Genomic DNA, 56783 nt, shown 5'->3' with positions numbered 1-56783 from the left:
CGTGGCCCGGCTGGGCCTGGCGCCGCTGACCTCGATGTACTGGTTCAGCGAGACCGAGAAGCGCCGGCTCGAGGACTGGCGACCGGAGGTCCACGATTCCGACGGGCTCGCCATCTGGACCGGCGCCGGCGAGCGCCTCTGGCGGCCGCTGGTCAATCAGCCGTATGCCGTGACCTCCAGCTTTGTCGATCAGAGCCCCAAGGGATTCGGCCTGTTGCAGCGTGACCGCGTGTTCGAGGACTACCTGGACGGCGTCAACTACGAGCGCCGCCCGAGTCTCTGGGTCGAGCCGCTGGGCGACTGGGGGCAGGGTGCGGTACAGCTGGTGGAGCTGCCCACCGACGACGAAATCCATGACAACATCGTCGCCTACTGGCGATCGGCGGAACCGGCCAGGGCCGGTTCCAGCTTCCGGTTGCGCTACCGGCTACACTGGCTGGGTGACGAACCCTACCCGGCCAAGGTGGCCAAGTGCGTCGCCACCCGCATCGGCCGTGGCGGTCAGCCGGGCAAGCCGCGGCCCAAGGGGGTCTACAAATTCAGTGTGGAATTTGCCGGTGAGGCGCTGGACGTGCTGTGGGGCGATACCGTCAAGGCCGAACCGGTCATCACCACCTCCCAGGGCGAGATCAGCGGCGCCTTCCTGGAGCCCATTCCCGGCACCCGCCGCTGGCGGGTCATCTTTGACCTGACGCCGAAAACCGGGGACCCGGCGGAGCTGCGTCTCTACATCCGCGGCAACGGCGACGCCATGACGGAAACCTGGCTGTACCAGTTCCGCCCCGGCAACGGTCGCTGAACCCCTTCCGCAAACTGCCGGCCGGGCATGCCCTGGGGCGCTCGGCCGGCACTCCGTCCGCCCGTGACGTTCAGCGCCACAGTTCCGCGCCGTGGCTCTCGACGACGCGCCGATAGAAGTGGGCACTGTCCTTCAGCGTGCGCGCCTGGGTCGCGTAATCCACGTGGATGAGCCCGAAACGCTTGTCATAGCCGAAGGCCCACTCGAAGTTGTCCAGCAGCGACCAGGCGAAATAGCCTCTCAGGTCGACGCCCTCGGCGATGGCGGCATGGGCGGCCAGTAGATGCCGGCGCAGGTAATCCACCCGCAGGGGATCGGCCAATCGTCCGCCCGTGGGCGGTTCGTCGTCGAAGGCTGCGCCGTTCTCGGTGATGTAGAGCGGTAGGTCGCCATAGCGGCGCTTGACCCACAGCAGACAGCTTTTCAGCCCCTCGGCGAATACCTCCCAGCCCAGCGCCGTGTGCGGAGCCTGGGCCTGGAGCACCCGTTCCGCCCCGAAGGGCGCGAGACCGGGCGCATCTCGCACCACCGAGCGGCTGTAATAGTTGATGCCCAGGAAATCGATGGGCTCGCGGATCAGCCGGAAATCGGCTGCCGGAAACGCCTCGCCCGTCCAGCCATCGATCTCGCCCAGCTCGTCCGGATAGCGGCCCAGGAACACCGGGTCGAGATACAGGCGATTCATCCAGGCATGCAGGCGGCGCATCGCCGCCAGGTCCTCGGGGCGCTCCGAGGCGGCATACTTGGGCTCCAGGTTGACCACCAGCCCGATGCGGCCCTCGCCGCCGTCGGCCCGGAAGGCCTGCACGGCCAGCCCGTGTCCCCGCAGCAGGTTGTGGGCCGCCTGCCGCGCCAGGGACATCGACCGTCGCCCCGGGGGGTGCGTGCCCGCCACATAGCCCTCCTGCACGATGACCCAGGGTTCGTTGAGCGTCACCCAGTGCCGCACCCGCCCGTTGAACGCCCGGAACAGCTGGTGTGCGTAGTCACCGAACCAGCCCGCCATGTCCCGGTGTGCCCAGCCGCCGCGATCGTCCAGCGCGGCCGGCAGATCCCAGTGATGTAGGGTAACGAACGGCTCGATGCCGGCATCCGCCAGGCAGTCCAGCAGGCGGCGGTAGAAGTCCAGCCCTTTGGTATTCAGTCGGCCATGTCCGTCCGGGAAGATGCGGCTCCAGGCAATGCTGAAGCGGTAGGCGCCAAGGCCCATGTCCCGCAGCAGCGCCACATCGTCCGCATAGCGCCGGTAATGATCGCAGGCACGATCACCGGTCGCGTCCCGCTCGGTCCGGCCCGGTGTATGGCTGAAGCGATGCCAGTTGCTCGGGCCCGCGCCATCCGCCAGCGGCGAGCCCTCGATCTGATAGGCAGAGGTGGCGGCGCCCCAGACAAAGCCGGTCGGAAATTGGTGGGGCGAGGTCACGGTGCCGGGGCGGGGAGAAGGGCCCCAGGCTGTGCCGGGGCATCGCTGCCGGCAACCGGCCGTCGCCCTTGGTGGCCCGGGGAGGGCGAGGGCGCTCTCCCGCTCATGTCCGATTCGTCCGGGGAGCGCGGGCGCGTGCCATTATTTCCTGATGACAATATTGTTGAAGCGTGTCCTGAAGCGCGCGCCTTTTTCCTTTTCGCCGTCGGCGCCCAGCTCGAAGCAGGCGCGACCGACCTTGACGCCCGTGATCCGGGTCGCATCCGTGAACGCTGCGCCGTCGAGGCTTTCGCGGCCGTTCAGGGTTCTTCGGACGCCCCGTATCAGGAACCGGGCATCGTCCGTCCCTCCCGGGGCCCGGCTGATCACCAGGGAAAGCCCCCGGGTCCGGTAGACATCCTCGCTGCCCGCCAGCGACAATCCGGCCGGCGCGGGATCCCTGCCCAGCGCATTGTGCAGCTTGGTGAACGCAAAGTTGCCGTCGTCCTCGCGGCCAACCAGTAACTCATGCTTGATATATCGGCCACTTTCGAGCCACATTTCGATGGCAAGGTTGCAGCCCAGGCCGTTCTCGATGATTTCAGCCGACTGGATGGCAAAGCCGGTGGAGATTTCCAGCGGTTTTTTCCTGGTCAGTTCCAGCAGTGTCTTGCCGGACAGTTTGGGCAGTTCGTAGGCGATGCCGCTCAGGCTGTTCTCCATTTCGAAGGCCGTTGTGACCCTCTCCCGGTATTGGCTGGCCGCCATGGCGCTGGCTGTCGGCACAATCAGCATGAGCGCGGTCAGGGTTCGAAGGCTGTTGTTCATGATGGCGTCATTTCGGGTTGGCGGCGGTGATGCCTTTGGCGGGTGGATATAGCCACGGGCAGAAAAGCGGGCAGGTAGTTTAACGTGTCGCCAATTCGGTTTTCCAGCTGGCGGTTTTTGCCGGGAAACTAATAATTCATGTTATTTGTGCGGCTATTCTGGTGTGTATGTCGTATCGGGCCGATGGGAATCTCGGGTTTCCGCATGACCCGTACCATTGCCCGAAACCCTGTCGGGACGGTATCCCGGCCGTCCCGTGGCGCAAGGATGCCTCTCCCGGTCCTGGCCTCGGCAGCATGACCGCCCATCGGGCTGGATGGCGGGCCGAAATGTCATTGCCGTGCGTTGCCGGCCGGCGATTGCCCCAGCCGCCTGAAGGCATCGCTGGCGACCGTTGGGGTCTCGACGGCCTGTTTCAGCAGTTCGGTGACGCGGCTGGCCACGGCGGTGGTGTAATGGTAGCCGTCGATGTAGTGGTCGTCGTCCCGGGTGAGCGGCGAGGGAATGAGGAAGTCCACCACGGTTAGCCGCGGCAGCCGTTCGGTCATGGCCGCCGCGCGGGCTTTGCAGCCGTCCCACAGGGCCGCCTGCTCGGTGCCGGGCCGTGGCTGGTAGTCGGCATGGATCGGCGGAAACAGGATGATCTTGAGACTCCCGGCCGGCAGTGCCGAGAGGCTCGTCTCCAGCTGCTCCAGCGCCGGATAGCGGGTGGCGGCGAGCGGCGTCGCGTAATCGCGGTTGAGGGTTTCCCGATGGCTCTCGCGCAGGCGCTTGCGGATGGCGGCCGGGTCGTTCTGCCGGTGCAGGGTGCGGGTAATGTCCTCGTAGCCGTCCAGCCAGCGCGCGTATGGGCGGTGCAGCCCCAGCATGGCGCGTGCCTGATCGTAGGCCGCCTTCAGGCTGGTCTTGTTGAACGGCGGCAGGTCGTTCCAGGGATTGGTGTCGTAGAGCCAGTCCGGATAGCTGCGCGCCAGGATGTCGTTGCCGTGCTCCGGCATCGGCTTGCCATGGCACCAGAGAAAGTCCAGATCGACGATGACCGTCGCCAGCGCCGGGTGGTAATGGTGAAAGAGCGCCAGGATGCGCAGCTGTTCGTGCGCCGTCGACAGCGGCATGGCCAGGTTGACGAAATGCCCGCCGAAGGCCGCGTTCAGCTCCGGAGGCTTGAGCAGCATCGCCGTCGAGGTGCCGATGACCAGGCTGTCGAACTCCGGCCGCCTGAGCAGCCGCGCATTCCAGTGCCGATGGTCGCCGCGCGCCGGGTAGCGGTCCCAGGCGGGCGAAAAGTGCACCGAGTCGTAGGGGTCGACGATCAGGATCAGCAGGTAGAGGAGGCCCGCCGCCGCCGCCGCGCTGGCGAGCATCAGGCCCACATAGCGGCGCCAGTCCGGTTCAGAACTGGAAGTAGATGAATTCCTGCTCAACGTCGCTCCCGATCAGGAAGAGGCACACGAAAAGGACGATGCCCGCCAGCACGGCCAGGGCGCGGCGCGGCGCCAGCCGCTCCAGGGCAACCGACTGGCTGGGTGGCCCCAGGGTCGAGGCCAGGCCCGCCGCCGCCAGCAGCAGCAGATTGGCGGCGTTGACGGACTCGACCGGCAGGCCGCCGCCATGCATCGCCCGGTAGAACGCCAGCGCGGCGGTGAAGGATTCGCTGCGGAACAGCGGGGCGCCCTCGAACCAGAACCACAGCGTCAGCATCCAGCCCAGGAACCAGGGCAGCCGGGCGGGATAGCGCTTGTCGACCAGGGTATACCCGGCCAGAGCGATGCCCTGCAGCAGGCCCCAGGCAGCGAAGTTCCAGGAAGCCCCATGCCAGAGGCCGGCCAGCAGCATAGTGATGATCATGCCGGTGACGCGCGGGTAGGGCAGCCAGCGGCTGGTGGCCATGGGCACGAACAGGTAGTCGCGCAGGAAGCGCGACAGGGTCATGTGCCAGCGTTGCCAGAGCTCGCGGACGGAGCGGCTGCGGTAGGGATTGTCGAAGTTGACCGGCAGCCGGAATCCGAACAGCCAGGACACGCCCAGCGCCATGTCGGTGTAGGCCGAGAAATCGAAGAAGATCTGCCAGGCAAACCCGATGGCGCCGGTCCAGGCATCCAGGGCATTCAGCGGTCCGTGGCCGGCGGCGGTGAAGATCGGGCCGATCATGCGCGCCAGACTGTCGGCCAACACCACCTTCTTGACCAGACCGATGCAGAACAGCGTCAGGCCGCGGCCGAAACGTTCCCACAGGCCCTCGCGCCAGGGATTCTGAGACAGCTGCGGGATCAGTTCGTGATGGCGGATGATGGGGCCGGCAATCTCGTGCGGGAAAAAGGTCACATAGGCGGCGTAGCGCTCGAAGCCGTAGCGGTGTCCCTTCTTCTTCCACGTATCGACCAGGAAGGAGATCTGCTGGAAGGTGAAGAAGGAGATCGCCAGCGGCAGCGTGATCCTGGCCAGCCGGAAGCCGGTGCCGGCCAGGCTGTCGAGCGTATCGGCGAACAGGTTGGCGTACTTGAAATAACCCAGCAGGCCCAGGTTGAAGACGATGCCGAGGATCAGCACCGCCCGCTGCGGCCGTGCCTCGCGGAAGCCCCGGTTCATCCAGGCGGCCAGTCCGAAATTGGTCAGGATCGATCCGCCCAGCAGCGGCAGGTAGTTCGGGTTCCACCAGCCGTAGAAGAACAGCGAGGCCAGGGTCAGCCAGTTGATGGCCGCCCGCGACCAGCCTTGGTGCCAGAGCCACAGGAACAGCCCGAGCACGACCGGCAGGAAGAACAGGACAAATTCGAGGGAGTTGAAGAGCATGCGTGCGGCGGGCAGCGAGGGACCGGGGCGGCAGCGCCTGATCGGCCGGTCCCCGCGGGGGAAGCATTATCGTCGAATGGGCGGCATCAGGGAAATGGCGGTGTCGCCGGCACGCCCGCAGGGTGCTCCCGCGCCGGCGATCGCAGCCAGCGCGCGGCACCCTGTCCGGCGGCGAGACCGGTCGCCAGGCAGGCGGTCAGCAGATAGCCTCCGGTCGGTGCCTCCCAGTCCAGCATTTCGCCCGCGCAGAAGACGCCCGGCAGGTGCCGGATCATCAGTTGCTCGTCCAGCGCCGCGAACGCCACGCCGCCGGCGCTGCTGATGGCTTCCTCCAGTGGCCGCGTCGCGTCGAGGCGCAGCGGCAGCGCCCGGATGGCTGCGCCGAGCCGGTCCGGGTCCAGGAATGCCGCCTTGTCCAGCCGCTCGCGCAACAGGCCCAGCTTCACCGGCGACAGTCCGGCCACGCGCTGGAGATGCTGGCTGAGGGAGCGCGCCCCCCGCGGCCGGTTCAGCGCCGCGCGGAGCCTGTCGGGGTCCAGGTCGGGCGCCAGATCCAGGTACAGGCTGGCCTTTCCCTCCTGCTCGACGAGATCCCGCAGCGGTGCCGCCAGGGCATAGATCAGGCTGCCCTCGACGCCACGGCGGGTGATGACGAACTCGCCGCGGCGGGACAGGGATTCGCCGCCGGGTGTCGTCAGCGTGGCGGCAACCGGCTTGACCGGGGTGCCGGCGAAACGGGCGGCGAAGTCCGGCCGCCAGCCGATGTCGAAACCGCAGTTGGCGGGCCGCAGTGGTCGCACCGCGACATCCCGCGCCCGCAGCCAGGCCTGCCAGGCGCCGTCCGAGCCCAGCCGTGACCAGCTGCCGCCGCCCAGCGCCAGCACGCAGGCGGCGCTGCGCACCCGCAGGATGCCGTCCGGTGTCGCGAACCGCAGGTGGCCATCGGCTTCCCAGCCTTGCCAGCGATGCCGCACATGGATGCGCACACCCAGCTCGCGCAGGCGTCGCAGCCAGGCTCGCAGCAGCGGCGCGGCCTTCTTCTGCCGCGGGAAGACCCGGCCCGAGCTGCCGACGAAGGTCTCGACACCCAGTGTCGCAGCGAAGTCGCGCACCGCCTGGTTGTCGAAATGGTGCAGGAATGGTGCGAGCGCGGCCTGGCGTTCCCCGTAGCGGGTCAGGAAGGCCTCCCGGGCTTCGGCATGAGTCAGGTTGAGGCCGCTTTTCCCGGCCAGCAGGAACTTCCGCCCCACCGAGGGCATGGTGTCGTAAAGCTCGACGGCGCAGCCCTGGGTGGCCGCGGCCTCCGCCGCCATCAGGCCGGCGGGACCGCCGCCGATGATGCTGATGCCGTTGTCCACCGTGACCGGGACTGCCGGCGGCAAATCCGTCGTCAGCATCAAACCGCCACGCCCAGGCTTGCCAGATATCGGCGTGCGCTGCGCTCGCAGGTATATTCGGCCACCGCCGCGCGCAGCGCCTCCGGTGGCAGGGGATTCGCGAGGGTCCGCGCCATCGCCACGGCCAGCCCCGCCACGTCGCCGACCGCCACCAGGGGGCCGAAGCGGCCATCCGCGAGGATCTGCCGGGGACCGCTGGGGCAGTCGGTCGCCACCGACGGGATGCCCAGGGCCAGGGCTTCGGTCAGGGCGTTCGGTGAGCCCTCCCACAGCGAGGACAGCACGAACAGGCTGGCCCGCGAGAGCAGTGCGTAGGGGTTGTGCCGGAAGCCGACCAGGTCAACCTCGGTCCCGACACCCAGCGTGGCGGCCAGCGCCTCCAGCCGGGCGCGGTCGCCGCCCTCGCCGATCAGGATCAGCCGGCATGGGCGTTCCGCACGCAGCCGGGCGAAGGCGCGGATGAGATCGGGGAAGCCCTTCTGGCGGGTCAGTCGGCCCATGCCCATGATCACCGGCACGCTCGCATCCGTCAGCCAGGGGTGCGCGGCGGGTTCGGCTGCCCGGACGGCCAGCTCGGGCGTGATCACGGGATTGTCGATCACCGTCACCCGGCTGGCCGGCAGCCCGGTGATGGCGACGATATCGTCGCGAACCCCCTCCGAGACCGCGACGATGGCGTCCAGCCGCGGATGGAACAGGCGCATGCCGGCGAACCAGGCGGCGCGGCGCAGTCGGCTCTTGCCGGCCAGGGCGGCGGAAACGGTCGTGCCCAGCCGCCCCGCCAGGCGCACCCGCACGCCGCTCAGCCAGCGGGCCAGAATGGCGATGCGGATGGCGCGCTCCTTGGCAGCCAGCAGGGCATCCGGGCGCGCCGCGCGCAGGTAGCGGATCAGGCCCGGCAGGGCCTGCCAGGTGTGCCGCACATTCAGGCGCACCACGTTGACGTGCTCGGGAATGCTGCCCAGGTGTTCGCCCTCGGCGCGGGCAAGGACCAGGTCCACGCGGACGCCGGCAGCCAGCATGCCGCGGGCGAGGTTGCCGAGCATGTGTTCCACGCCGCCCTGGCCGGAGAAGGAGGCGAAGATGGCGACACGGGGGGTGGGGGTGACGGCGGTCATGGGTATCCGGATGGGGTCAGCGGCTCTCTTCGAGCAGATCGAGCGGGTGGGTGCGGGCATCCGGCCGGCGGGCAAAGCCCTCCTCCAGGAAATGCCGCCAGAGGGCGAACTGGACGATGGCCCAGAGCAGGGTCGGACCCTGGCGGGTGTCGTGGCAGTGGCCGATCAACGTTCGCACGCCCTCGGGCCTGAACCACGGATCGAGCAGGCGGTGCTCCGGCAGCAGCGCCTGCAGCCGCGCGAGGAAGCCCGCGTCCAGCCATTCGCCCATGGGGACATGGAAGCCGCGTTTGCGCCCGCGCAGATGGTCCTCGGGCAGGTCGCGGGCGGCCCAGCGCCTCAGGAAGTGCTTGCCGTCCCGGCCGCTGATCTTCAGCCGGTCCGGCAGGCTCAGACCGAACTCGACCAGGCGATGGTCGAGGAACGGCACGCGTCCCTCCACGCCCCAGGCCATCAGCATGCGGTCGGCCTTGACCAGCAGGTTGTCCGGCAGGGCCTGGGCGAGGTCGATGGCCTGCATGCGCTGCAGGTCGCTCCAGTCGGGGGGCGTCCCGCGCCAGGCGTCGACGACCGGCTGGCGCGCGGCGGCCAGCTGTTCCAGCAGCGGCGGCCGGAACAGCCGCCCCGGCCAGGGGTCGCGGAAGCTGCCGCGCGTGCGGAAGCCGCCGGATCCCGGTGCCAGCCAGCCCTTCAGCAGGCGCTCCCAGCGCGAGCCCCGGTAGCGCCCGTAGCCGGCGAAGACCTCGTCGCCGCCCTCGCCGGAGAACACCACCTTCAGTTCCTCGCCGGCCGCCTGCGCCAGCAGCGAGGTCGGCAGGTTGGCGTTGTCGCGCATCAGCTCGTCGGCGGCCCAGACCGTCAGCGGCAGGGTCTCGAAGATCGCCCGCGAGTCCGGGCGGATTTCCCGGTGGCGACTGCCGAAGCGGCGCGACATGGCCAGCGCGGCCGGCAGCTCGTCCGCCAGCGCGGTGCCCGGGAAGCCCACCGAGTAGGTGCGGATCGGCTCGGCCCGGTAGCGGCTCAGCTGGGCCAGCAGGACGGCGGAATCGACGCCGCCGGAGAGGAACAGGCCGAACGGCACGTCCGCCCGCATGTGCTGGACGATGACCGTCTCCATCAGCCGGTCGAAGTCGCGCGCGGCGTCCTCGTAGCCGATCTCGCGCGGGCGGACGGCAAGCGGGCTCCAGTAGCGCTGCCGCCTGGCGATGCGGCCGGCCTCCACCCAGACCGCCTCGCCCGGGCGCACCCGTTCGATGCCTTGCAGCAGGGTGCCGGTGCCGGTGGCGAACTGGTTCTGCAGATACTCGGCCAGTCCTCGCGCCGCGATCGCCGGTGGGGCCTCCAGCAATGGCAGCAGGCCCTTGATCTCCGAGGCGAAGCTGATGCCATCCGGCCGCTCGGCCAGGAACAGCGGCTTGATGCCGAGCCGGTCGCGGGCCAGGATCAGCCGGTCGTGGCCGGCATCGTGCAGGGCGAAGGCAAACATGCCCTGCAGCCGGTCGAGGAAGCCGTCGCCGAACTGGCGGTAGGCATGCAAGATGACCTCGGAGTCCGAGTGTGTCCGGAACCGGTGGCCCAGGCCTTCCAGTTCCGCCCGCAGCTCGAGGAAGTTGTAGATCTCGCCGTTGGCGATCAGCGTCAGCGCGCCGTCCGCGGCCTGCAGGGGCTGGTGGCCGCCGCCGAGATCGATGATCGACAGGCGCGTATGGCCGAGCCCCACGCTGCCGGCGAGGTGAAGGCCCTGATCGTCCGGGCCGCGGTGCGCCAGCCGGCTGACGGCCGTTGCCAGCCGCTCGCGGTCGACCGGTCCGGTCTGGCGAAATTGTCCGACGATGCCGCACATGGGATTACAAGGGTGGGGTCAGGCCAGCTGGGGGAGGGATTGCCGGCATATCCGTCGTCGACATTGTATGCCGCCGCCGGGCCGGGCGCGCCGGCATGGCGGCGTTTCCCGCGCGGCCTCCGGCGGGCGGGCGAGGTCGGTCAGCACGGGCCCGGCGCCGCGTTCTGTGCGATCACGTAGAGGTAGCGCACCAGCGTTTCCCGCTCCGCGTGATCCCGGAACCAGCCATTCTCGGCCAGGCGGGCCTCGCACAGGAAGCCGTTGCTCTCGGCCTCGAAGTCGGCTTGCAGCCTCAGGGAATGGTCATGATTCCTGATCCAGTGCCGGCGGACGTTGGCCGTGAAGTCATGCCGGACACAGTCGAAACCGAGCGTGCGCAGCACCTGGCTCAGGCGGGTATGGGCCGGTTCGAGGACATGCTCCGGATCGCCGTCCTCGCGGACCTGGAACGCCGCAATGATCAGGCGACCGCCGGGTTTCAGTCTGGCGTTGAGCTTGCACAGCGTGGCGCCGTAGTCGCCCATGAAATACAGGGAGTCGATGGCGAGAATGGTGTCGTAGTCTGTCCCGGGCAGCTCGTCACGGGTCAGGTCCACGCAGCGGAAATCCAGCACCGCGCGGCGGTCGGCGGTGCGGCGCAGCGCCTGCTCGACCGCCACATCGGCATAGTCGACGCCCAGCAGGCGGCAGCCCGACTGCTGCTGGAGGTATTCGCTGATGTGCCCGTTCGAGCAGCCGACCTCCAGCACCCGCTCGCCGGGCTTGAGCAGCCCGGCCACGAAGGCCATTTCGTCGACGTCCATCATGCCGTGCTGGCACAGGTCGCGGCCGTAGACCGCCTCGCAGAACCGGGCATGGGCGGGGCTGTCCGCCGCTCGCCGGAAGTACTCGTTGTACCAGGCCCTGGAGAACATCTCCGCCTGACCCTGGCCGGCGGTGTGGTTCATCAGTTCGTTCATTGTCGGTTCCATCGGTCCTGCTCCTCAGCTGGCGGGAAAAATCGGCGCGGTCTGCGGCCCGGCCAGGCTGGCGCCGGAACCCCTCAGCACGGCGCGCCGGCCCGGTGGCGCATAGTGCAGCTCGATGTCCAGATCCGGTGGCGGCAGGATGCCGGCGCCGCGCTCGGGCCATTCGACGAAAACGATGGCGTCCGGCCGCAGGTAGTCGCGGATGCCCAGCCACTCCAGCTCTTCCGGGTCGCCGAGACGGTAGAGGTCGAAGTGATAGAGTGTCAGGGTCGGCAGCACGTATTCCTCGACCAGGGTGAAGGTGGGACTCTTGACCGTGCCCGCGTAACCAGCCGCCCGCAGGAAGCCGCGCACGAAGGTGGTCTTGCCGGCGCCGAGGTCGCCGTGCAGGAAGACCAGCGCACCGGGCGGCAGTCGGGCGTGGACCTCGGCCGCCAGTTGCAGGGTCGCGGGCTCGTCGGGCAGTTCGCGGGTCAGGCCGGGCATCGCATCACCGGACCGGGCGGCTAGCCATTGGCGAGTGTCCGCAGGGGCGCCATGAGATCGCCCGCCAGCAGGCCGCGTTCGCCATCGACGGCGGCCAGGTCACCCGCCCGGGCATGCAGGTCGACGCCGCAGCGGGCGGCCGCAGGCAGTGCCAGTCCCTGCGCGGCCAGGCCGGCGATCACGCCGGTGAGCACATCGCCCATGCCGCCGCTGGCCATGCCGGGATTGCCGGCGGTGCAGATCGCCGGGCATCCGTCCTCGGCCAGGATCAGCGAGCCCGCGCCCTTGAGCACAATGCTGCCACCGTAGCGCGCGTGCAGCTCGGCGACCGCCGCGAAGCGATCCTGCTGGATGGCGCGGCTGTCGCGGCCGAGCAGGCGGCCGGCCTCGCCAGGGTGCGGGGTGAGCACCCAGCTGTCGCGGCGCACGGGATGTTCGGCCAGGAGATTGAGCGCATCGGCGTCGACGATCAGCGGTCGCTCGGTGGCCAGCACGCGGTCCAGCAGCGAGCGGGCCCAGGGGCCGCGTCCCAGCCCCGGTCCGATGGCGATGACCGTGGCCTGCTCCAGCAGCGGCTCCAGGTCGGTGGCGCTCTCCACGGCGTGGGCCATCAGTTCGGGGCGGGTGAGGTGGATCAGGCCGGCATGGGCCGCGCGGGTGGCCACGCTCACCAGTCCGGCGCCCACCCGCGCCGCGGCCTCCGCGGCCAGGCGCGCGGCACCGCTGTAGCCGTGTTCGCCACCCACCACCAGCACATGGCCGTACCGGCCCTTGTGGGCGGTCCGGGTACGGCGGGGCAGGCGGCAGGCGGCAGGATCGAGCCGCCGGGCCGAGGGTGTGGCCGCCTGGCGGGCCCGGGGGTCGATGCCGAGATCGTCGAACAGCACCCTGCCCGAGTGTTCCGGCCCCTCGCCGGTGAACAGGCCGCGCTTGAGGGCGACGAAGCTGACCGTAAGGTCGGCCTTGACGGCGACGCCAAGGCAGGCGCCGGTATCGGCATGCAGGCCGGAGGCAATGTCCAGCGCGACCACGGCGCGCCGGTCCAGGCCGCGCTCGCGGTAGCGGTTGACGGCGCGGACGATGTCGGCGGACGGGCCGCGGATCTCGCGATCCAGGCCGGTGCCGAACAGGGCGTCGGCCAGGATCTCGGTCGCCTCGAAATCCTCCGGGATGAAGTCGAGGGTGGCGCCGCCCGCGGCGAGAAAGCGCGCCTGCGCCTGCCGCGCGTCGCCCTCGAGCGCGGCGGGCGGACTCGCCGGATAGACCCGGACATCCCAGCCGGCCTGATGCGCCAGCCGGGCGAGGATGTAGCCATCGCCACCGTTGTTGCCGCCGCCGCAGACCGCCGACAGGGTGCGGGCGGTGGGCCAGTGCTGGCGGATGGCGGCGAAGGCAGCGCTGCCGGCGCGCTCCATCAGCTCGATGCCGGGCGTGCCATAGGCCTGGATTGCCGCCCGGTCGATGGCCCGCACGGCGGCGGCGGCATAGAGATCCGTGGGCAGTCTGTCGGTGGGCATGCGGGTCGGGGGCATCGGTGCGACGAGGGGATGACGGGGCAGCGGCGATACCCGGTATGATGCCGCGCATTGTCGCCGGATGGCGCATTTTCCCGGAAACCCCGCGTGATCTCCAGTGCGATGGACCCCTCGGTCATTTCCCCCGACGAGCTGAAGACCCGGATCCGCGCCTGGGGGCAGGCGCTGGGCTTCCAGCAGGTGGGTATCGCCGACATCGATCTCGCCGCGGCCGAGCAGCGGCTCCAGGACTGGCTGGCGCGTGGCTTTCACGGCGAGATGGACTACATGGCCAGGCACGGCACGCGGCGCAGCCGGCCGCAGGAACTGGTTCCCGGCACGCTGCGTGTCATCAGCGTGCGCATGGATTACCTGCCGGAGCCGCGCGCGAACCTGGCTGCCCGGCTGGAAGAGCCCGGCATGGCCTTCATCTCGCGCTATGCCCTCGGGCGGGATTATCACAAGCTGCTGCGCCAGCGCCTGCAGGCGCTGGCCAGCCGGATCGAGGCGCTGATCGGTCCCTATGGCTATCGCGTCTTCACCGACAGTGCTCCGGTCATGGAGAAGCCGCTGGCGGAGAAGGCCGGGCTCGGCTGGATCGGCAAGCACACCAACCTGATCAACCGGCAGGCCGGCTCGTTCTTCTTCCTCGGCGAACTCTATGTCGACCTGCCGCTGCCGGTCGACGCGCCGGTGACCCCGCACTGCGGCAGTTGCCGCGCCTGTATCGACATCTGTCCGACCCGGGCCATCGTCGCGCCGTACCAGCTGGACGCCCGGCGCTGCATTGCCTACCTCACCATCGAACTGCCGGGCGCCATTCCCGAGGTGTTCCGCAAACCGATGGGCAACCGGATCTACGGCTGCGACGACTGTCAGCTGGTCTGTCCCTGGAACCGCTACGCCCAGCTGACCCGGGAGGCGGATTTCCTGCCCCGTCACCGGCTCGACAACGCCACGCTGCTGGAGTTGTTCGCCTGGGACGAGGACACGTTCCTGCGCCGGGCCGAAGGTTCCGCCATCCGCCGCATCGGCTGGCTGCGCTGGCTGCGCAATCTTGCGGTGGCGCTGGGCAACGCACCGCCGGACGCCGCCATCGTCGAGGCGCTCCGCCAGCGGCTGGAGCATCCCGCCGAACTGGTGCGGGAGCATGTGCGCTGGGCGCTGGCGCAGCACCGGCCGTCTGGTTCCGGGATCGCTTGAGCATGGGCTGCCGGATATCCGGCGGGAGAATAATCAGCTTTCGCTAATTTGTTTTGGGGCTATAGTTAACCGCGGACTGATCCGAATCCGCCCGCTCCGGTGGAGCCCGAATAACAGCAAGATGTCACGGAGGTAGAGCATGAGCACACACTTTCAGAATTCCCGGCGTCGCTTCATGCGCCGCGCGGGATGGGGCCTGCTGGCCGCTGCCGCCACGCCCGCCTGGGTCCGGGCCATGGAGGGCGGTTCCGCGGCCAACAAGGCCAACCCGAATTTCAGGCCCGATGTGGAAATCGACCTGCTGGCGCGGGTGGAAACGCTGTCCATCCTGCCCGGCCAGACGACCCGCGTCTTCCGCTATACCGCCAAGCTGGTGAGCGGCCCCCGCGATACCCTGACCGAGCTGCCGAACAGCTATCTGGGCCCTCTCATCCGCCTGCAGAAGGGCCAGAAGGTCCGCATCAACTTCCACAACCAGCTGCCCGAGCCCAGCATCACCCACTGGCATGGCCTGCATGTGCCGTCCGACATGGACGGGCATCCCATGCATGCCATCGGCCAGGGCCAGACGCGGGTCTACGAGTTCGAGGTGCTGAACCGGGCCAGCCTGAACATCTATCACCCGCATCCCCACGAGGCGACGGCCACCCAGGTGTATTACGGCCTGGCCGGTGGCCTGATCGTCAACGATGCCGAGGAGGCCCGGCTCGGCCTGCCCGCGGGCGAGTACGAGATTCCGGTCGTGATCCAGGATCGCCGCTTCGATGCCAGCAACCAGCTGGTCTACGGCGCGACCATGCATGACCGCATGGTCGGCTATTACGGCGACCGGATTCTGGTCAACGGCCGGCCCGACCTCGGACTGGAGGTGGCCAGCCGAGCCTACCGCCTGCGGGTCATGAACGGTTCCACGGCCCGCATCTACAAGCTCGGCTGGAGCGACGGCACGCCCATCACGGTGATCGGTGTCGATGGCGGCCTGCTGGAAGTCCCCGAGCATCGGCCCTATGTGATGCTGGCTCCGGGCGAGCGTCTGGATATCTGGGCCGACTTCAGCGGGCGTCCCAAGGGCGCGGAATTCACCCTGCGCAGCCTGGCGTTCCGGGGCGTGCTGCCGAAGATGGCCGAGCGCATGATGCAGGGCGGCCAGGGGGGTGGCATGGGCCATGGCATGATGGGCGGTGGCGGCATGGGGCACGGGATGATGGCCGGCGGCCTGCCGGTCGGCAGCGATTTTCCCATCCTCAAGGTGCGCGTCACGCGCGAGATGTCGGACAGCCCCAATCTGCCGACGCATCTCTCCACGATCCGTGCCTTCCGCGTCGCCGACACGGCCAACCCCGGCAAGCCCATTCCCATCGGCATTTCCGAGGGACCGATGTCGATGCTGCTGAACGGCAGGCCCTATGCCAGCAATGATTTCCAGCCGTTCGAGCGCGTTCCGGTCAACACCCTCCAGCTGCTGGAAATTTTCCACGCGCATGGCGGTGGACACGGCGGTGGCGCTGCTGCTGGCGGCGCGGCCGGGCACGGCGCCGACGCGACTGCCGGCGTCGCTGCGCCGGAGGTCGGTCAGCCCATGGCGGGTGGTGGCATGGGCCATGGCCGGATGGGCGGCGGTGGCATGGGCATGGGCCACGGGATGATGGGGGGCGGCCCGATGGGTGGTATGGGTCACGGCATGATGGGCGGCGGCATGGGCGGCATGGCCCCTGGCGGCCAGGAAGGCGGCGGTGCCGGGATGGGTATGGGCGGCGGGATGATGGGAGGCATGGGGATGATGTTTTCCATGGCGCATCCCATCCATCTGCATGGCCAGCAATTCCAGGTGCTCAGCCGCACCATCGGCGCCGAGGAAGCCGAGGATTACGCCACCGTCAAGGATGGTCTCATGAGTTCCGGCTGGAAGGATACCGTGCTCGTCATGCCGGGCGAGAAGGTGCGCATCATCAAGCCCTTCCAGGACTTCAAGGGGCCCTTCATGTACCACTGCCACAATCTGGAGCATGAGGACATGGGCATGATGCGGGAATTCCTCATCGAGTAGGCCATTGGCGATCGCCGGACCTGGCCCGGATCGGAAAGGCGCGGGGATACCCGCGCCTTTTTCCGTTTCAGGCCCGGCTCGCTACGCGCGGCAACCGGTGGCGTGTGCCCTTGGGGTGCGTCACCCGTCCGCCAGCGTCGCGATGCCGGTGATGTCGTCCAGCAACAGTGCGTCCGGCGGCAGGCGGTCCAGATCGCGGGGCTGGAATTTGCCGGTCCGCACCAGGCCACCGCGCATGCCGATGGCCATGGCGCCGGCCACATCGGCTTCCACGTCGTCGCCGATCATCAGGCAGTCGCCGGGCGGCAGGTTGCAGACATCACACAGTTCGCGGAAGAAGTCGGCTGAAGGCTTGCCCATGATGATGGCCTGGCTATCGGCGGCCCACTCGATGGCGCGGATGAAGGCGCCGGCATCCAGCATCCACTCGCCCTGCTCGACGAAGCAGCGGTTCATGCCGATGCCGATGAGCGGCAAGCCCTGCCGGACCAGCTGGAACACCCGGTTCAGGGCGGCATAGCCGAGCGCATCGCGGGCATCGCCCAGCACCACGCAGTCTGGCGGATTGCCGGCGAGGTCGGCGAACAATGGCTGGATGGCAGGATGCACCAGGCAGTATGGCCGCAGGCCCTGGCGCAGCAGGTAGTGGCGGGTGGCCAGCGGTGCCGTGAACAGCTCCTCGTCCGCGATCGTGAAGCCCATCCGGCGTAGCCAGGCCAGCATGTCGAGATGGCTGCGGGTGGCGGTGTTGGTGACGAAGCGCAGCACATGACCGCGCCGGCGGGCGGCCTGCACCGCCGCTACCGCTCCGGGTATCGGTCCCCGGTCGTCGAACAGAACGCCGTTCAGATCCAGGAACAGTCCGCGCATGACACCTCCACTGCGATCCGTCTGCTGCCGGGGAGCTTATCCCAGGCATTGGCCACGAAAAAGGCTGCGCGAGGCAGCCTCTTTGCAGGTTCCGGGTCAGGCCCCGCCCTCTGGCAGGTTCAATTGACTGACTGGCAGATGACCTCGCTAATAAGTAGTCCGCCCTGAAAATCCCCCAAGCTGTTGATCTGATTCGCAGATCTTCGACTTGATGGGCGCAGGATTGGCGAGGTATGGTTTTGCGAATACCTGTTTTCTTGCAAATTCCTCCGACACATCCGATGCGCCCAAAGCCTTCACTGCCCCAGACCGGCGCGCTCAAAAACCAAGTGCAACACCTCGACCGTGTAGGGTATTGCGATGGGAAAACAGTACGAACCATTGAAGCCTGAAGAACGGGCGACAGTGATGCTGATGGATCGAGAGGGCTCCCGTCTCCGAGCGATGTCCAGAGCGTTGAAGAGGTCCCCGAGTACGATCAGCCGTGAAAGGATCAGGCGGTGGGTACCCTGGTGGAGCGGACCCGTCGCCTGGTCCTGCTGGTGTGGGTCGAGAATGCGTCCGCCCTGGCGGCCCTTGAAGGCTTCACCCGCGTGCTCAACGGCATCCCTGAACCGATGCGCAAGACCTTGACCTATGACCAAGGCAAGGAGATGAGTGAGCATAAGCGCTTGACGGACATGACCGGTGTTTCTGCTTTCTTTGCCGACCCGCACAGCCCCTGGCAGCGCGGCAGCAACGAGAACATCAACGGACTCTTGCGGGAGTACCTGCCCAAAGGCACGGACTTGTCCGGGTACAGTCAGGACGACCTCAACGCCATCGCCTGGAAGCTCAACAACCGACCGCGTAAGATCCATGGCTTCCGGACGCCTTTGCAGGTCTACAACGAGATGCTGCAGATGGCCCAAATGTCAGACAGCGTGTTTCATTAACCCGTGTTGCATTTGGTCCTTGAAACCGCCCCTATTAAACCCAAAAGCCTCCGGCAAACCCGGGGCGGCTCACTTGTCGATTCTGTCGTTTGACCCCGTTCTGCAAGAGCGTGGGCAGGGACAGATACCCCAAGGCAGGGTGGCGGCGACTCCGCTTCAGCACAGCCACGTGACGCTCCGCCACCCGGTGCTGGCGCTCGGCCTCGGCATGCGCTTCGGCCAGTTGGACATCGGAGACAAAGGGGATATGGGTGATGACCATGCTGGCGGCGGGCGCGGGCCGGCCGACGGGCAAAGCCCATCCAGAACCTCTCCCCAGCAGCTGGACGCCCCCGCGCTGCACAGCCCAATCGTGTGCCGACGCTCCCGGACGATGTAGCGCTTGACGTCCGCCAGCGTCACCAGCATGCCAAAGCCGCGCAGGTCGTCATTCCACGCCAGGCTGTCGCCGCGCTGGTAATTGGTGGTCCCCGGCTCTGGCGGCTGCTGAACCTTCACGCTTGCCCTGGTCGGCTTCATTCGCATATCTGCTTTCCTTGTCAGCGCTATGTCGGCATCAAAACAGCCGTTCAGGGACGTCGGGCAAATCGCGGACAAGAAAAAGCCCGGGGAATCCGGGCTGTGCAACGTGTGGGAAAGTGGCGGAAACCGCCATTCGCCTACTGGCAACAGGTCAGCCACTCCGCATGGTCGTTGCGGCGGCCGTAGACATAGTCGAAATAGAGGCTTTGCAGCTTCTCGGTGACGGGCCCGCGGGTGCCGCTGCCGATGGCGCGGCCGTCGAGTTCGCGGATTGGCGTGACCTCGGCGGCGGAGCCGGTGAAGAAGGCTTCGTCCGCCACGTACACCTCGTCGCGGGTGATGCGCTTTTCCTGGACCTCCAGGCCCTGCTCGGTGGCGATCGTGATGATCGTCTCGCGGGTGATCCCTTCCAGCGCGCTGGTCAGATCCGGGGTGTAGAGCTTGCCCTTGCGGACGATGAAGATGTTCTCGCCGCTGCCCTCGGCGACATAGCCTTCGTGGTCCAGCAGCAGGGCCTCGTCGCAGCCGCACTCCACCGCCTCGCGTACGGCGAGGATGGAGTTGACGTAGTTGCCGTTGGCCTTGGCCTTGCACATCTGGCTGTTGACGTGGTTGCGGGTATAGGAGGAGGTCCGCACCTTGATGCCGCGCGCCATGTTCTCCTCACCGAGGTAGCTGCCCCAGGACCAGGCGGCGACCATCACGTGGACCTTGATGCCCTTGGCATGCAGGCCCATGGCCTCGGCACCGAAGAAGGCCATCGGCCGGATATAGGCGCTGGCCAGTTGATTGCGGCGGATGGCCTCGCGGTGCGCCTGGTCCAGGGTGTCCTTGTCGAAGGGCATGGGCATGCCCATGATGTGCGCCGAGCGGAACAGTCGGTCGGTGTGGTCGCGCAGGCGGAAGATGGCCGGGCCTCTGGCCGTCTCGTAGGCGCGCAGGCCCTCGAACACGCCGCAGCCGTAGTGCAGGGTGTGGGTCAGGACGTGGACCTTGGCCTCACGCCAGGGCAGCCATTCGCCGTCCAGCCAGATGACGCCGTCTCTGTCATCCATCGACATGGTTGGTTCTCCGAATCGGTTGGGAAAAGGATGTTGTCGCGGCGGTCCGGATTCCCGGCGGCGTCGCTTTCAGCCGATCATGATGGCGTTCCAGATGTGCCGCACCCGTGACCGTTCCGCTTCGAACTCGGATGCCGGGGCGCGGGCCGGGGTTTCCTGCAGGGCGGCGCGATGCACGCGATCGCGGTACTGGCAGTAGGCCTGTTTCAGGAAGGCGGCGTCGTCCGGCGTCACGAACCCGGCCGTCGCCAGGCTCTCCAGCAGTCTCACCACATCGGTCCATTCCGTCAGTCCGGCGCACGCATGGGCCCGCGAAAGAACGCCGAATTGTACTAGAAACTCGATATCCACGATACCGCCGGCATCCTGTTTGAGGTCGAACACATCCGCCTCGCCGGCGCCCAGGGTGTCGCGCATTTTCTCCCGCATCTCGCGTATGTCCCGGCGCAGCGATTCGAGCTCGCGGACGCGGCACAGCGAGCGTTGCCGGATGCTGCCGAAGCGTTCGCCGACCCGGGTGTCGCCCGCCACGAAACGGGCCTTGACCAGCGCCTGCTGTTCCCAGGTCCAGGCTTCCTGCATCTGGTAGGTGGCGAAGGCGTCGATTCTGCTGACCAGCAGTCCCGAGCTGCCGGAGGGACGCAGCCGCAGATCGGTCTCGTAGAGCACGCCGGCCGGGGTGTTGGTCGTCAGCAGGTGGATCAGCCGTTTGCCGAGCCGGGCGAAAAACTCGGCCACCGTGACCGGCTTTGCGCCATCGGTCTGGGCCAGTCCGTCGCCGTCGTAGAGAAAGACGAGATCCAGGTCGGAGCCATAGCCGAGCTCCAGTCCGCCCAGCTTGCCGTAGGCGATGACGCCGAAGCCGTCGGGCTCGTCGGGCTCGTCGGGGCGTGCGCCGGGGGGCACGCCGTGGCGCTGCGCGGTCATGCGCCAGGCATGGCGCATGACGCTGTCGACCACGGTTTCGGCGAGATAGCTCAGGTAATCGCTGACCACCATCAGCGGGATGGCGCCGGAGATGTCCGCCGCCGCCACGCGCAGGACATTGGCCTGCTTGAACTGGCGCAGGGCGATCATCAGGGCCTCGGGATCGTCCACCTCGATGGAGGCCAGCCGGTGGGCGAGTTCCCGGCGCAGTTCCTCGCGGGTCAGCGGCCGGTAGAGGCTGCGGGGGTCCAGCAGCTCGTCCAGCAGCAGCGGATGGTGGGCGATGGCATTGCCGATCCAGGGGCTGGCGGCCGCCAGCTTGACCAGCTGCTCGCGGGCCGGCGGATTCTCCGCCAGCAGGGTCAGGTACACGTTGCGGCTGGCGATGGCCTCGATCAGGCCCAGCAGGCGCTCCAGGGTCTGCAGCGGCGCCGCCGTGCGGGCAGCAGCCCGGATCAGCTCCGGCAGAACCCGCCGCAGTTCCGCCTCACCGCGCGCGGTCAGCTTGCGGATGGCATGCGTATCATGGAAGGCGCCCAGCAGCGGCAGCGCCCCGGCCGTATCGGCAAAGCCCAGCGTGGCCAGGCTGGCGGCGATCTGCCCGGGTTCGCCGGTCAGGGCCGGCACGGCGGCTTCCTCGTTCTGGCCGCCGGCGACGACCTCCCGGAAAATCGCATGTACCTGCTCACGGACGCCGTCCAGCGCCGCCTTGAACCCGTCCCAGTCGGCGTGACCGAGCGCATGGGCGATGGCCAGACGCTCCTCCGGCGCCGTCGGCAGGTCATGGGTCTGGCGGTCGGCGTATTGCTGCAGGCGGTTTTCCACCGTGCGCAGGTAGCGGTAGGCATGTGCCAGCGTGGCCACCGAGGCCGCCGGCATCAGGCCGAGTTCGCCGAGCCGCGCCAGCACGGCCTGGATGCGGCGCTCCCGCAGGCCCTTCTCGTGGCCGCCACGGATCAGCTGGAAGGCCTGGCCGATAAACTCGATCTCGCGGATGCCGCCGGGCCCCAGCTTGACGTTTTCCTGGCGGTCCTTGCGCACCAGCTCGGCGGTGATCTTGCGCTTCAGCTCGCGCAGTTCGCCCAGTGCCCGGTAATCGAGGTAGCGGCGGTAGACGAAGGGCTGCAGGAACGCCTCCAGCTCCCGCCCGGCCTCGAGGTCGCCCGCTAGCGCGCGCGCCTTGACCATGGCGTAGCGCTCCCATTCGCGGGCCTGGCTCTGATAGTAGGTTTCCAGCGCATCGAAGCTCATGACCAGCGGCCCGGAATCGCCGAATGGCCGCAGCCGTGTATCGACGCGGAAGACGAAGCCGTCCTCGGTGATGGCATCGATGACCTTGACTAGGTTGCGTGCCAGTCGGGTGTAGAACTCGACATAGCTGGTCTGGCGGCGGTCCTGGAGTTCGCCATCGTCGCGGAAGGCGAAGATGAGGTCGATGTCCGAGGAGAAGTTGAGCTCCCAGGCGCCGAGCTTGCCCATGCCCAGCACCACCAGGTTCTGCGGTTGTCCGCGCTGGTTGCATGGCGTCCCGCGCGCCGCGCAGGCCTGCCGGAACAGGCATTCCAGCGCCGCCTGCACGCAGTGCTCGGCCAGCAGCGAGACATCCGCCAGCGTCTCGTCCAGCGGCGCCCAGCCGGCGATGTCGCGCCAGGCGATGCGGACCATTTCCCGGTTGCGGAAGCGCCGCAGCGTCGCCATCAGGCCAGGCTCGTCGTCGACCCCGGCCAGGGCCTCGGCCAGCAGTCCGGCGTATTCGTGCTCGCCCCGGGCGCGCCGCAGCCGCCCGCTGTCGACCAGCTGCCGCAGCAGCGCCGGGCGGCGGATGCACTGACCGGCGACGAACGGGCTGGCCGCCCACACCGCGGGCAGGCTGGCCAGGATGGTCGTCGGCAGCGCGGGGGCGTCGTCGCCGGCGTTCTCGCACCAGGACGACCAGGCCAGCCGGACGCCCGGTTGCAGCGACTCGGGCAGGTTCTCGATGGGGGGCAGGTTTTCGCTCATGCGGCAGGGGCTGGGTGAGGGTGGCGGGGTGGGGCGGTCGCCGGCATCGGTCGGGAACCGGGGTCCGCATCAAGGGCGGGTGGCGTCACCGACCGTCGAAGGCGGGCGTGAACAGGCCGAAGAAGTCCGAGTGCCCGGACCGCCCGGCGCGCAGCTCGGCCAGCGCCCGGTCGGCTTCCTCCTTCAGCTTGAGATCGGAAATCCTGAGGCTCTCGCGGATCGGCGCATGGCTGGCTTTCCCCAGATAGTGTCGGGCCCTGTCCATGTCGCCGGCATCGAGATGGTATTCGCCATAGAAGTAGTTGGTGTCGATCGCATCGGGGTAGAGCCGGAGCCCGGCCTCCAGATATTGCCGGGCCAGCTGCTTGTCGCCGTAGAGTATCGGCCAGCCCGGCAGGCGCCGGTAGAGGTTGCCCAGCGTCACATAGGCGGCGCCGTCCAGCGCGGGAGGGTCGAGGTCGATGGCCTGTTGCAGCAGGACGCGGGCCTGTTCGAGCATGTCCAGGGTGTCCAGTCCCAGGGCCGAGGCGCTGTAGGTGCAGAGGATGATGGCCTCGACGATCAGCGGTTCGGCCCGGCCGGGATGCCGGGCCCTGAGCTGGCGGACACGGTCGAGCAGCCCCTTGTAGCGCCCGGAGCGCTGCTCCCGCGGCGCCTCGTAGAAGACACTCGCCCACTCCCCCTGCAGGGCACGGGATTCGGTCTCGACCGCATCCGGGGACCTGGCCAGGCCGGGATGGGCCGCCAGCAGCAGGCAGACCGCCGCCAGCCATCCGCTTGCCCGGCGCCGGATGGCGAGGCCTGCCGTCCGGCTGGCGCGCGTCAGCGAGGGCGGAAGGTCGGGGCCGGCCATCGATCGCTCAGGCCGCCACGGCCAGGTTGACGATCGCGCCCAGCCCGGCGCGCAGTTCCGCCAGGCTGATGCGGCCATCGTGATCGGCGTCCATGGCGTCGAACACGGCATCGGTGCCCAGCCATTCCTCGCGGCTGACGTGACCGTCGCCGTTGACGTCGTAGATCGCGAACAGGTCGCCGGCCGGCCGGGCCACGGCGGTGTCGCCCTCCAGCTGGCGCAGGCGCTGGGCCAGCAGGGCCTCGGTCTGTTCGAGCGCCCTGGCGAAGCCCTGGATACCCTCGGCCAGCTTGTCGGAGGCCATGCGATCGGCGGCGTGCAGGCGGTCGAAGGTGTCCTTGTCGACGTGGATGCGCTCCAGTTCGGCGTCGGCTTCCGCGGCGGGATCAAGCTTGCGCGCCAGCGTGCCGGTTGCCGATTCCAGTTCCTTGAGCAGGGCCGGCGAGATGGTCAGCAGGTCGCAGCCGGCCAGTTCGAGGATTTCGCCGGCGTTGCGGAAGCTGGCGCCCATGACTTCGGTCGGGTAGCCGAATTTCTTGTAGTACCGGTAGATCTGGGTCACCGAGCGCACGCCCGGGTCCTCGGCCGGGGCGAAGTCCTTGCCGGTCTCCTTCCGGTACCAGTCGAGGATACGGCCGACGAAGGGCGAGATCAGGGTCACCCCGGCCTCGGCGGCGGCGATGGCCTGATGCAGACCGAACAGCAGCGTCAGGTTGCAGTGGATGCCCTCCGCTTCCAGCTGTTCGGCGGCGCGGATGCCCTCCCAGGTCGAGGCGATCTTGATCAGTACTCGCGCGCGGTCGATGCCCGCCGCCTCGTACTGGGCGATGATGTGGCGCGCCTTGGCGACGGTGCCCTCGGTGTCCCAGGACAGCCGGGCGTCCACCTCGGTCGAGACGCGGCCGGGGATGATGTCCAGGATGCGCTGGCCGAAACGGATGGCCAGTCGGTCGAAGGCGGCCGCGACCACGGCCTGGGAGGTGGCATCGGCGCCCAGGGTATGGCGCGCCTCGCGCAGGGTCTCGTCGACCAGCTCCCGGTATTCCGGCATCTGCGCCGCGGCGGCGATCAGGGACGGGTTGGTGGTGGCATCGCGTGGCCGGTACTGGCGGATCGACTGGAAGTCGCCGGTGTCGGCGACCACCACGGTCATGGCACGCAGTTGTTCGAGCAGGGATGGGGTCATGGTCGGCTCCGGGGGTCAGCGGTCACGTTCGAACCAGAATTTCATGCCGATGATAGCCGTAGACAGGATCAGGGTGATGCCGTTCGCCAGCACGATGGGCGCGGCGCGGATGGCGATGCCGTAGATCAGCCACAGCAGCACGCTCAGGCTGAACAGCAGGAACATGCCGGTCGATATGTCGCCGGCCGAGCGGGAGCGCCAGGTCTTCAGCACCTGCGGGACGAAGGAAAGGGTGGTCAGGGTGCCGGCGATGGTGCCGATCAGGTCAGTGTTTTCCATGCGGCGTGGGCTGTTGTCGCGGACCGGCAAGGGTGTGGCGGGGGCGTGTCATCAAGGCGGTGCGACTAGCTGGACGATCGTCGCGGCCGCCGATCCCGGTCTGGCCGGGGATGCCCCAGCCGGGTTGCCATCATAGAGGGCATGGGCGGCCTGGGTCGAGGGCGTCGGCGCGGTCGAGGCGGCGATGCCCGGCAACTCGGCCGCCATCAGGATCGGCGATGCCGCGCCCCGGCCCCGGGACGGATGCCCGCGCTGCCGTGGGCGCGATGGCCGTTTCAGCCGTTGATGACGCGGAGCGCCGCCCGGTTGCACTGGCTCATGACCCCGGGCAGGTCCAGGCTGGTGATCCGGCCCTCCTTGACGATGGTGCGACCGTTGATGACGGTGTACGCCGCCCGGACCGGGGCGCAGAACACCAGGGACGCGACCGGGTCGCTCATGCTGCCGCCGGCGAAGCTGATCTGGTTGAGGCCGACGGCGAAGCAATCGGCGCACTTGCCGGGCTCCAGCGAGCCGACGTCGTCCCGGCCCAGCACCGCCGCGCCGCCCAGCGTGGCAATCTCCAGCGCCTCGCGGGCGCTCAGCCACTGCTTGCTGTCGGTGGGCGGACCGCCCGCCGTGCGGGACAGGTTCAGTCGCGCCAGCAGCAGGGCCTGCCGCGCCTCGCCGAGCATGTGCGAACCGTCGTTGCTGGAGGCGCCGTCCACGCCCAGGCCCACGTTGACCCCGGCCTGCCGGTATTTCCAGACCGGGGCGATGCCCGAGGCCAGGCGCATGTTGGAGCAGGGGCAGTGGGCCACGCCGCAGCCGGTCCTGGCGAACATGGCGATTTCAGCGTCGTTGATGTGCACCGCGTGGGCGAACCAGACATCCCGGCCGACCCAGCCGAGCCTTTCCATGAGTGTCGCCGGCCTCAGGCCATATTTCTCCAGCGTGAAGCGTTCCTCGTCGGGAGATTCGGCCAGGTGGGTGTGCAGCCTGACCTTGTAGTGCCGCGCCATCCTGGCGGACTCGATCATCAGGTCGGCCGTCACCGAGAACGGTGAACAGGGCGCCAGCACGATGCGGGTCATCGCGCCGGGTCTGGCGTCGTGATGGGTTTCGATGACGCGCTGGCAGTCCCTGAGGATCGCCGGCTCTGCCTCGACGCAGCTGTCCGGCGGCAGGCCGCCCCTGGAGGCACCCAGCGACATGCTGCCGCGCGAGGCATGGAAGCGTACGCCTACTTCGGCGGCGGTCTGGATGGCGTCGTCGAGCGTGCAGCCATTGGGGAAGAGATACTGCTGGTCGAAGACCGTGGTGCAGCCCGACAAGGCCAGCTCGGCGAGGCCGACCCGGATGGCCAGCTTGACGTCCTCCGGCTGCATCCGGGCCCACATCGGATAGAGCACCTTCAGCCAGTTCCAGACGTTGCCGTCCTGGGCGGCGGGCACCACGCGGGTCAGGTGCTGGTAGAGGTGATGATGGGTATTGACCAGGCCCGGCAAGAGCAGGTGGTCCTTGAGGTCCAGCACCTCGTCGGCGGTCTTCGGCAGCTGGCTGCTGGGGCCGACCTGCCGGATGATGCCGTTCTCGATGTAGAGGCCGCCGTCGGGGATTTCCCGCCGCTGCGCGTCCATGGTGACCATGACGCTGGCGTTCCTGACCAGCATCGTGCGTGGACGCTGGCCCGCATGCGTGCCGGCCTCGGCGCGCGTGCCCGCCAGCACAAGGCCGGTGGCCGCCACCGGCCCGGCTGCCAGAAAGCCCCGGCGCGACATGCCGGTGGCTTCGTCGGGCAGGGCGCTGGCGGCATTTTGCTGGGTGTCGTCGCGGCTCATCATCGTGGTTCCTGGATTGGGTGATGGGGGACGCCTGCCGGCGCATCGGCGATGGTGCGTCAGGTGAGGCGCTCCGCTGAAATTCTGCCGATATCGATCCACACCGGCTTTCCCCGGGGCCGCCCGAAGCGCCGGCGTTCCCGATCGCCGCATGCGCCCACGGGTCTGGCCGGCAGCCTGGCACGGCGGTGGCCGGCCGGGAATCGGCCATGGCATCGTCTCCCGCCTGGAAATGCGTGACAAATATCGATTAACCCGTAGTCTGTGGCGTAACCTGCGCCTGCCACCCGGATTCCGGCGAGCAAAGGGCCGCAGCCGGGCCGGCGTCCCTTCCGGCTCCACCGCCTTATCCAGAAAACAGCGATTGCGAGGAAATCTTATGCGTCAATGCGACATCGGTCTGATCGGTCTCGCGGTCATGGGCGAGAATCTGGTTCTCAACATGGCATCCAAGGGCTTCAGCGTCGCGGTCTACAACCGCACCACGGCGGTAACCGACAGGTTCGCCGAGGGCCGCGCCAAGGGCAAGGCCATCGTGCCCTGCCGAACGCTGGAGGCATTCGTCGGCGCCCTGGTCAGGCCGCGCAAGGTGCAGATCATGGTCAAGGCCGGCGCGCCGGTGGACGCGGTGATCGAGCAGCTCATCCCGTTGCTGGAGCCCGGCGACATCGTCATCGACGGCGGCAATTCGCTGTGGACGGATACCCAGCGCCGGGAAAAATACCTGAAGGAGAAGGGGCTGCATTTCTTCGGCGTCGGCGTGTCCGGCGGCGAGGAGGGCGCCCTGAAGGGGCCCAGCATCATGCCGGGCGGCTCGGCCGAGGGCTGGCAGGCCATCGCGCCGATCTATACCCGCATCGCCGCGGTAGCCGAGGGCGAGCCCTGCTGCCGGCACATGGGCACCGACGGCGCGGGCCATTACGTCAAGATGGTGCACAACGGCATCGAGTACGGCGACATGCAGCTGATCTGCGAGGCCTACGCCATCCTGCAGGCGACGCTGAACCCCAGCGCCGATGAACTGGCGGGTATTTTCGCCGAATGGAACCGGGGCGAGCTGGATTCCTTCCTGATCGACATCACCGCGAAGATCTTCACCCGCAAGGATCCGGAAACCGGCCGGCCGCTGGTGGACCTGATCGTCGACAAGGCCGGCCAGAAGGGCACCGGCAAGTGGACGGTGGGCCATGCCACCGAGATGGCGGTGCCGCTGTCGGTGATCGCCAGCGCGGTCGAGGCGCGCATCCTCAGTTCGCTGAAGGCCGAACGGGTGGCGGCTTCCCAGGTGTTGCCCGGCCCGGCCGTGACGCCCTATGCCGGCGACCGGCAGGCGCTGATCGACGCGGTGCGCGATGCGCTCTACGCCAGCAAGATCATCAGCTACGCCCAGGGTTTCGTGCAACTGGGCGCGGCCTCGGCGCTGTACGGCTGGCATCTCAATTTCGGCGACATCGCCTCGATCTGGCGCGGCGGCTGCATCATCCGGGCGCGCTTCCTCAACCGCATCACCGAGGCCTACCGCCGCGATCCGGCCCTCAAGAACCTGATCCTCGACCCCTATTTCCGCGACATCATCGTCCAGTCCCAGGCCAACTGGCGTCAGGTCGTCCAGCTGGCCATCGGCCACGGGGTTGCCGCGCCGGCCTTCTCCGCGGCCCTGGCCTATTTCGACAGCTACCGGGCGGAGCGACTGCCGGCCAACCTGCTGCAGGCCCAGCGCGACTATTTCGGCGCGCACACCTACGAGCGCCTCGACAAGCCGGAAGGGGAGCACTTCCATACCGAGTGGTTCTGATCCCCGTCGGGATCGCCGGGCCGGGTACCTGTCCCAATCCTGGGCGGGTCCGCCCGCAAAGCGTGCAGCGGCCGGTCGGACCGCTGGCGCGAGCGGCCCGGGTCGTTGCTGCCGGACCACCGGCGCCAGCGGTCTGCCGGTACCGGGGAGCTGCCGCCGGGGGCTGATCCGAAGCAGGCCCGAATCCTGCTTGGGTCCTCGTGACCGCCGCTCGCAAGGCTGGCCTGCCCGCGTCGCGTCACCCCCCACAGCTTGCCGGAGCCCCGCCCCGTGGACATCAAGTCGACCCTTGGCCTCAAGACGCCGAATCCTGCCGCCGCCGAGGACAGCCGCGACCGCCACCTGCTGAACATCAACCTGAAGCTGGCGGCGGTCGGCCAGCCGATCTGCGAGCAGGTCGACAGCGGCGAATTTCTCAGCGTGACCCGCGACCTGGTCGACAGCTACCTGGCCCAGGCCCGGCTGATCCCGGAGTACCTCTGCCCGGCCGACCAGCGCATCCAGGACTTCCTCGACCGCTATATCCGCGGCCTGGGACTGGAGTCGGTGCCGCGCCTGCCGTCCACCACTCTGGTGCTGCACCGCTACGGCATCGCCCGCGAGCTGTCGCTGCCGCCCCACGGCGATACCTTTGCCTCCGACATCGTCAAGAGCTACCGGGTCCGCCAGGGCATCCTGCACAACACCCTGCGCGACCGCCGCACCACCGAGGGGTCCTTTCACATCGCCGACGGCGGGTTGCCGATTCCCGGCGACAAGCAGGCGGTGCCCGGCATCGCCTTCGCCCGCATGCTGGATGCCGCCCTGAATCCGCCGGTGGAACTGATGCGGCTGCCCTTCACCGCCAACGAGGAGGTATCGGCGGAGATCTTCGTGTCGCTGCTGATCCGGCCGCCGGTCTGCCCGGAGGTGCCGGGCCGTTGGCCGCAGAAGAGCATGGAGATCCGCTTCTTCGCCCCGGGCGGCATGGTGTCCAACCTGGATTTCGTCGAAAGCATCTTCGGCAATGCCGGCAATCCCTACCTGCCCGACAACGACGCCGGCCTGGATGTCGACCACTGGACCGGGCATACCGGCTGCGTGCTGCTGGCGCCGCACATCCTCGGCATGACCAAGAAGGCGCTGGGGCTGCCGCATGCCGACCGCGCCACGCCGCGCCAGATCGCCGACGGCATGTTCTGGCGCGAGCCGGACGAGCCCTACAACGACGGCAGGCCCTTCAAGATCACCGCGCGCGACGCCTCGGGCGTGATCGTGACCCTGCTGACCGACAACTACTTCGGCTACTGCAAGAAGGAGGTCAAGACCCAGATCGGCTTCGCCGCCAACCTGTTCGGGCTGGCCGAGGAGGAGCATGCCGGCGGCGCTCTCACCTTCCCGCGCCACAACCATGGCGAGGAGTTCGGCGCCGACAACCGCAACCGCAAGACGCATCACAGCTTTGCCGAGGTGACGGCGCTGTTCGGCGATCTGATGGAGGTCAAGCCCGAGGGCTACGGTATCGACAAGCGCTTCCCGGCGCTCGTCTACGTGCCGGAGAACACCCAGTTCGACCTCAACCGGCAGCTGCTGAGCTGGCAGCGCGACGGGCTTACGCATACCCTCAAGCTACAGCCGCGGTTCACCTACATGCTGCCCAGCGGCTACAAGCTCAACATGGAAAAGCATCCCTCGGCGCCGTCCTGGCGGCTGGTCGGCACCGATGCCGAGGGTGTGTTCTGCCACAAGCCCTGCACCGTTTCGGGTGGCGGCAAGTCGGAAATCTCCAAGTCGATCGGCAACGCGGTGCTGTTCGGCCCCATGTTCGTCAACGACCTGCATGCCGATCTCGACCAGGTGCGGGCGATCTTCGAGCGCGACTACCGCGACCGCTTCCTGCCGGGGCTCGCGCTCAACGAGGAGGAGCAGCTGGACCTGCCCCTGCTCAGCCTCGACCGCAGCCTGGGGTCGGTCATTCGCGTTCTCACCGCCTCCGCCAACCGCTACACGCCCGACTACAACGCCTGGCTGGACAGCATCCCCAACCGTATCAAGTCGATGGTGTTCATGATCAAGCGCTTCTACAAGCCGGAGTGGGGGACGGACTGGCGCCGGCACTTCAGCGTCGACTTCATCAACGGCAGCCCGGGCAACGAGCTCAAGCTGGACGACCGTCCGCTGGTGGCGTCCTATCTCAGGGTGGGATTCGAGCCTGACGGTGCCTGGCGTGTCTTCAAGCTGCGGCAGGACTACATCCCGGCCGCGAAGGTGCAGATGGAGGACGACATCACCGTTGCGGTGGTGACCCCCATCCGCCATCTCAGGTATCCGCCGGCCCTGCCCAATCCCTGCGTCAAGCTGACCCTGAACTGCGAGTACCGCCTGTTCCAGCGGCCCGACGACGCCGTACACCGGGGGCTGGATGCGCAGGCCGAGCGCGACCTGGCCGAGCCCGGCAACTTCCTGTCCAACTTCGAGCCGCTGGGCATCGCCCAGGTCCGCGGCCTGGTCGAGGACGTGATCGGCTTCGACCGCTACAGCGGGCCGATGCGGGACTTTCTCCGGCTGGCGACCGCCGCGGGGCAGGGCTATGCCGTGTCGTCCGCCCATCCGCGCCTGGTCGGCGGCAGGCCCAGCCAGAATCCGCGCTACCTGCAGCTGCGGCCCGATCTGGCCGACGAGTTTCCCAGCCATGTCGCCGTCATGGGCGCGCGCCTGCAGCGCCGGGTGCCGGCGCACGAGCCGGTGGTATCCCCGGTCACCGCCGTCCTGGCGGGCCGGCGCAACAATCCGCCCGATCCCAAATCCGGCCTGCGCCCCCTGTGCGTCTACAACCCCATCCACTACCAGGAACTGCCCGAGCTGTTCATGGACTTCATCTGCAGCGTCACCGGCAAGTCGCCCTCGACCACCGGCGCGGGCAGCGAGGGGGCGCTGACCAAGGGACCGTTCAACGCGCTCAGGGCCACGGCCGATCTCAACAACGCTCTGGTGTCGATGATCCTGACCGGCTACGGCGGTTTCAGCAGCGCCGCCGGGCATGTCGGCCCCGGCATGCGCATCGATCACGACATCAGCCTGCTGGTGCCGGAAATCTGGTCGCGGCTGCCGCCCGCCCTGCACGATCCGGCGGCGCTGATGGCCGAGGGCTTCCTGGACCGGGTCGAGGATCTCGACTACCAGGGCCGGACCGTGCTGGCCAGCCGGCTTGGCTACCGCATCAATTCGCACTTCGTCCACCGCTTCTGCGGCGCCATCTTCGATGCCTCGACCACGGTGCTGGCCGAGGCCATGCTCAAGCCCGAGACCCAGGATCTCGCCTGCTTCGTCGATGGCGTCGACAACATCGTCGAGGCGCAGCGACGGGTGGCCCTGGCCTATCTGCACGACCGCAGCATCGAGGATGCCTGTCCGCCGCTGGAGGCGCTGCTGTGGATCATGGCGACCGGCGACTACCGGGGCATGGACATCCACCACCCCGGCATCCGCCGGCTGTTCACCCGCGAGCACCTGCTGGCTTCCGACTGGTACCGCCAGCGCCTGACGGTCAAGCAGGTGCGGGACATGGACCTGTGCCAGCGGCATATCCGCTATCTGCGCCATTTCATGGAGCAGCCGGGGCATCGGCACTATGTGCGCAAGCTGCGCCTGCAGGAGCGGCTCGACCGGGCCCTGCGCCAGCTGGCCGAGGTCAGCGATCCCCAATACCTGGAGACGCTGACCGGTACCATCGGCGCCGATCCCATGTCGCGCGTGCCGTGCGGGCCGGCCGGCAGCCCGTTGCAGCGGGTGGCGGCGTCCGGCCGCGTCCGTTCCTGGATGAACCTCCCGGCGCCCGGACTCAGGACCTGAGCGGCGGGCGGGGACGCCGCCGCCTGGCCTCCGGGACTGCGCGGCATTCGTCAGCGAGAGACCTTTCTCCCGAGCACACCGGCACGATGTTCAAGAAACCCCCGCCTCCTGCCGGCCGCGAGCCGGCCACACCGAAGCCGGAGCCATCCCCGCGGATCGCACCCGAGAGCGTCGACACGGAGGCCATCAAGCGCGCCTTTCTCGACAAGCTGTTCTACGTTCAGGGCAAGTTTCCGGCGCTGGCGACCCAGCACGATTACTACATGGCGCTGGCTTACCTGGTCCGCGACGCGCTCCTGAACCACTGGGTCAGCACCGCCGCGGTCTACACCGCGCAGAAGTCGCGGACGGTTGCCTACCTGTCGGCCGAGTTCCTGCTCGGCCCGCACCTGGGCAACAATCTCAACCATCTCGGCATGACCGGCATCGTCCGTCAGGCGCTCACCGAGCTCGGCCTGAATCTCGATGTCCTGCTGGCGGAGGAGGATGAGCCCGGCCTCGGCAACGGTGGCCTGGGGCGCCTCGCCGCCTGCTATCTCGACTCCATGGCCACCCTCAGCATCCCGACCCTGGGCTACGGTATCCGTTACGAGTTCGGCATCTTCGAGCAGGCCATCGTCAACGGCTGGCAGGTGGAGCGCACCGACAAGTGGCTGCGGTTCGGCAATCCCTGGGACATTGCCCGGCCGGAATGGGCCGTGGAGGTCAAGCTGGGCGGCCATGTCGAACGCTTCGAGGACCCGCGGGGCCGGATGCTGATCCGCTGGGTGCCGGCGCAGATTGTCAAGGGCGTCCCCTACGACACGCCGATCGCCGGCTACCGGACGCACACCGCCAACACGCTGCGGCTCTGGCAGGCGGGCGCGCCGGAGTCCTTCGACGTCGCCACCTTCAATCGCGGCGACTACTACGGCGCGGTGGAGCAGAAGGTCATCTCGGAAAACCTGACCAAGATTCTCTATCCGAACGATGAGCAGATCCGCGGCAAGGAACTGCGGTTGCAGCAGCAATACTTCTTCGTTTCCTGTTCCCTGCAGGACATGTTGCGCATCCTGCGCGTCCAGCACATTCCGGTCGAGCGGTTCCACGAGAAGTTCACCATTCAGCTCAACGACACGCATCCGGCCATCGCCGTCGCCGAGCTGATGCGCCTGCTGCTGGACGAACAGGGTCTTGGCTGGGATCAGGCCTTCGGCATCACCCGCAGGACCTTCGCCTACACCAATCACACGCTGCTGCCGGAGGCCCTGGAGCGCTGGCCCCTGGCGCTGTTCGGCCGCCTGCTGCCGCGTCACCTGGAGATCGTCTGCGAGATCAACGCGGTCTTCCTGGAGGAGGTGCGCATGCGCTTCATCGGCGACGAGGCGCGGGTGGCGCGCCTGTCGCTGATCGACGAGACCGGTGAGCGCTATGTGCGCATGGCGCATCTGGCCTGTGTCGGCAGTTACGCCATCAACGGGGTGGCGGAACTGCACACGGCGCTGCTGAAGTCGGACGTGCTGCGGGATTTCCACGAACTGTGGCCGCACAAGTTCCAGAACAAGACCAACGGGGTCACGCCAAGGCGCTGGATCCAGCTCTGCAATCCCCGTCTGGGCCGGCTGCTCGACGAGGCCGTCGGGCCCGGCTGGATCACCCGGCTGGAGCAGCTCCGGGCGCTGGAACCCCTGGCCGGCGATCCCGCCTTCCGGGCGCGCTGGCGTTCCATCAAGCGCGCCAACAAGCACGACTTCGCCGCCTATGCGCGCCGCGAGCTGGGCGTCGGCATCGATCCCGAGTCGCTGTTCGACGTGCAGGTCAAGCGCATCCACGAGTACAAGCGCCAGCACCTGAATGTGCTGCACATCATCCATCTGTATCTGCGGCTCAAGAGCGACCCCCATCTCGAGATTCCGCCGCGCACCTTCATCTTCGGCGGCAAGGCGGCGCCGGGCTATCACATGGCCAAGCTGATCATCAAGCTGATCAACGCGGTCGGCGCGGTGGTCAACCGCGACAGGACGCTGCGCGACCAGATCAAGGTGCTCTTCGTGCCCAACTACAACGTCACCATCGGCCAGCGCATCTATCCGGTGGCGGAGCTGTCCGAGCAGATCTCGACCGCCGGCAAGGAAGCTTCGGGTACCGGCAACATGAAGTTCCAGATGCACGGCGCCCTGACCATCGGCACCCTCGACGGCGCCAATATCGAAATCCGCGAGGAGGTCGGCCCGGAGAACTTTTTTCTGTTCGGTCTCAACGCCGCCGAGGTGGCGGAGAGCTACCGGCACGGCTATGACCCGCAGGGGCTGTATCACGCCGATCCGGCCCTGCGCGAGGTGCTGGACGTGATCCGCGCGGGCCTGTTCTCGCGCGGCGATGCGGCGCTGTTCCAGCCGCTGCTCGACAACCTGCTGCATCACGACCCGTTTCTGGTGCTGGCCGACTTCCGGTCCTACCTGGAGTGCCAGGAGCAGGTCGGTTCCGCCTACCGGGACGCCGAGCACTGGGCGCGCAGGTCCATTCTCAACACGGCGCGATCCGGCAAGTTTTCCTCCGACCGCGCCATTCGCGAGTACTGCGAGGACATCTGGAAGGTGGCGCCGGTGGCGGTGAGCCTGATCCGGCAGCACCGGCCGGGCGCGGGGTCCGTGCAGTGAGGCGGCAGCTGCCGCCGCCATTTTTCCCATCCAAGCGTGAGAAGGTGGAACCATGACAAGCAAACGCCAGAAGCTGTCCCTGGTGGCGGAAGCGCAAACCCTGTGCGAACTGCCGCTGTATCCGGGCACGCTGGGCCCGGACGTCATCGATGTGCAGGCCCTCTACCAGGCGACCGGCCTGTTCACCTACGATCCGGGATTCAGTTCCACCGCCAGCTGCCGGTCCGCCATCACCTACATCGACGGCGATGCGGGGGTGCTGCTCTATCGCGGCTATCCGATCGAGCAGCTGGCCGAGCACTGCCGCTTTCTCGAGGTGTGCTACCTGATCCTCCACGGCGAGCTGCCCGATCCGGACCCGTTGCGGGCGTTCGAGCGCAACATCACCCTGCACACCATGGTGCATGACCAGCTGAGCAACTTCTTCAAGGGTTTCCGTCGCGATGCCCACCCCATGGCCATCCTGGTCGGCGTGGTCGGCGCGTTGTCGGCCTTCTATCACGAGGCCCTGGACATCCGTTCCGGCAGGGACCGCGAGATGAGCGCCATCCGCCTGATCGCCAAGGTGCCGACCATCGTCGCCATGTGCCACAAGTACAGCACCGGCATGCCCTTCATGTATCCGCAGAACCGTCTCGGCTATGTCGAGAACTTCCTCTACATGATGCACGCCACGCCCTGCGACGAGTACCGCCCCAACCCGGTGCTGGTGAATGCGCTCGACCGCATCCTCATCCTGCATGCCGATCACGAGCAGAACGCTTCCACCTCCACCGTGCGCCTGTCGGGCTCCAGCGGCGCCAACCCCTATGCCTGCGTCTCGGCCGGCATCGCCTGCCTGTGGGGTGCGGCACACGGCGGCGCCAACGAGTCGGTGCTGAACATGCTGGAGGAGATCGGCGACGTGTCCCGGATTCCCGCCTACATCGCCCGGGCCAAGGACCGCAACGATCCCTTCCGGCTGATGGGTTTCGGCCACCGCGTCTACAAGAACTACGATCCCCGCGCCCGGCTCATGCGCAGTACCTGCCACGAGGTCCTGAACGAGCTGGACCTGCATGACGACCGGCTGTTCGCCCTGGCACTGGAGCTGGAGCGGATCGCCCTGGAGGATGACTACTTCATCGGGCGCAAGCTCTATCCCAACGTCGACTTCTATTCCGGCATCGTGCTGCACGCACTTGGCATTCCCACCAAGCTGTTCACCGCCCTGTTCGCCATGGGGCGGACGGTCGGCTGGATCGCCCACTGGGCCGAGATGATCAGCGATCCCGAGCACCGCATCGGGCGCCCGCGCCAGCTCTATACCGGCCCGGCCCGGCGGGACGTTCCCGCCGGGCACAGACGGACCCGCTGACACCGTCGCGGGGCGGGACGGGCAGGCGGCCGCCCCGGTGTCCGCGGCTGTCATCGGTCGGGGGATTCGGGGATAATACCGCCCTCGTTCAGCCCGCCTCCCCGATTTTCCCGCATGAAGAAACGCCTGGAATCCCTGCTCGCCGCCGCCGTCGATACCCTCCGGCAGGCGGGCAGCCTGCCCGCCGACGTCGCGGCCACCTGCCTGGTCGAGCGCGCCCGCGATGCCCAGCATGGCGATTTCGCCACCAACCTGGCCATGACCCTGGCCAAGTCCGCCCGCAGCAATCCCCGGGCGCTCGCGGAAAGCATCATCGCCGCGCTGCCGGCCGATCCCGTCGTCCTCAAGGTCGAGATCGCCGGTCCCGGCTTCATCAACTTCTTCCTCGACCCGCAGGCGCAGTTCGGCGTCATCCGCGGCATCCACGAGGCCGGCCACGACTATGGCAAAAGCCGCCGCGGCGCCGGCCAGCGCGTACAGGTGGAATTCGTCTCCGCCAACCCGACCGGCCCGCTGCATGTCGGCCACGGGCGCGGCGCGGCCTATGGCGCGGTGGTTGCCAATCTGCTGGCGGCCATCGGCTGCGAGGTGCATCGCGAGTATTACGTCAACGACGCCGGCCGGCAGATGGATATCCTCGCTGCCAGCGTCTGGTTGCGATATCTGGAGGAATGCGGCGAGAGTCTGGTGTTTCCCAGCAACGGCTATCGCGGCGAGTACGTCAGGGCCATCGCCTTCGATCTGCACAAGGCCCAGAGCGAACGCCTGCGTCGGCCGGCGGCCGAGGTGTTCGCCGACATTCCCGCCGACGAGCCGCAGGGCGGTGACAAGGAACTGCATATCGACGCGCTGGTGGCCCGAGCCAAGGCGTTGCTTGGCCCGGCCGACTACCGGCTGGTGTTCGACGCCGGCCTCAACGATATCCTCGCCGACATCCGCCAGGATCTGGAGGAATTCGGCGTCCGTTACGAGGAATGGTTTTCCGAGCGTGGCCTGACCGAATCCGGCGCCGTCCAGCGCTCGCTCGATACGCTGCAGGCGGCCGGCTATCTGTATCAGCAGGACGGCGCCACCTGGTTCGCCTCGACCCGCCTCGGTGACGAAAAGGACCGGGTGGTGGTGCGCGAGAACGGCCAGATGACCTATTTCGCCTCCGACATCGCCTATCACATGCAGAAGCTGGAGCGCGGCTTCGATCGCATCATCAACATCTGGGGCGCCGACCATCACGGCTACATCCCGCGGGTGAAGGCCGCCATCGAGGCGCTGGGCGGCGAGCGCGACAGGCTGGACGTGCTGCTGGTGCAGTTCGCAGTGCTCTACCGCGGCGAGGAGAAGGTGCAGATGTCGACCCGTTCGGGCGAGTTCGTGACGCTGCGGCAGTTGCGCAACGAGGTCGGCAAGGACGCGGCGCGCTTCTTCTACGTCATGCGCAAGTCCGACCAGCACATGGACTTCGACCTCAAGCTGGCGACCTCGCGCACCAACGAGAATCCGGTCTACTACGTGCAGTATGCCCATGCCCGCGTGTGCAGCGTGTTCCACCAGCTCGACGAGAAGGGCCTGCCACGCAATCTGCCGAACGGCATGGCGCACCTGAGCCGGCTGACCGAGCCGCACGAGAACGCCCTGGTGACCACCCTGGCGCGCTATCCGGAGGTGGTCGAGCAGTCCGCCCTGCAGCATGCACCGCATCACCTGATTCATTATTTGCGCGAGCTGGCCGCCGAACTGCATGGCTATTACAACTCGCACCAGTTCCTGGTCGAGGATGCCGATCTGCGCGACGCCCGCCTGAACCTGATCGCCGCCGTGCGGCAGGTCATCGCCAACGGCCTGGCCCTGCTGGACGTTTCCGCGCCGGAAGCCATGTAGCGATGGCCAAGGACCTCAAGCACCGCGTTCCCGCCTTCCGCCAGAGGAAACCCCTCAAGGCCGGTCTCCGGCTGGGCGTGGCGCTGCTGGTCGTGCTGATCCTGATCGCCACGGCGGTGGCGATCTTCCGGCACGGCAGCCAGACCCAGGCTGCCGTGCCGGCCGCGGAGGCCGCCGCCGAGCCGGCAGGCCCGCCGGCGCCGCAGTTCGGCTTCTTCCAGCTCATGCCGGATGACGAGCGCAAGATCGCGGAGGGCGACATCAATGCCGCGTTGCGCGACAAGCGTCTGGGCAAGCCGCCGGTCGAGAGCCCCTGTTACCTGCAGGTCGGCGCCTTTCCGCAGCTCGGCGAGGCCGAGGCGCTGAAGGCGCGGCTGGAGGGCATCGGCTCGCTCGCGCCGCGTCTCGAACAGATCCGGCTCGAATTCGCGACCTGGTACCGGGTCATGCTGGGTCCCTACCGGACCATCCTGGATGCCAACCAGGTCCGCCTGTTTCTGCGCAGCCGCGCCATCGACAGCGTCATGCAGGCACCGGTCCGCTAGCCACGGCAGGGCGCACCAGACCCCGTCGCAATGATCCGCCCCCGGGCGGGCCCGACACGCACAGGAGAACCACCGATGAGAATCCTCCACACCATGCTCCGGGTCGGCGACCTGGACCGTTCCATCGCCTTCTACACCGATGTCCTCGGCATGCGGCTGCTGCGCCGGCAGGACTATCCGGATGGCCGCTTCACCCTGGCCTTCGTCGGCTACCAGGACGAGCAGGATGGCGCCGTCATCGAGCTCACCCACAACTGGGATACCGACCGCTATGAACGCGGCAACGGCTTCGGTCATATCGCCGTCGAGGTCGACGACGCCTACCGGACCTGCGAACTGGTCCGGCAGCGCGGCGGCAGCGTCATTCGCGAGGCCGGCCCGATGCAGCACGGCACCACAGTCATCGCCTTCGTCACCGATCCGGACGGCTACCGGATCGAATTCATCCAGAAAGGCACCGGACCGCACTGAGCCTGTCACCCTCGAATCGTCCCGCCCATGCCGATCACCGATGATATCGACGCGGCCGTCCGCCGGCTTCGCGCCGGTGGTCTGGTGGCATTTCCGACCGAGACGGTTTACGGCCTTGGCGCGGATGCCGCCCATCCGGCAGCGGTGCGGCGCATCTTCGCCGTCAAGGGCCGGCCGGCCGATCATCCGCTGATCGTTCACATCGGCGACGCCGGAATGCTGTCGGCCTGGGCCCGGGACATTCCCCTTGCTGCCCTGCGGCTGGCGGAGCGCTTCTGGCCCGGGCCGCTGACGCTGATTCTCCGGCGCGGCCAGGCGCCGCTGGAAGTGACCGGCGGCCAGGACAGCGTCGGCCTGCGCGTTCCCGGCCATCCCGTCGCCCTGGACCTGCTGCGCCGCTTCGGCGGCGGCATCGCGGCGCCCTCGGCCAACCGCTTCGGCCGCGTCAGCCCGACCCGCGCCGAGCATGTGCTGGACGAATTCGGCGAAACGGTCGACCTGATCCTGGCGGGTGGCGATTGCCGCGTCGGACTGGAGTCGACCATTCTCAGCCTAGTGGGAGAGCAGCCGGTGCTGCTGCGGCCCGGCGCGATCGCCGCCTCCGCGCTGGAAGCCGTTCTCGGTACCCCGCTGGCGGGCCAGCCGATCCCCAGTGACGTGCGGGCCCCGGGCATGCTCGAATCCCATTACGCACCCGACACGCGGCTACTGTTGTGCCGGCCGGAGCAGCTTGCGGCGACCGCCCGCGAACTCCTGGCGCGCGGCCTGCGCATCGCCGTGATGACCCGGGCCCTTTCGGCGGATGACCTGCCCGCCGGCCTGCATTTGCATCCCATGCCCGCCGGGGCCGCCGAGTTTGCCCGGCAACTGTATGCCAGCCTGCGCCGGCTGGATGACGGGGACTTCGATACCATCGTCGTCGAGCAGCCGCCCGATGACGAAGCCTGGCGGGCGGTCAATGACCGGCTGGGCAGGGCCAGCACGAACTGAAGCCATGCGTGTCGCCGTCATCATCGAAAAAGCCGAGGGCAGCGTTCCCGCTTGCGTGCCCGACTTGCCGGGATGCGTCACCATGGGCGCCAGCCTGGAGGCGGTGGAATCCAGCCTGCGTGCAGCCATCGCCCTGCCTGTCGAGGGGGATGCGCCAGGACGGCTTGCCGGTCCGCCTGCCCGCCACCGTGGTCGAGTATTGCGAACCGGCCGCCTGAATTGACGGATCACATTCATGAGGAACCGCAACATGATGACCCTGGGCGAACTCGCCGACCTGATGCCCGGCGCCACGCTGACCGGCGAGGCCGGACGGCCGTTCCGGGCGATCAGCACCGATACCCGCCACCTGCCGGAGGAGGCTGTCTTCTTCGCGCTCCACGGCGAGCGGTTCGACGCCCATGACTTCGCCGACCAGGCCGTGGCCAGCGGCGCCCTGGCGCTGGTGGTCGAGCGGCCGCTGGCGTTCGCCGTGCCGCAGATCGTCGTGCCCGATACCCGGCTGGCGCTGGGCGCTGCGGCAGCCGGCTGGCGGGCGCGCTTCGACATCCCGGTGATCGCCGTCACCGGCAGCAACGGCAAGACCACGGTGACCCAGATGCTGGCCGGCATCCTCGCCACGGCAGCCGGCGAGGATGGGCGCCTTTCGACCCGCGGCAACCTCAACAACGACATCGGCCTGCCGCTGACGCTGTTTCGCCTGCGCCCCGAGCATCGCTATGCCGTGGTCGAGCTGGGCATGAATCATCCTGGCGAGATTGCCTATCTGGCCGGCATCGCCCAGCCGACCGTCGCCCTGGTCAACAATGCCCAGCGCGAACATCAGGAGTTCATGGGTACGGTCGAGGCGACCGCGCACGAGAACGGTGCCGCCATCGCGGCACTGCCGGCCGACGGTGTCGCCGTCTTTCCGGCCGATGATGACTGCGCCCCCGTCTGGCGCGAGCTGGCGGGGGCGCGCCGGATTCTCGATTTCGGCTTCCGCCAGCCGGCGGCGGTCGGCGCCCGCTTCGCGCCGATTCCCGGCGGCCTCCACCTGAGCCTGAACATGCCCGAGGGTCCGATCGAATGTCGTCTGCAACTGGCCGGCGCGCACAACGCCCATAACGCGGCCGCGGCGGCCAGCGCCGCGCTGGCCGCCGGCATCGCGCCCGCCATCATCCGCCGCGGACTGGAAGCCTTCACCCCGGTCAGCGGCCGCGGCGTCATCCGCCGCGCCACGGCCGGCGCCACGGTCATCGACGACAGCTACAACGCCAACCCCGATTCGGTGCGCGCCGCCATCGAGCTGCTGGCCGGGCTGACGGGAACCCGCGTGCTGGTGCTGGGCGACATGGGCGAGGTCGGCAACCAGGGGCCGGCGTTCCATGCCGAGATCGGCGGCTACGCCCGCGAACGGGGCCTGGAGACGTTGTTGGCGCTGGGCGAGCAGACCCGCGCCGCCGTGGCCGCATTCGGCGGTCCGGCCGAGCATTGCGCCGGGATCGAGACGCTGATCGAGGCGGCCCGTCGGCTGTCCGGCCCCGGCGCCACGCTGCTGGTGAAGGGTTCGCGTTTTATGCGGATGGAGCGGGTGGTCGAGGCGCTCTGCGGGGACGGCGCCGCCGCGCGGTGATCGCCGGGAACCCGGACCGGCCTTTGCCACTCAACCTGGCATGAATACCCGCAAACGCCTGCATGAGCTGCGTTTCGGCAGCCGTTTCGTCGACGCCCTGCCGGCCGATCCCGATACCCGCAATATCCCGCGCCAGGTGCAGGGCGCATGCTATTCCCGCGTCTCGCCCACGCCGGTACCGGCCCCCCGCCTGCTGGCGCACGCCGCCGAGGTTGCCACCGAGCTGGGGCTTGCCGATGACGCCCATCGCGACCCCGGCTTCGCCGAGGTGCTGGCGGGCAATCGCCTGCTGCCCGGCATGGTGCCGCACGCCACCTGCTATGGCGGCCACCAGTTCGGCCAGTGGGCCGGGCAGCTGGGCGATGGCCGCGCCATCAATCTCGGCGAGACCCTGTGCCCCGATGGGCGTTATCGCACGCTGCAGCTCAAGGGCGCCGGACCCACGCCGTATTCCCGCCGGGCGGACGGTCTGGCGGTGCTGCGTTCCTCGATCCGCGAATTTCTCTGCAGCGAGGCCATGCATCACTTGGGCGTGCCGACCACGCGCGCGCTGAGTCTGGTCGAGACCGGGCAGGCGGTGATCCGTGACCTGTTCTACGACGGCCATCCCCGACCCGAGCCCGGCGCCATCGTCTGCCGGGTGGCGCCCTCCTTCACGCGCTTCGGCCACTTCGAGATCTTCGCCGCACGCGGCGATATCGAGGGCCTGCGCCGGCTGGTCGATTTCACCCTGGCCGCCGATTTTCCCGAGCTGGCGGCCGCGCCCGCACGCGATGGCTACCTGCGCTGGTTCGAAGAGGTCTGCCGGCGCACGGCGGCGCTGCTCGTCCATTGGCAGCGGGTCGGTTTCGTGCATGGGGTCATGAACACCGATAACATGTCGATCCTGGGGCTGACCATTGATTACGGCCCCTATGGCTGGGTGGACGACTACGATCCCGACTGGACGCCCAATACCACCGATGCCGCCGGCCGGCGCTACCGTTTCGGTCACCAGCCGCGCATCGCCTACTGGAACCTGGTGCAGCTGGCCAACGCCATCCATCCGCTGATCGGCGAGGTCGCACCCTTGCAGGCGGCGCTGGATGCGTACCCGTCCGGCTACGAGCGCGGCTGGCGCGAGATGATGGCGGCCAAGCTGGGCTTCGTGGCCTACGAGCCGGCCAGCGACGACGCACTCGGCGCCGAACTGCTGGAGATCCTGCCCGCCGTCGAGACCGACATGACGCTTTTCTTCCGCCAGCTGTCCGCCATCGGACCCGGCCTCGCCGAGGCCGACGAGCCAAGCCTGCTGGCACCCTTGGCGGACGTCTGGTACCGGCCGGAGACGGTCGGCGAGGCGCATCGGCAGCATCTTGCCCGCTGGCTGCGGGCCTATGCCGGCCGGCTGCGCCGGGATGGACGGTCGGACGACTGGCGCGTGGCGCGCATGCAGGCCGTCAATCCGCGTTACGTGCTGCGCAACTACCTGGCCCAGCAGGCCATCGACCGCGCCGAGGCCGGTGACCCGGGCATGATCCACGAACTGCTGGAGGTCCTGCGCCGCCCTTACGCGGACCAGCCGGGCCGGGAGGCCTTTGCCGCCAGGCGCCCCGACTGGGCCCGCAACCGGCCCGGCTGCTCGATGCTGTCGTGCAGTTCCTGAGGTCCCCATTGGCTCCCGTGTCGGCCGCCCGGCTCGCCTTGCCGGCGCGGGGTCGAGCCCCGGATTTTTCGCACCCGACAGGTGAATGCCCATGCCTCTCACGCTTTTCCTGCTGCGACACGGCGAGACCGAAGCCAGCGCCAGCGGCGGCTATTGCGGCCTGACCGATATCGATCTCACCGAGACCGGCCGGGAGATGGCCGAGGACTTCGCGCTGGCCTACCGGGATCATCCCTGGGCCGGCGTCTACGTCAGTCCCCTGCGGCGCACCCGGGCCACGGCGGCGCCGCTGTGTCGGCTGGCGGGGCACGAGATGCGGCTGCGGCCGGGGCTGCGCGAGATCGACTATGGCGAATGGGAGGGCAAGTCGGCCGCCCAGGTTGCCGGGGAGTATCCGCGTGACTATCCGCGCTGGCTGGCGGATGCCGGCTGGAACGGACCGACCGGCGGCGAGCGCGGCATCGATGTCGCCCGGCGGGCGCTGGAGGTGCTCGACGAGATCCAGCAAGCCCATTGCGACGGCGACGTGCTGGTGGTTTCCCACAAGGCCACCATCCGCATCCTGGTCTGTGCGTTGCTCGGCATCGATCTGGGCGGCTATCGTGACCGGGTGGACACGCCGGTGGCCTCGCTGGCGGTGATCGAGTTCCACGAGCATGGCCCGCGCCTGGTTCGGTTGGGCGACCGCTCGCATCTGCGCGCCGCACTTCGCGACCGGGCGGGTACCTGATGCCCCAAGGCGCGCCCGTCGTGCCCCAATATCGGGCAACATGGGGGGTGAGCCGGGCCCGGGGCGGCTGCCGGCCGGGCCGCGAATCCCTGCCGGGCCGGCGTCGAGCCGGGCGGTCCGGGGCCGGTGCCGCCGCGACCGGTTCTGGCATGCTAGCTGCTTCATGAAGGTCGGGCTGAGTTTCTCCTTCTCAGTCGAATGGCTTATGGGTATCCGGCCCGCCCTCCGGCTGACCGGATACCCATCTTTTTCCCCTCACGACATGCACACGAGAGAGGACCAGGTCATGGGCACGATGACACCGATTTCGCCCCGCCACGCGAACGACGAGCGCGACCAGCTGATGTTCTACCGCCAGACCGTTCCGGTTGCCGCCCGTCCCGAGACGCCCGAGCCGGGCGCCGTCAGCCGTTTCTACCGCTTCGTCTATCCGAGCCTGCCGGACGATGCCCGGGGGCACGGCGACTGGCTGGAAGCACTGATCCGGCGCAACCGCTGGCTGCCCTGACGCCCGCCGGCCCAGGGTTTGGCCACCCCGGTACCCCCTTCATCCCTGCCTGCCTGAATCGCTCCGGGCAACCCGGACGCCCCGGGATATCTCCCGCAACGCTCGCCCAGCCACGTTCGGCCCTCCCGCCCGGGAGCCGGCCGGACAACCGCCCGTGCCGGATCGCGGCGCCCTGACAAGTCCGGGAAGTCTGATAGAATCTCGCCGCCGCAAAGATCGCCCAACGGGATGACGCAGAAACTCTATATCGAAACCCTAGGCTGCCAGATGAACGAATACGATTCCGCCAAGATGCGGGACGTATTGCATGCCTCCCACGGTTTCGAGCTGACCGACGATCCCGAGCAGGCCGACGTGCTGCTCATGAATACCTGCTCCGTGCGCGAGAAGGCCCAGGAAAAGGTGTTCTCCGAACTCGGTCGCTGGCGGCCGCTGAAGCAGAGCCGGCCGGATCTCGTCATCGGTGTCGGTGGCTGCGTCGCCAGTCAGGAGGGCGAAGCCCTGCAGAAGCGCGCCCCCTATGTCGACCTCGTGTTCGGCCCGCAGACCCTGCACCGCTTGCCGCAACTGCTGGACCGGGTGCGCAGGGAGCAGCAGCCCGCCATCGACGTTTCCTTCCCCGAGATCGAGAAATTCGATGCCCTGCCGGAGCCACGCGCCGAGGGGCCGAAGGCGTTCGTGTCGATCATGGAGGGCTGCAGCAAGTACTGCACCTTCTGCGTCGTGCCCTATACCCGCGGCGAGGAGATCAGCCGCCCGCTGGATGATGTCATCGCTGAGCTGGCATTGCTGGCGGAGCAGGGTGTCCGCGAGGTCGTGCTGCTGGGGCAGAACGTCAACGCCTACCGCGGCCTGATGGACGACGGCGAGATCGCCGATTTCGCGCTGCTGCTGCATTACGTGGCCGCCATCGACGGCATCGAGCGGATCCGCTATACCACCTCGCATCCGGTCGAGTTCAGCGACAGCCTGATCGAGGCCTACGCGGACATTCCCAAGCTGGTCAGCCACCTGCATCTGCCGGTGCAGAGCGGCAGCGACCGCATCCTGTCCCTGATGAAGCGCGGCCATACCCGCGAGGAATACATCGACAGGATTCGCCGCCTGCGCGAGGTGCGCCCCGAACTCTCGCTGTCCTCCGATTTCATCGTCGGCTATCCCGGCGAGACCGCGGCGGACTTCGAGGCGACCATGGACCTGATCGAGACCCTCGGCTACGACCATTCCTTCAGCTTCATCTACAGTCCGCGGCCCGGCACGCCGGCGGCCGACCTGCCCGACGACGTGCCCATGGCCGAAAAAAAGGCCCGCCTGGCGTGTTTGCAGGCGCGCATCAACCAGATGGCGGCGGAGATTTCCCGCGGCATGGTCGGCAGCGTGCAGCGCGTGCTGGTCGAGGGTGCTTCCAAACGCGACGGGCGCGAGCTCTGCGGGCGCACCGAAAACAACCGGGTGGTCAACTTCCCGGGCGATCCGCGCCTGATCGGCCAGTTCGTCGACGTGCAGATCACCGAGGCGATGCCGAACTCGCTACGCGGCCGCTGGTTGCCGGCCCCGGCGGCGCCCGGCTCATCCCAAATGGCCTCACTTGCTTAATTTCCCCATTACCCTCCAGCTGCGGCTGGAGCCGGACGACAACGAGCGGCTGGCCAGCCTCTGCGGCCAGTTCGACGAACACCTGCGGCAGATCGAGCGCCGGCTGGGCGTGGAGATCGCCAACCGCGGCAACCAGTTCACCCTGATCGGCGCCGACCGCGCGGTGCAGGCCGCGGCGCGGGTGGTGCAGAGCCTGTTCGCGGCCAGCCGCGACGAGGTCATCACGCCGGAGCGGGTGCATCTCTCGCTGCAGGATGCCAATGTCGAGGCGATGCTGGCGACGGCCGCCGCCACCGAGCCGGCGCCGGTTTTCCGCACCAAGCGTGGCATCATCCGGCCGCGCGGCGCCAATCAGCAGCACTACCTGCAAAACATCGCCCGCTGCGACATCAACTTCGGCATCGGTCCGGCGGGTACCGGCAAGACCTATCTGGCCGTCGCCTGCGCGGTGGCAGCGCTGGAAAGGGAGGAGGTCCGGCGGCTGATCCTGGCCCGTCCCGCGGTCGAGGCCGGCGAGAAGCTCGGCTTCCTGCCCGGCGACATGGCGCAGAAGGTCGATCCCTACCTGCGGCCCCTGTACGACGCGCTGTACGAGATGCTCGGCTTCGAGCGGGTCGCCAAGCTCATCGAGCGCAACGTCATCGAGGTCGCGCCGCTGGCCTTCATGCGCGGCCGCACGCTGAACGAATCCTTCATCATCCTCGACGAGGCGCAGAACACCACCGTCGAGCAGATCAAGATGTTCCTGACCCGTGTCGGCTTCGGCTCCAAGGCCGTGGTGACCGGCGACATCACCCAGATCGACCTGCCGCGCAGCAAGGAATCGGGTCTGCGCCACGTGCTGGAGGTGCTGCGCGAGGTCGAGGGCATCAGCTTCACCTTCTTCGGCGCCCACGATGTCGTCCGGCACCCCCTGGTGCAGCGCATCGTCGCCGCCTACGAGGCCTGGGATCGGGCCCGGCCCGCGACCGACACCCATGATCGTTGAGGTCGACAACGTCTCGGGCCTCGCGGTACCGGAAGCCGAGCTGTTTCAGCGCTGGGCGGTGGCCGCCGGATCCGATGCGGACGACGCCGAGGTCTTCATCCGCATTGTCGACGAGGCCGGCAGCGCCGAGCTCAACCAGACCTACCGGCACAAGCCCGGACCGACCAACGTCCTCAGCTTTCCCTGCGAGACGCCGCCCGGCGTGCCCAACCTGCTGCTGGGCGATCTGGTCATCTGTGCGCCGGTGGTCGAGCGCGAGGCGCGGGAACAGGACAAGCCGGCGGAAGCGCACTGGGCGCACCTGGTGGTGCACGGTGTGCTGCACCTGCGCGGCTACGATCACATCGAAGACGACGATGCCGAGCGCATGGAGGCGGTGGAAATCGACATCCTGGCGCGGTTAGGCTATCCCAACCCCTATGAGATCGACGAGGCCCCCAAGACATGAGCGATGATTCCGCGGGCGAGCATCGAAGTTGGCTCGCCCGCCTGACCCACTTCATCTCCGGCGAACCCGAGGACCGCGAGGATCTGCTGGAACTGCTCAAGACCGCCCACAAGCGCCAGCTCATCGACACCGACGCCCTTTCCATGATCGAGGGCGTGCTCCAGGTCTCCGAACTCCGCGTTCGCGATATCACCGTTCCCCGCTCGCAAATGGTCGTCGTGCCGCAGGATGCGGAGATCGAGACCGTCTTCCCGCTCGTCGCCGAATCCGCCCATTCCCGTTACCCCGTGATCGCCGAGGACCGTACCGAGGTGGTCGGCATCCTGCTGGTCAAGGATCTGCTGCTGCAGAGCCTCAAGGATCGCAGCAAGCTGGTCCGCGACATCATGCGCTCGGCGCTCTATGTGCCGGAGAGCAAGCGCCTCAATGTGCTGTTGCGCGAATTTCGCGCCACCCGCAGCCACATGGCCATCGTGGTCGACGAATACGGCGCGGCCGCCGGTCTGGTGACCATCGAGGACGTGCTGGAGCAGATCGTCGGCGACATCGAGGACGAGCATGACTTCGGCGACGAGGAATACATCTTCCGCAAGAACGACCGCGAATACGCCCTCAAGGCACTGACGCCGATCGAGGATTTCAACGACTACTTCGGCGCCGACTTCAAAGACGACGAGTTCGACACCATCGGCGGCCTCATCGTCCATCACCTGGGGCATGTGCCCAAGCGCGGTGAGAAGGCCGAGCTGGGGCGCTATCGCTTCATCGTTCTCCGCACCGACAGCCGCCGCGTCGAGCTGTTCAAGCTGGTGCTGCTCAACGGCGAGAGCGACGAAAGCGGCCGGAAATGACCGCCCCCGGCGCGCGGCATTGCCGACCCGCCGCCGTCACGTACCGCCATCAGACCCTACGTCATCGGGCCTTCCACCCGCGGCGGCCCCGGCGGGCACCGCCGCTCAATCATCCGCCAGCACGGCCCGGCATTCGGCAGGCATGAGGGGCTTTGGCGGAGGTGGCGTCTTGGCGGGCGCAGCGGGATCGGGCGTCCGCCGGAACCACCAGTCGAGTTCGTTGCAGCCATCGCCGGGCGGAATGGGCTCCTGCCGCTTGCAGGCCGGGCTGTCCGGCGGACAGGCCAGGCGCATGTGGAAGTGATCCTCGTGACGGTACCAGGGACGGATTTTCCTGAGCCAGGTACGGTCGCTGCGGCTGCCGAGGCACAGCGCCTGCTTGATGCGGGCGTTGACGAAGATCCGGTCCACCGCCGGCAGGCTGGCCGCCGCCTTCAGCAACTGCGCGTGGCTGTCGCTCCAGAGCCGGTCGTCGAGTCCGTCGCTGGTCCGGTTCAGCAGGCTGTAGGCGCGGACATCCGAGCGATCCGCGTTGGCGTTGAGATGCAGGCCGGGGCTGAGGTCGAACCAGACGTCGGCATCCAGGCCTGTCTGATGGCTGCGGTGGCCGAACGGCATCGGGCCGCCGCGCGCCATGCCGAGATCACCGACGTGCATGATGCCCAGTCCCTGTGCCGCCCGCTCGCCCAAGGCCTGGATCGAGCGGATCAGGCTGGGGTGGCCGTAATAGCGGTTGCGCTCCAGATGCATCACCACATAGCCCTTGCCCTCGGTCGGCAGCGTGCGGGCGCCGCGGATGCAGCCGGCGCTGGTGTCGCCGATGGCGCGGGAGGGGCCGGCGCTGGGACTGGGCACGTCCGCCCAGGGATTGGCCTCGGCGAGCGAGGTGGTCAGCGCCAGGACGAGGATGGCGAGGCGCAACAGGTTCGGTTTGCGATCGATCATGCCGACAGGGTTCATTCCGATGGTCAGGGGGGATGGCCGGGCAGGCCTGCGTGTACCCGGCAGGGGGCAGGGCGCTTCAGCCGGGGTCGGTGTGCCGCGCGATCTGGCCTTCCATGGCGATGGCGTTGTCCTGGTCCTGGCCGAGCGGGAAACGCTTCTTGGCGCCGATGATCCAGCCCTTGGCCCGCGCCAGCCGGGTCCTGTGGATTTCCTCCTCCAGCGCCAGCCGCTGCCGTTCCATGGCCAGGAGCTCGATCTCCCGCTTCAGGTGATCGTGCACCTCGCCATGGCTGTCGGTGCGCTGGTCCTTCTCCAGCAGGCGGGCTTCCAGTTCCAGGCGCTTGAGTTCGGCCTCCTGGCGGATGCGTTCACGCCTGAGCCGGGTCTCGCTGTCGATCCTCTCGGACTCGCGGGTCTCGTCGGCCAGCAGCGCCTCGCGCGCCTGCAGGGTCTGCTCCTGTTGCTGGGCGCGCAGCAGGGCGGTTTCCTGCTTCAGCAAGTCCAGCAGCTGTTGCTGCTGTTCCAGGTGCAGCCGCTGTTCCAGCAGGGCTTCCTGATGCCGCTCGCGGGCAACGCGCGCCAGGGTTTCGCGGCGGCGCCGCAGGAGTTCCAGGGCCATGCCGTTGCGGGCCGGGTCGGCCGAGGCCATGTGCTCGTCGAACTGGTCCACGTCGAGTGCGGCGAAGGTGGCCTCGATGCGGCAGCGGCAACGGCTCTGGATATCGCGGATGGCCAGCAGTTCCTGGGCCAGGTCCTCGATCTCCCGCTCCAGCCGGGCATGGCCCTGGTTCAGCCAGTTGGCCGATTCCAGGGCCCGCAGCGCCGCCTCGGCGGTGTCCTTCAGCAGCGCGCAATACTGCCGGCGGATGTGTCCGCCCAGATCCTCCAGGTGCTCGACATGCTCGCGGGCGAAGGCCAGGGTGGGCTGGAAGCGGATCGCGAGCGCCGCCCTGACGGTGCAGAGATTGCCCAGCGAGGGCGGTTCCAGGGGGATGTCCCAGTCCTCGATGACGAGATCGAAGACGCGATGATGGAGCCGCTTCACGTAGCCGCGCGGCCGGGGAAAGACACGCCGGTAGGGTCCCAGCCGCGACAGCACCACGCGCCGGTCGCCCTCGAAGCCGGCGTTCCAGCCGCTGTCGTCATGACCGGACTCAGCCATGCCGCTGTTTCCGCAGGGCCTCGGCCAGCGCTGCGTCGTTGGCCGGCATGCCGGACGGCGGGGCCGGCTGCCGCGCCAGCCGTTCGGCGATGATGGGGTAGAGGTTGGGGGCGAACTCCACCGACGAGCCGCTCATCTTGCGCAGGTAGCCGCGATTGAGCAGGAAGGCCACCGAGAACATCCGCTGCCAGTCCGGAACCCGCCGGGCGCGCTCCAGCTCCGTGCGTTCCAGGCGGAATTCCAGCTCGTCGTTGCGATTGATGGTGAAGCGGCTGAATTGGCGCAGTCCCTGGAAGGCCAGCTCCCTCTCTTCCTCGGTCAGCGGACCCGGCGCGGTCATTTCCAGGCGGTAGGACAGCACCAGGGTGAAGAAGTCCACCATCGAGGCGCAGGCCAGCGCGAACCACGACAGATCGGCCCACATGGCGAAGGACGGCGTGATGCCGCGCGAGAATTCCGCGAAGCTGGCCAGCCGCGGCCCCTGTACCGGCGTCAACCCGTAGTTGGCGGCCAGCTGGTCGGCCTGTATCGCCAGGTTCTGGAATGCCTCCAGCAGGCGGGCATGGGCCGTGGCCTCGCTCGGGCGTGCGGAGAAGGCCAGCAGCGCCGCGCGGGCCGCCGCCAGGGCGGACTCCAGCGGCTGGGTCTGGGTATCCAGTCTTTTCAGGCGCGACTGCTCGCCTTGCAGGATCTCGTTGTAGTAGCTCCAGATCCGGCCCTTGCCGACCTTCTGCCCGGCCATGCCCGGATGCGTGCTCAGGTAGGCCCGCTCCGTGTCGCGGGCGGCGGCGTCGATGCGCTTGTGCTGCTCGGCCGTGAGCCGGCTGCGCAGGGACACCACTTCGACCATGTAGCGGTTGACGTCCTCCGCCAGCCGCGCCTGGCGCTCGATCAGCAGCGTGTCGCGCCGGGAAAACTCGTAGAACTTGAAATAGGAAAAGGTAACCGATACCGTCAGCGCCACCAGCAGCGACAGGACCACGCTCAGGTAGCGCAAGGGGTTGGCCCGCCAGTGCATGCCGGCCAGCTCCAGCGAGCAGATGACGACGATGGACTGCACCGCGACGGTGACGATGAAGGCAATCCAGGGGGTGATGAAGTAGCTGAGCCCGTAGTAAGTGGTGTAGCCCGAGGCGACGCTGAGCATCAGCACAATGGGCACCGACAGGACCCGCAGCAGGCCGACGAAGGTGCTCTGGATCAGGTTCAGCCAGCCGCCGATGCGCCAGACGGGGGCTTGGCTCATGGTGTCGGGCCGGACGGCGCCCGGCGATGCGGCGGGGTGGCGGATGTGGGCATAGGGTCTGGCTCTCCCCAGTTTCGGGCTATCCTAGCGCGTCCAACCCGACCCTGTGAAGCCAAACCCATGACCCTTTTCTGGATCACTCTCGGCCTGGTGGTGCTGATCGTCGCCGGCAACGCCCTGACCCTGCTGCGCACCGCCCGCAGCCACCGGATTCCCGAAGGCGCGAAACCGCAGCCCTACGGCGAGGACGAGGACTAGCGGCGGCCCGGGCTATTCGCCGATGATCTTCACCAGCACGCGCTTGCGCCGCCGGCCGTCGAACTCGCCGTAGAAGATCTGCTCCCATGGCCCGAAGTCCAGCTTGCCCTCGGTCACGGCCACCACCACCTCGCGGCCCATCAGCTGGCGCTTCAGGTGCGCGTCGCCGTTGTCCTCGCCGGTCAGGTTGTGCCGGTAACGGCTCAGCGGCGCGTGCGGCGCCAGTTCCTCCAGCCAGCTGGCGAAATCGCCATGTAGGCCGGACTCGTCATCGTTGATGAACACCGAGGCGGTGATGTGCATGGCATTCACCAGCGCCAGACCCTCGCGGATGCCGCTTTCGCGCAGGCACGCCTGCACCTCGGCCGTGATGTTGACGAAACCCACGCGCTGGGGCGTGTTGAACCAGAGTTCCTTGCGGTAGCTTTTCATGCGGACGATCTCCGTGGTGGACAGGGCGGGCATTATGGCCCCATGACGGCAGTTGCTGCCTGTCATGGGGGCAGCCCTTGCGCAAGCCGCCAGCCCTGGCCGCGCGCACGTCATGACGAATCCGCAAATCTGCTAAAGTTCCCGTGTGCTGGTGGCAGCGGGGGGCTCGGCCCATGGCGGGCTCAATGCGTTGAGGCGAGCGGCCTTGGAGGCTGGCCGGGGCACGACGGGTACGAAAAAAAATAGCTAACGGACAGACATTGTCAGGAGGTTCGCCGTGAATACGGAATTCAGAAACATGAGACAGCAGGGTTTTACCCTGATCGAGTTGATGATCGTTATCGCGATCATCGGTATTCTGGCGGCGATTGCGATCCCCGCCTATCAGGACTATACGGGCAAGGCGCAGTTGGGGGATGCCATTGCAATTGCTTCGGGTCGGAAAGTGGCTGTGGCGGAAGCGTATATCAATACGGGGAGCTTGACTAATCTTGATGGCGATACAAATGGGATTCCTCCTAACACAACGACAGGAGCGGGGAAATATGCTGAATCTCTGGTTGTTGATGAGGGTGTTATCACGGCAACAATGAAAGCCACAGGGGTGGCATCCTGTGTGCAAGGTAAAATAGTTAGGCTGACTCCAGTAGCGCCAGCCCAGGCCAGTGACCCTATTAAATGGACTTGCTATTCCGATGCAAGCTGCAAGCCCTCTACCTGTGGAGACTCCAGCTGATGGTTCGTCAGAGTATCTGATTTTTCGCACAAAAAGCCCCTCTCGTAGGGGCTTTTTATTGCCGTTTCATGGGCGGCGACAAGTTCTGCCTTACTGCCATGGCGCTGTAAGGGCAGGGAAGCGCTTTTGGTTGGTGTTGAATACAATGCTGAATGGTATTTCTAGTCGGTCGCCCTTCCTGGCGAACGCGCTTGTTGGGTGCGCGTTGTTCGCCTTGTCTCTTGCTGTTTTCTGGTTCTACTATGGTGCGGCAAGAGAGGTATATGGCAGCGGGGCTTTGAATGATTTCTATAAGTTCTATTTGTCATCTCGCAATGTGCTGACGGGCGGGCAGTCGTACTGGATGCCGCCAGACAAGGCTCGAAAGTGCCAAAACCAATCGCTGCCACAGCCGGCAATGGGCGGGGACCACGGGCCTCGGGCTCCTATGCGGATTGAGGAGATCATTCACCCAAACCTCAATCCGCCAACCATGGTTATGTTGGTGATGCCGCTGGCCTACTTGAGCTATGAAGATGCATGGATCCTGTTCTGTATGGTCTCCCTTGCCTGCGCCGGACTTGCGTGGTGGCAGGTTCTGAAAAGCCGGGCCTTCCCTGGCTTAGCCTCATCTCGGCGAGCCATTCTGACGGTTCTGGTCTTCCTTGCTTATTTCCCTTCCTATGCGAATTTCGAGTATGGTCAGGTCGCTTTCCTGTTGATGCTGCCCATGACGCTTTCCTGGTTCGCCCTGAGAATGGGAAAAGACCGCTTGTCGGGTCTTTATCTGGGGCTTCTCGTTGGACTTAAACCGTTCTTTGTTTTTTTCTTTCTGCCCATTCTGTGTGCAGGCCGCTGGTCGGTTCTGGTCTCGGCGCTGGCTGGTCTGGTCATCGCTGTAAGCTGCTCTGGCGGCCTGCTGGGATTCCAGCATTACAGTGATTATCTTGCTGTCCTGGGCAAGGTATCTTGGTTTTCCTCGAGCTGGAATGCGTCCTTTTTCGGGTTCTACACCAAGCTATTCGGGGGAGCGGAAGGAAACGCATGGTTCGACGCGCCGGTTCTGTCTTCATGCTTGATTTTCTTGTCGAGCATGATGGTGGTGCTTGTCGTGGCACGTCTCGTTTGGAGGGCGAGGTTGCTGGGTGTGTCCCGGCCGGAGTTGGCGGACAGGCTTTTCCTGCTGTCGACGCCTTCCATGTTGCTGCTCTCGCCCCTGGGCTGGATGTATTACTTTCCTCTGTTGGCGGTGCCGGTCCTGATCTTTATCCGTTGCATAAGTCAAAGTCCCCACAGAAGAATCTATGGGCTCCTTTTAATTCTGTCCCTGATGTTGTCTGGCGTGCCCTCATTCCTGATATCGTCATGTGCCATCAAGACGTTGGGCGACGTATTGTGGCGGCATTCCTTGCCGTTTTATTCCCTGGTTGGTTTCTTTGTGCTGGCGGTTGCCGTGTCGTATGGCGGCTTTCAAGCCGAAGGCAGCCGCTCCCTGACCAACGTTTCGAGGCAGTCGATGAAGCGGGGGTGATCGTTGCTGCTTGGCACCAGCTGCACCTTCTCGCCGCCGTGCTGGGCGAACAGCGCTTGATATTCCTCGCCGATCTCGATCAGCGTTTCCAGGCAGTCGGCGACAAAGGCCGGGCTGAAGACCAGCAGCTTGCGGGCGCCCTGCCGGGCCTGCGCCTCGATGACCTGGTCGGAAAAGGGTTGCACCCACTTGCCGTTCAGGCGTGACTGGAAGCAGGTGGTGTAGCGGGATTCCGGCAGCCCCAGCCTGGCGGCCAAGAGGCGGGTGGTGGCGTAGCAGGCCGCCTTGTAGCAGAACCGGTTGGCCTCGTTGACCTCGGTCTCGCAGGGCTGGTCGGCGCACAGGTCGCCGTCGGCGTATACCTTGTCGAGCTGGCGCTCCGGCAGGCCGTGGTAGGAAAACAGGACATGGTCGTATTCGTCCAGCCGGAAACCGTCGGCACGGGCGGCCACGGCATCGATATAGGCCGGCTGGTCGTAGAACTGGCTCACCGTGCTGAGCTCGGGGATCACCCACCAGCGGCGGATGATGTCCAGGGCCCGGTCGATGGCGGACCCGGTCGAGGCACTGGCATATTGCGGGAACAGGGGGATCAGCACGATGCGGGCGTAATTGGCGCGGCGCATGCGCTCCAGCACGCTTTCCAGCGAGGGATTCTGGTAGCGCATGGCCATTTCCACCACCACCGGTTCGCCCGCGAAACGGGCCTGCAGCAATGTCTGGGCACGCTCGGTGTAGGTCAGCAGGGGCGAGCGGCCGCCGCCCAGTTCCCACAGCTGCCGGTAGATCCTGGCCGATTTCGGCGACCGGAAGGGGACGATGATGCCGTTGACCAGCAGCTTCCGGGCCAGCCAGGGCAGGTCGACGACCCGCGGATCGTTGAGGAACTCGCCAAGGTAGCGGGCCACATCGCGGGTCGAAGGGCTGTCGGGAGTGCCAAGCTGCATCAGCAGTACGCCGGTTTTTGAGGTCATGGGATTCCTGGGGGCTGGGAAAAACAATGGAAGCTGGATATACAGCGGCGGACCGCGGGAGTTCCCCGCTGGCGCGAAAATCCCTCGCCGATTCTAGCAAAGGCCCTGGCGCCGAGGCTCTTGTCGCCCGATGGGCCCGCCCGCATACTCTCGCTTTCGCGTTACCCCAGCCTGTCCCTTGCCCCGGAGAGCCTTCGCCATGGAACAACCCTACGACCTGATGGGCGGCATTCTCAGCACCAAGGCCGACGAGCGCATGATCGGCTTTGCCGGCTTCATGCGCCCGCAGAGCGGGCAACAGCCGGCCCTCGAGGGCATCGTCAAGGTGTCGGCCTTTCACCGGGAGGATGGCAGCGGCTATCTGACCCTGACCTTCGTGATCGATCACGAACCCGGCGTCGTGGCCGGCGACACGATCCGGTACCTGCGGGCGCCCGACCAGGCGGCCTTGCAGGCGCGCCTGGGCCGCGATTTCGAGATGCTGATGGACATGCCGCTGACATCGCCGAAGGCGGCGTCGCCCTTCCGGATCGAGGAAATGGATGTCTATTTCCGCTCGCTGCGGGGGCAGGAGCGGGCGATTGTCGAAAGCCGCCTGTTTCCCGCGCTCGGCGAGCTGCTGGGCTTGCAGTGCGAGGCTCTGCAAGCTTGGCAGGCGGAGGGCGGGACACCGGCCGGCGACCCGCTGGCCGAAGCCGAGGCGCGGCTTGCGCGGACGGCGTCGGAAAACCGTCCGCGTTCCCTCTGGCGCCGGCTGTTCGGCGGGGGCGGCTGATCGCCGTCG

The 56783-nt window shown here is 67.6% G+C and carries 47 protein-coding genes and 3 pseudogenes (1 of these 50 running past the window's edge); 27 read left to right on the top strand and 23 right to left on the bottom strand.

The annotated features are described in order from the left end of the window. Positions 1-799 carry the 3' portion of an OpgD/OpgG family glucan biosynthesis protein gene (locus ACYQ1H_RS06660; RefSeq protein WP_460027259.1) on the top strand. 791 nt of this gene lie to the left of the window's left edge, so 799 of the gene's 1590 nt are visible here — the last part of the coding sequence; its start codon lies beyond the left edge, outside the window; it ends in the stop codon at positions 797-799. A 70-nt stretch (positions 800-869) separates the two neighbouring features. Here the strand turns inward: ACYQ1H_RS06660 and ACYQ1H_RS06655 are convergent, their stop codons facing one another. The 10 genes from ACYQ1H_RS06655 to ACYQ1H_RS06610 form a co-directional block, all read right to left on the bottom strand. Beyond that, positions 870-2222 carry a GH1 family beta-glucosidase gene (locus tag ACYQ1H_RS06655; protein ID WP_460027258.1) on the bottom strand — a complete coding sequence of 451 codons (1353 nt, stop codon included), beginning with the start codon at positions 2220-2222 and terminating at the stop codon, positions 870-872. 141 nt (positions 2223-2363) lie between these two features. Beyond that, positions 2364-3029, bottom strand: coding sequence for a hypothetical protein (locus tag ACYQ1H_RS06650; protein WP_460027257.1), 666 nt, complete (start codon positions 3027-3029; stop codon positions 2364-2366). Positions 3030-3361: 332 nt separating this feature from the next. Further along, positions 3362-4453 carry a hypothetical protein gene (locus ACYQ1H_RS06645; RefSeq protein ID WP_460027256.1) on the bottom strand — a complete coding sequence of 364 codons (1092 nt, stop codon included), beginning with the start codon at positions 4451-4453 and terminating at the stop codon, positions 3362-3364. Beyond that, complete coding sequence (locus ACYQ1H_RS06640; RefSeq protein ID WP_460027255.1) at positions 4422-5822, bottom strand: MBOAT family O-acyltransferase; 1401 nt, start codon at positions 5820-5822, stop codon at positions 4422-4424. The genes ACYQ1H_RS06645 and ACYQ1H_RS06640 overlap by 32 nt, the downstream gene beginning before the upstream one ends. Before the next feature lie 86 nt (positions 5823-5908). Beyond that, positions 5909-7219 carry a TIGR03862 family flavoprotein gene (locus ACYQ1H_RS06635; RefSeq protein ID WP_460027254.1) on the bottom strand — a complete coding sequence of 437 codons (1311 nt, stop codon included), beginning with the start codon at positions 7217-7219 and terminating at the stop codon, positions 5909-5911. Beyond that, the gene (locus ACYQ1H_RS06630; RefSeq protein WP_460027253.1) at positions 7219-8337 is read right to left on the bottom strand and encodes a glycosyltransferase; all 1119 of its coding nucleotides are present in this window, start codon (positions 8335-8337) and stop codon (positions 7219-7221) included. Before ACYQ1H_RS06630 ends, ACYQ1H_RS06635 begins: the two co-directional genes overlap by 1 nt. Before the next feature lie 16 nt (positions 8338-8353). Beyond that, the gene (gene asnB / locus ACYQ1H_RS06625) at positions 8354-10180 is read right to left on the bottom strand and encodes an asparagine synthase (glutamine-hydrolyzing) (protein WP_460027252.1); all 1827 of its coding nucleotides are present in this window, start codon (positions 10178-10180) and stop codon (positions 8354-8356) included. A gap of 140 nt (positions 10181-10320) precedes the next feature. Continuing rightward, a complete protein-coding gene (locus tag ACYQ1H_RS06620) occupies positions 10321-11151 on the bottom strand; it encodes a class I SAM-dependent methyltransferase (protein WP_460027251.1) in 831 nt (276 codons plus the stop codon). A gap of 12 nt (positions 11152-11163) precedes the next feature. Continuing rightward, positions 11164-11634, bottom strand: coding sequence for a tRNA (adenosine(37)-N6)-threonylcarbamoyltransferase complex ATPase subunit type 1 TsaE (tsaE, locus tag ACYQ1H_RS06615; protein WP_460027250.1), 471 nt, complete (start codon positions 11632-11634; stop codon positions 11164-11166). A 20-nt stretch (positions 11635-11654) separates the two neighbouring features. Next, positions 11655-13151: an NAD(P)H-hydrate dehydratase gene (locus ACYQ1H_RS06610; protein ID WP_460027249.1), complete on the bottom strand. Its 1497-nt coding sequence runs from the start codon at positions 13149-13151 to the stop codon at positions 11655-11657. 120 nt (positions 13152-13271) lie between these two features. On the opposite strand from ACYQ1H_RS06610, the gene queG reads away from it, so the two are divergent. Beyond that, positions 13272-14351 (top strand): tRNA epoxyqueuosine(34) reductase QueG, encoded by a 1080-nt coding sequence (gene queG / locus ACYQ1H_RS06605; RefSeq protein WP_460027265.1) that lies wholly within the window; start codon positions 13272-13274, stop codon positions 14349-14351. A 139-nt stretch (positions 14352-14490) separates the two neighbouring features. Then, on the top strand, positions 14491-16398 hold the full coding sequence (locus ACYQ1H_RS06600) for a multicopper oxidase family protein (protein ID WP_460027248.1): 1908 nt from the start codon (positions 14491-14493) through the stop codon (positions 16396-16398). A gap of 120 nt (positions 16399-16518) precedes the next feature. Here the strand turns inward: ACYQ1H_RS06600 and ACYQ1H_RS06595 are convergent, their stop codons facing one another. Then, positions 16519-17268, bottom strand: coding sequence for a TIGR01458 family HAD-type hydrolase (locus tag ACYQ1H_RS06595; protein ID WP_460027247.1), 750 nt, complete (start codon positions 17266-17268; stop codon positions 16519-16521). Positions 17269-17628: 360 nt separating this feature from the next. On the opposite strand from ACYQ1H_RS06595, the pseudogene ACYQ1H_RS06590 reads away from it, so the two are divergent. Both ACYQ1H_RS06590 and ACYQ1H_RS06585 read left to right on the top strand, forming a co-directional pair. Further along, positions 17629-17745, top strand: a pseudogene (locus ACYQ1H_RS06590) (helix-turn-helix domain-containing protein); the annotation flags it as partial. Positions 17746-17768: 23 nt separating this feature from the next. After that, positions 17769-18203, top strand: a pseudogene (locus tag ACYQ1H_RS06585) (IS30 family transposase); the annotation flags it as partial. Positions 18204-18359: 156 nt separating this feature from the next. Here ACYQ1H_RS06585 and ACYQ1H_RS06580 read toward each other — a convergent pair. The 7 genes from ACYQ1H_RS06580 to ACYQ1H_RS06550 form a co-directional block, all read right to left on the bottom strand. Then, entirely contained in the window at positions 18360-18722 is a 363-nt protein-coding gene (locus ACYQ1H_RS06580; RefSeq protein WP_460027246.1) for a hypothetical protein, read from the bottom strand. 140 nt (positions 18723-18862) lie between these two features. After that, positions 18863-19786, bottom strand: a complete 924-nt coding sequence (locus tag ACYQ1H_RS06575) for a branched-chain amino acid transaminase (protein WP_460027245.1) — start codon at positions 19784-19786, stop codon at positions 18863-18865. A gap of 69 nt (positions 19787-19855) precedes the next feature. Then, positions 19856-22714 (bottom strand): bifunctional [glutamate--ammonia ligase]-adenylyl-L-tyrosine phosphorylase/[glutamate--ammonia-ligase] adenylyltransferase, encoded by a 2859-nt coding sequence (gene glnE / locus ACYQ1H_RS06570; protein ID WP_460027244.1) that lies wholly within the window; start codon positions 22712-22714, stop codon positions 19856-19858. A gap of 85 nt (positions 22715-22799) precedes the next feature. Next, the gene (locus tag ACYQ1H_RS06565) at positions 22800-23567 is read right to left on the bottom strand and encodes a tetratricopeptide repeat protein (RefSeq protein ID WP_460027243.1); all 768 of its coding nucleotides are present in this window, start codon (positions 23565-23567) and stop codon (positions 22800-22802) included. 7 nt (positions 23568-23574) lie between these two features. Continuing rightward, the gene (locus tag ACYQ1H_RS06560; RefSeq protein ID WP_460027242.1) at positions 23575-24753 is read right to left on the bottom strand and encodes a transaldolase; all 1179 of its coding nucleotides are present in this window, start codon (positions 24751-24753) and stop codon (positions 23575-23577) included. A gap of 15 nt (positions 24754-24768) precedes the next feature. Further along, positions 24769-25032 carry a SemiSWEET family sugar transporter gene (locus ACYQ1H_RS06555; protein ID WP_460027241.1) on the bottom strand — a complete coding sequence of 88 codons (264 nt, stop codon included), beginning with the start codon at positions 25030-25032 and terminating at the stop codon, positions 24769-24771. A gap of 275 nt (positions 25033-25307) precedes the next feature. Continuing rightward, positions 25308-26855 carry an 8-oxoguanine deaminase gene (locus ACYQ1H_RS06550; protein WP_460027240.1) on the bottom strand — a complete coding sequence of 516 codons (1548 nt, stop codon included), beginning with the start codon at positions 26853-26855 and terminating at the stop codon, positions 25308-25310. A gap of 376 nt (positions 26856-27231) precedes the next feature. On the opposite strand from ACYQ1H_RS06550, the gene gnd reads away from it, so the two are divergent. From gnd to ACYQ1H_RS06465, 17 genes are all read left to right on the top strand, one after another. Next, complete coding sequence (gene gnd, locus ACYQ1H_RS06545) at positions 27232-28647, top strand: decarboxylating NADP(+)-dependent phosphogluconate dehydrogenase (RefSeq protein WP_460027239.1); 1416 nt, start codon at positions 27232-27234, stop codon at positions 28645-28647. Positions 28648-28917: 270 nt separating this feature from the next. Further along, positions 28918-32478, top strand: a complete 3561-nt coding sequence (locus ACYQ1H_RS06540) for a PPi-type phosphoenolpyruvate carboxykinase family protein (RefSeq protein ID WP_460027238.1) — start codon at positions 28918-28920, stop codon at positions 32476-32478. An 86-nt stretch (positions 32479-32564) separates the two neighbouring features. Next, a complete protein-coding gene (locus ACYQ1H_RS06535; RefSeq protein WP_460027237.1) occupies positions 32565-35117 on the top strand; it encodes a glycogen/starch/alpha-glucan phosphorylase in 2553 nt (850 codons plus the stop codon). A 52-nt stretch (positions 35118-35169) separates the two neighbouring features. Further along, positions 35170-36474 (top strand): citrate synthase, encoded by a 1305-nt coding sequence (gltA, locus tag ACYQ1H_RS06530; RefSeq protein WP_460027236.1) that lies wholly within the window; start codon positions 35170-35172, stop codon positions 36472-36474. 114 nt (positions 36475-36588) lie between these two features. Then, positions 36589-38349: an arginine--tRNA ligase gene (gene argS, locus ACYQ1H_RS06525; protein WP_460027235.1), complete on the top strand. Its 1761-nt coding sequence runs from the start codon at positions 36589-36591 to the stop codon at positions 38347-38349. A 2-nt stretch (positions 38350-38351) separates the two neighbouring features. Then, a complete protein-coding gene (locus ACYQ1H_RS06520; RefSeq protein ID WP_460027234.1) occupies positions 38352-38894 on the top strand; it encodes an SPOR domain-containing protein in 543 nt (180 codons plus the stop codon). Between the two features lie 75 nt (positions 38895-38969). Further along, positions 38970-39365 carry a lactoylglutathione lyase gene (gene gloA, locus ACYQ1H_RS06515; RefSeq protein WP_460027233.1) on the top strand — a complete coding sequence of 132 codons (396 nt, stop codon included), beginning with the start codon at positions 38970-38972 and terminating at the stop codon, positions 39363-39365. 27 nt (positions 39366-39392) lie between these two features. Further along, complete coding sequence (locus tag ACYQ1H_RS06510) at positions 39393-40355, top strand: L-threonylcarbamoyladenylate synthase (RefSeq protein WP_460027232.1); 963 nt, start codon at positions 39393-39395, stop codon at positions 40353-40355. Positions 40356-40359: 4 nt separating this feature from the next. Further along, entirely contained in the window at positions 40360-40578 is a 219-nt protein-coding gene (locus ACYQ1H_RS06505; RefSeq protein WP_460027231.1) for a type II toxin-antitoxin system HicB family antitoxin, read from the top strand. Positions 40579-40590: 12 nt separating this feature from the next. Continuing rightward, on the top strand, positions 40591-41970 hold the full coding sequence (locus ACYQ1H_RS06500) for a UDP-N-acetylmuramoyl-tripeptide--D-alanyl-D-alanine ligase (RefSeq protein WP_460027230.1): 1380 nt from the start codon (positions 40591-40593) through the stop codon (positions 41968-41970). A gap of 40 nt (positions 41971-42010) precedes the next feature. After that, positions 42011-43615: a protein adenylyltransferase SelO gene (locus ACYQ1H_RS06495; RefSeq protein WP_460027229.1), complete on the top strand. Its 1605-nt coding sequence runs from the start codon at positions 42011-42013 to the stop codon at positions 43613-43615. Positions 43616-43706: 91 nt separating this feature from the next. Continuing rightward, complete coding sequence (locus tag ACYQ1H_RS06490; RefSeq protein ID WP_460027228.1) at positions 43707-44345, top strand: histidine phosphatase family protein; 639 nt, start codon at positions 43707-43709, stop codon at positions 44343-44345. Between the two features lie 262 nt (positions 44346-44607). Continuing rightward, entirely contained in the window at positions 44608-44853 is a 246-nt protein-coding gene (locus tag ACYQ1H_RS06485) for a hypothetical protein (protein ID WP_460027227.1), read from the top strand. 228 nt (positions 44854-45081) lie between these two features. Beyond that, positions 45082-46449: a tRNA (N6-isopentenyl adenosine(37)-C2)-methylthiotransferase MiaB gene (gene miaB, locus ACYQ1H_RS06480; protein WP_460027226.1), complete on the top strand. Its 1368-nt coding sequence runs from the start codon at positions 45082-45084 to the stop codon at positions 46447-46449. Next, positions 46442-47437 carry a PhoH family protein gene (locus ACYQ1H_RS06475; RefSeq protein ID WP_460027225.1) on the top strand — a complete coding sequence of 332 codons (996 nt, stop codon included), beginning with the start codon at positions 46442-46444 and terminating at the stop codon, positions 47435-47437. Before miaB ends, ACYQ1H_RS06475 begins: the two co-directional genes overlap by 8 nt. After that, positions 47427-47885: an rRNA maturation RNase YbeY gene (gene ybeY, locus ACYQ1H_RS06470; protein ID WP_460027224.1), complete on the top strand. Its 459-nt coding sequence runs from the start codon at positions 47427-47429 to the stop codon at positions 47883-47885. Before ACYQ1H_RS06475 ends, ybeY begins: the two co-directional genes overlap by 11 nt. Further along, positions 47882-48736, top strand: a complete 855-nt coding sequence (locus tag ACYQ1H_RS06465; protein ID WP_460027223.1) for a CorC family transporter — start codon at positions 47882-47884, stop codon at positions 48734-48736. The genes ybeY and ACYQ1H_RS06465 overlap by 4 nt, the downstream gene beginning before the upstream one ends. 105 nt (positions 48737-48841) lie before the next feature. Here the strand turns inward: ACYQ1H_RS06465 and mepA are convergent, their stop codons facing one another. The 3 genes from mepA to ACYQ1H_RS06450 form a co-directional block, all read right to left on the bottom strand. Beyond that, positions 48842-49681, bottom strand: a complete 840-nt coding sequence (gene mepA, locus ACYQ1H_RS06460) for a penicillin-insensitive murein endopeptidase (protein ID WP_460027222.1) — start codon at positions 49679-49681, stop codon at positions 48842-48844. Between the two features lie 76 nt (positions 49682-49757). Continuing rightward, positions 49758-50843, bottom strand: coding sequence for a coiled-coil domain-containing protein (locus ACYQ1H_RS06455; protein WP_460027221.1), 1086 nt, complete (start codon positions 50841-50843; stop codon positions 49758-49760). After that, complete coding sequence (locus ACYQ1H_RS06450) at positions 50836-52089, bottom strand: hypothetical protein (protein WP_460027220.1); 1254 nt, start codon at positions 52087-52089, stop codon at positions 50836-50838. Before ACYQ1H_RS06450 ends, ACYQ1H_RS06455 begins: the two co-directional genes overlap by 8 nt. A gap of 120 nt (positions 52090-52209) precedes the next feature. Here ACYQ1H_RS06450 and ACYQ1H_RS06445 point away from each other — a divergent pair, with 120 nt between their 5' ends. Further along, positions 52210-52347, top strand: a complete 138-nt coding sequence (locus tag ACYQ1H_RS06445) for a hypothetical protein (protein ID WP_460027219.1) — start codon at positions 52210-52212, stop codon at positions 52345-52347. 12 nt (positions 52348-52359) lie between these two features. On the opposite strand, the gene ACYQ1H_RS06440 is transcribed toward ACYQ1H_RS06445, so the two are convergent. After that, positions 52360-52779 carry a secondary thiamine-phosphate synthase enzyme YjbQ gene (locus tag ACYQ1H_RS06440; protein ID WP_460027218.1) on the bottom strand — a complete coding sequence of 140 codons (420 nt, stop codon included), beginning with the start codon at positions 52777-52779 and terminating at the stop codon, positions 52360-52362. Positions 52780-53077: 298 nt separating this feature from the next. Between ACYQ1H_RS06440 and ACYQ1H_RS06435 the strand changes: the two are divergent. The 3 genes and pseudogenes from ACYQ1H_RS06435 to ACYQ1H_RS06425 form a co-directional block, all read left to right on the top strand. Next, positions 53078-53183 (top strand): annotated as a pseudogene (locus ACYQ1H_RS06435) (prepilin-type N-terminal cleavage/methylation domain-containing protein); the annotation flags it as partial. A gap of 41 nt (positions 53184-53224) precedes the next feature. After that, the gene (locus tag ACYQ1H_RS06430) at positions 53225-53515 is read left to right on the top strand and encodes a pilin (protein ID WP_460027264.1); all 291 of its coding nucleotides are present in this window, start codon (positions 53225-53227) and stop codon (positions 53513-53515) included. Between the two features lie 145 nt (positions 53516-53660). After that, positions 53661-55025: a glycosyltransferase family 87 protein gene (locus tag ACYQ1H_RS06425; protein ID WP_460027263.1), complete on the top strand. Its 1365-nt coding sequence runs from the start codon at positions 53661-53663 to the stop codon at positions 55023-55025. Here the strand turns inward: ACYQ1H_RS06425 and hemH are convergent. Then, on the bottom strand, positions 54965-55999 hold the full coding sequence (gene hemH / locus ACYQ1H_RS06420; protein ID WP_460027217.1) for a ferrochelatase: 1035 nt from the start codon (positions 55997-55999) through the stop codon (positions 54965-54967). The two genes, ACYQ1H_RS06425 and hemH, sit on opposite strands and share 61 nt — an antisense overlap. A gap of 199 nt (positions 56000-56198) precedes the next feature. On the opposite strand from hemH, the gene ACYQ1H_RS06415 reads away from it, so the two are divergent. Beyond that, entirely contained in the window at positions 56199-56774 is a 576-nt protein-coding gene (locus ACYQ1H_RS06415) for a hypothetical protein (protein WP_460027216.1), read from the top strand. The last annotated feature ends 9 nt before the right edge of the window (positions 56775-56783 follow it).

It is taken from the genome of Methyloparacoccus murrellii (assembly GCF_054657115.1).
Note: the sequence above shows the minus strand (reverse complement) of the source record. Positions and strands in the feature narration are given on the sequence as shown.

Coding starts and splice junctions, on each gene's coding strand:
- ACYQ1H_RS06650 (WP_460027257.1), bottom strand. CDS start 3,029: ATGAACAACAGCCTTCGAACCCTGACCGCGCTCATGCTGATTGTGCCG.
- ACYQ1H_RS06640 (WP_460027255.1), bottom strand. CDS start 5,822: ATGCTCTTCAACTCCCTCGAATTTGTCCTGTTCTTCCTGCCGGTCGTG.
- ACYQ1H_RS06635 (WP_460027254.1), bottom strand. CDS start 7,219: ATGCTGACGACGGATTTGCCGCCGGCAGTCCCGGTCACGGTGGACAAC.
- ACYQ1H_RS06630 (WP_460027253.1), bottom strand. CDS start 8,337: ATGACCGCCGTCACCCCCACCCCCCGTGTCGCCATCTTCGCCTCCTTC.
- asnB (WP_460027252.1), bottom strand. CDS start 10,180: ATGTGCGGCATCGTCGGACAATTTCGCCAGACCGGACCGGTCGACCGC.
- ACYQ1H_RS06620 (WP_460027251.1), bottom strand. CDS start 11,151: ATGGAACCGACAATGAACGAACTGATGAACCACACCGCCGGCCAGGGT.
- tsaE (WP_460027250.1), bottom strand. CDS start 11,634: ATGCCCGGCCTGACCCGCGAACTGCCCGACGAGCCCGCGACCCTGCAA.
- ACYQ1H_RS06610 (WP_460027249.1), bottom strand. CDS start 13,151: ATGCCCACCGACAGACTGCCCACGGATCTCTATGCCGCCGCCGCCGTG.
- queG (WP_460027265.1), top strand. CDS start 13,272: ATGGACCCCTCGGTCATTTCCCCCGACGAGCTGAAGACCCGGATCCGC.
- ACYQ1H_RS06600 (WP_460027248.1), top strand. CDS start 14,491: ATGAGCACACACTTTCAGAATTCCCGGCGTCGCTTCATGCGCCGCGCG.
- ACYQ1H_RS06595 (WP_460027247.1), bottom strand. CDS start 17,268: ATGCGCGGACTGTTCCTGGATCTGAACGGCGTTCTGTTCGACGACCGG.
- ACYQ1H_RS06580 (WP_460027246.1), bottom strand. CDS start 18,722: ATGAAGCCGACCAGGGCAAGCGTGAAGGTTCAGCAGCCGCCAGAGCCG.
- ACYQ1H_RS06575 (WP_460027245.1), bottom strand. CDS start 19,786: ATGTCGATGGATGACAGAGACGGCGTCATCTGGCTGGACGGCGAATGG.
- glnE (WP_460027244.1), bottom strand. CDS start 22,714: ATGAGCGAAAACCTGCCCCCCATCGAGAACCTGCCCGAGTCGCTGCAA.
- ACYQ1H_RS06565 (WP_460027243.1), bottom strand. CDS start 23,567: ATGGCCGGCCCCGACCTTCCGCCCTCGCTGACGCGCGCCAGCCGGACG.
- ACYQ1H_RS06560 (WP_460027242.1), bottom strand. CDS start 24,753: ATGACCCCATCCCTGCTCGAACAACTGCGTGCCATGACCGTGGTGGTC.
- ACYQ1H_RS06555 (WP_460027241.1), bottom strand. CDS start 25,032: ATGGAAAACACTGACCTGATCGGCACCATCGCCGGCACCCTGACCACC.
- ACYQ1H_RS06550 (WP_460027240.1), bottom strand. CDS start 26,855: ATGATGAGCCGCGACGACACCCAGCAAAATGCCGCCAGCGCCCTGCCC.
- gnd (WP_460027239.1), top strand. CDS start 27,232: ATGCGTCAATGCGACATCGGTCTGATCGGTCTCGCGGTCATGGGCGAG.
- ACYQ1H_RS06535 (WP_460027237.1), top strand. CDS start 32,565: ATGTTCAAGAAACCCCCGCCTCCTGCCGGCCGCGAGCCGGCCACACCG.
- gltA (WP_460027236.1), top strand. CDS start 35,170: ATGACAAGCAAACGCCAGAAGCTGTCCCTGGTGGCGGAAGCGCAAACC.
- argS (WP_460027235.1), top strand. CDS start 36,589: ATGAAGAAACGCCTGGAATCCCTGCTCGCCGCCGCCGTCGATACCCTC.
- ACYQ1H_RS06520 (WP_460027234.1), top strand. CDS start 38,352: ATGGCCAAGGACCTCAAGCACCGCGTTCCCGCCTTCCGCCAGAGGAAA.
- gloA (WP_460027233.1), top strand. CDS start 38,970: ATGAGAATCCTCCACACCATGCTCCGGGTCGGCGACCTGGACCGTTCC.
- ACYQ1H_RS06510 (WP_460027232.1), top strand. CDS start 39,393: ATGCCGATCACCGATGATATCGACGCGGCCGTCCGCCGGCTTCGCGCC.
- ACYQ1H_RS06505 (WP_460027231.1), top strand. CDS start 40,360: ATGCGTGTCGCCGTCATCATCGAAAAAGCCGAGGGCAGCGTTCCCGCT.
- ACYQ1H_RS06500 (WP_460027230.1), top strand. CDS start 40,591: ATGAGGAACCGCAACATGATGACCCTGGGCGAACTCGCCGACCTGATG.
- ACYQ1H_RS06495 (WP_460027229.1), top strand. CDS start 42,011: ATGAATACCCGCAAACGCCTGCATGAGCTGCGTTTCGGCAGCCGTTTC.
- ACYQ1H_RS06490 (WP_460027228.1), top strand. CDS start 43,707: ATGCCTCTCACGCTTTTCCTGCTGCGACACGGCGAGACCGAAGCCAGC.
- ACYQ1H_RS06485 (WP_460027227.1), top strand. CDS start 44,608: ATGCACACGAGAGAGGACCAGGTCATGGGCACGATGACACCGATTTCG.
- miaB (WP_460027226.1), top strand. CDS start 45,082: ATGACGCAGAAACTCTATATCGAAACCCTAGGCTGCCAGATGAACGAA.
- ybeY (WP_460027224.1), top strand. CDS start 47,427: ATGATCGTTGAGGTCGACAACGTCTCGGGCCTCGCGGTACCGGAAGCC.
- ACYQ1H_RS06465 (WP_460027223.1), top strand. CDS start 47,882: ATGAGCGATGATTCCGCGGGCGAGCATCGAAGTTGGCTCGCCCGCCTG.
- mepA (WP_460027222.1), bottom strand. CDS start 49,681: ATGATCGATCGCAAACCGAACCTGTTGCGCCTCGCCATCCTCGTCCTG.
- ACYQ1H_RS06455 (WP_460027221.1), bottom strand. CDS start 50,843: ATGGCTGAGTCCGGTCATGACGACAGCGGCTGGAACGCCGGCTTCGAG.
- ACYQ1H_RS06450 (WP_460027220.1), bottom strand. CDS start 52,089: ATGAGCCAAGCCCCCGTCTGGCGCATCGGCGGCTGGCTGAACCTGATC.
- ACYQ1H_RS06445 (WP_460027219.1), top strand. CDS start 52,210: ATGACCCTTTTCTGGATCACTCTCGGCCTGGTGGTGCTGATCGTCGCC.
- ACYQ1H_RS06440 (WP_460027218.1), bottom strand. CDS start 52,779: ATGAAAAGCTACCGCAAGGAACTCTGGTTCAACACGCCCCAGCGCGTG.
- ACYQ1H_RS06425 (WP_460027263.1), top strand. CDS start 53,661: ATGCTGAATGGTATTTCTAGTCGGTCGCCCTTCCTGGCGAACGCGCTT.
- hemH (WP_460027217.1), bottom strand. CDS start 55,999: ATGACCTCAAAAACCGGCGTACTGCTGATGCAGCTTGGCACTCCCGAC.
- ACYQ1H_RS06415 (WP_460027216.1), top strand. CDS start 56,199: ATGGAACAACCCTACGACCTGATGGGCGGCATTCTCAGCACCAAGGCC.